This window comes from Nocardia sp. NPDC004718, assembly GCF_053601535.1.
Genome location: NZ_JBSGCA010000003.1, coordinates 173015 through 229156, shown reverse-complemented (window position 1 = coordinate 229156; position 56142 = coordinate 173015). Strand labels below are relative to the sequence as shown.

55 protein-coding genes and 1 pseudogene (1 of these 56 running past the window's edge) are annotated in these 56142 nt (G+C 68.3%); 31 read left to right on the top strand and 25 right to left on the bottom strand.

Translation table 11 applies throughout. From position 1 onward, the window contains the following. The first annotated feature begins 3 nt into the window (after positions 1-3). The gene (locus ACWEH3_RS04400; RefSeq protein WP_450016815.1) at positions 4-567 is read left to right on the top strand and encodes a dTDP-4-dehydrorhamnose 3,5-epimerase family protein; all 564 of its coding nucleotides are present in this window, start codon (positions 4-6) and stop codon (positions 565-567) included. On the opposite strand, the gene ACWEH3_RS04395 is transcribed toward ACWEH3_RS04400, so the two are convergent. Genes ACWEH3_RS04395 through ACWEH3_RS04380 form a run of 4 tightly spaced genes read right to left on the bottom strand, consistent with a single transcriptional unit; the run spans position 545 to position 4285 of the window. Continuing rightward, positions 545-1579: an NAD-dependent epimerase/dehydratase family protein gene (locus ACWEH3_RS04395; RefSeq protein ID WP_450016928.1), complete on the bottom strand. Its 1035-nt coding sequence runs from the start codon at positions 1577-1579 to the stop codon at positions 545-547. The genes ACWEH3_RS04400 and ACWEH3_RS04395 overlap by 23 nt on opposite strands. Before the next feature lie 5 nt (positions 1580-1584). Continuing rightward, positions 1585-2253: a PIG-L deacetylase family protein gene (locus tag ACWEH3_RS04390; protein ID WP_450016813.1), complete on the bottom strand. Its 669-nt coding sequence runs from the start codon at positions 2251-2253 to the stop codon at positions 1585-1587. After that, entirely contained in the window at positions 2232-3005 is a 774-nt protein-coding gene (locus ACWEH3_RS04385; protein WP_355073250.1) for a glycosyltransferase family protein, read from the bottom strand. Before ACWEH3_RS04385 ends, ACWEH3_RS04390 begins: the two co-directional genes overlap by 22 nt. Continuing rightward, positions 3005-4285, bottom strand: coding sequence for a methyltransferase domain-containing protein (locus ACWEH3_RS04380; protein ID WP_450016811.1), 1281 nt, complete (start codon positions 4283-4285; stop codon positions 3005-3007). The genes ACWEH3_RS04385 and ACWEH3_RS04380 overlap by 1 nt, the downstream gene beginning before the upstream one ends. 449 nt (positions 4286-4734) lie before the next feature. On the opposite strand from ACWEH3_RS04380, the gene ACWEH3_RS04375 reads away from it, so the two are divergent. Together ACWEH3_RS04375 and ACWEH3_RS04370 are read left to right on the top strand one after the other, a co-directional pair. Beyond that, on the top strand, positions 4735-6252 hold the full coding sequence (locus ACWEH3_RS04375; RefSeq protein WP_450016809.1) for a sugar transferase: 1518 nt from the start codon (positions 4735-4737) through the stop codon (positions 6250-6252). A gap of 108 nt (positions 6253-6360) precedes the next feature. Then, complete coding sequence (locus ACWEH3_RS04370) at positions 6361-7251, top strand: alpha/beta fold hydrolase (protein WP_450016807.1); 891 nt, start codon at positions 6361-6363, stop codon at positions 7249-7251. A gap of 32 nt (positions 7252-7283) precedes the next feature. Here ACWEH3_RS04370 and ACWEH3_RS04365 read toward each other — a convergent pair whose 3' ends face one another. Then, positions 7284-8027: a lysophospholipid acyltransferase family protein gene (locus ACWEH3_RS04365; RefSeq protein ID WP_450016805.1), complete on the bottom strand. Its 744-nt coding sequence runs from the start codon at positions 8025-8027 to the stop codon at positions 7284-7286. Between the two features lie 11 nt (positions 8028-8038). Next, a complete protein-coding gene (locus ACWEH3_RS04360) occupies positions 8039-8788 on the bottom strand; it encodes a lysophospholipid acyltransferase family protein (RefSeq protein WP_450016803.1) in 750 nt (249 codons plus the stop codon). A gap of 75 nt (positions 8789-8863) precedes the next feature. Here ACWEH3_RS04360 and ACWEH3_RS04355 point away from each other — a divergent pair, with 75 nt between their 5' ends. Continuing rightward, on the top strand, positions 8864-9826 hold the full coding sequence (locus ACWEH3_RS04355) for a hypothetical protein (protein WP_450016801.1): 963 nt from the start codon (positions 8864-8866) through the stop codon (positions 9824-9826). 42 nt (positions 9827-9868) lie between these two features. After that, the gene (locus tag ACWEH3_RS04350) at positions 9869-11407 is read left to right on the top strand and encodes a Rieske 2Fe-2S domain-containing protein (protein WP_450016799.1); all 1539 of its coding nucleotides are present in this window, start codon (positions 9869-9871) and stop codon (positions 11405-11407) included. A 54-nt stretch (positions 11408-11461) separates the two neighbouring features. Here the strand turns inward: ACWEH3_RS04350 and ACWEH3_RS04345 are convergent, their stop codons facing one another. The 6 genes from ACWEH3_RS04345 to serS all read right to left on the bottom strand — a co-directional run bounded on the left by ACWEH3_RS04345 (position 11462) and on the right by serS (position 18925). Further along, positions 11462-11803, bottom strand: coding sequence for a BP74-related protein (locus tag ACWEH3_RS04345; protein WP_039794242.1), 342 nt, complete (start codon positions 11801-11803; stop codon positions 11462-11464). A gap of 164 nt (positions 11804-11967) precedes the next feature. Further along, positions 11968-12993, bottom strand: coding sequence for a MauE/DoxX family redox-associated membrane protein (locus ACWEH3_RS04340; RefSeq protein WP_450016797.1), 1026 nt, complete (start codon positions 12991-12993; stop codon positions 11968-11970). A 54-nt stretch (positions 12994-13047) separates the two neighbouring features. Next, complete coding sequence (locus ACWEH3_RS04335; RefSeq protein WP_450016795.1) at positions 13048-13989, bottom strand: DMT family transporter; 942 nt, start codon at positions 13987-13989, stop codon at positions 13048-13050. 81 nt (positions 13990-14070) lie between these two features. After that, positions 14071-15513 (bottom strand): MFS transporter, encoded by a 1443-nt coding sequence (locus tag ACWEH3_RS04330; RefSeq protein WP_450016793.1) that lies wholly within the window; start codon positions 15511-15513, stop codon positions 14071-14073. Between the two features lie 186 nt (positions 15514-15699). After that, positions 15700-17487 (bottom strand): putative bifunctional diguanylate cyclase/phosphodiesterase, encoded by a 1788-nt coding sequence (locus ACWEH3_RS04325; RefSeq protein ID WP_450016791.1) that lies wholly within the window; start codon positions 17485-17487, stop codon positions 15700-15702. A 175-nt stretch (positions 17488-17662) separates the two neighbouring features. After that, positions 17663-18925: a serine--tRNA ligase gene (gene serS, locus ACWEH3_RS04320; RefSeq protein ID WP_450016789.1), complete on the bottom strand. Its 1263-nt coding sequence runs from the start codon at positions 18923-18925 to the stop codon at positions 17663-17665. Between the two features lie 92 nt (positions 18926-19017). On the opposite strand from serS, the gene ACWEH3_RS04315 reads away from it, so the two are divergent. The 6 genes from ACWEH3_RS04315 (at position 19018) to ACWEH3_RS04290 (ending at position 24819) form a co-directional block, all read left to right on the top strand. Continuing rightward, complete coding sequence (locus ACWEH3_RS04315; protein WP_450016787.1) at positions 19018-20718, top strand: aldehyde dehydrogenase family protein; 1701 nt, start codon at positions 19018-19020, stop codon at positions 20716-20718. Positions 20719-20795: 77 nt separating this feature from the next. Then, positions 20796-21935, top strand: coding sequence for a septum formation family protein (locus tag ACWEH3_RS04310; RefSeq protein WP_450016785.1), 1140 nt, complete (start codon positions 20796-20798; stop codon positions 21933-21935). Between the two features lie 10 nt (positions 21936-21945). Beyond that, complete coding sequence (locus ACWEH3_RS04305) at positions 21946-22296, top strand: metallopeptidase family protein (RefSeq protein WP_355073276.1); 351 nt, start codon at positions 21946-21948, stop codon at positions 22294-22296. Between the two features lie 164 nt (positions 22297-22460). Beyond that, complete coding sequence (locus ACWEH3_RS04300; RefSeq protein WP_159849106.1) at positions 22461-22772, top strand: PE domain-containing protein; 312 nt, start codon at positions 22461-22463, stop codon at positions 22770-22772. Between the two features lie 50 nt (positions 22773-22822). Beyond that, a complete protein-coding gene (locus ACWEH3_RS04295) occupies positions 22823-23995 on the top strand; it encodes a PPE family protein (RefSeq protein ID WP_355073278.1) in 1173 nt (390 codons plus the stop codon). After that, positions 23992-24819, top strand: coding sequence for an ESX secretion-associated protein EspG (locus tag ACWEH3_RS04290; protein ID WP_450016781.1), 828 nt, complete (start codon positions 23992-23994; stop codon positions 24817-24819). The genes ACWEH3_RS04295 and ACWEH3_RS04290 overlap by 4 nt, the downstream gene beginning before the upstream one ends. Positions 24820-24837: 18 nt before the next feature. Here ACWEH3_RS04290 and ACWEH3_RS04285 read toward each other — a convergent pair whose 3' ends face one another. From ACWEH3_RS04285 to ACWEH3_RS04275, 3 genes are all read right to left on the bottom strand, one after another. Further along, positions 24838-25506 (bottom strand): histidine phosphatase family protein, encoded by a 669-nt coding sequence (locus ACWEH3_RS04285; RefSeq protein WP_450016779.1) that lies wholly within the window; start codon positions 25504-25506, stop codon positions 24838-24840. Continuing rightward, on the bottom strand, positions 25503-26417 hold the full coding sequence (gene pheA / locus ACWEH3_RS04280; protein WP_450016777.1) for a prephenate dehydratase: 915 nt from the start codon (positions 26415-26417) through the stop codon (positions 25503-25505). Before pheA ends, ACWEH3_RS04285 begins: the two co-directional genes overlap by 4 nt. Positions 26418-26512: 95 nt before the next feature. Beyond that, positions 26513-26926 (bottom strand): hypothetical protein, encoded by a 414-nt coding sequence (locus tag ACWEH3_RS04275; RefSeq protein WP_450016775.1) that lies wholly within the window; start codon positions 26924-26926, stop codon positions 26513-26515. 147 nt (positions 26927-27073) lie between these two features. On the opposite strand from ACWEH3_RS04275, the gene ACWEH3_RS04270 reads away from it, so the two are divergent. From ACWEH3_RS04270 to ACWEH3_RS04250, 5 genes are all read left to right on the top strand, one after another. Beyond that, a complete protein-coding gene (locus ACWEH3_RS04270) occupies positions 27074-27841 on the top strand; it encodes a DUF2470 domain-containing protein (RefSeq protein WP_450016773.1) in 768 nt (255 codons plus the stop codon). A gap of 561 nt (positions 27842-28402) precedes the next feature. Next, positions 28403-29197, top strand: a complete 795-nt coding sequence (locus tag ACWEH3_RS04265; protein ID WP_450016771.1) for a CPBP family intramembrane glutamic endopeptidase — start codon at positions 28403-28405, stop codon at positions 29195-29197. A gap of 214 nt (positions 29198-29411) precedes the next feature. Beyond that, on the top strand, positions 29412-30692 hold the full coding sequence (locus tag ACWEH3_RS04260) for an LCP family protein (RefSeq protein WP_452358264.1): 1281 nt from the start codon (positions 29412-29414) through the stop codon (positions 30690-30692). A gap of 10 nt (positions 30693-30702) precedes the next feature. Continuing rightward, the gene (locus ACWEH3_RS04255) at positions 30703-31254 is read left to right on the top strand and encodes a ferritin (protein WP_450016766.1); all 552 of its coding nucleotides are present in this window, start codon (positions 30703-30705) and stop codon (positions 31252-31254) included. A 71-nt stretch (positions 31255-31325) separates the two neighbouring features. Beyond that, complete coding sequence (locus ACWEH3_RS04250) at positions 31326-31874, top strand: ferritin (RefSeq protein WP_355073293.1); 549 nt, start codon at positions 31326-31328, stop codon at positions 31872-31874. A gap of 230 nt (positions 31875-32104) precedes the next feature. On the opposite strand, the gene ACWEH3_RS04245 is transcribed toward ACWEH3_RS04250, so the two are convergent. The 4 genes from ACWEH3_RS04245 to ACWEH3_RS04230 form a co-directional block, all read right to left on the bottom strand. Further along, on the bottom strand, positions 32105-33025 hold the full coding sequence (locus ACWEH3_RS04245; RefSeq protein WP_450016764.1) for a DUF5926 family protein: 921 nt from the start codon (positions 33023-33025) through the stop codon (positions 32105-32107). Between the two features lie 453 nt (positions 33026-33478). Further along, on the bottom strand, positions 33479-34246 hold the full coding sequence (locus ACWEH3_RS04240) for a glycerophosphodiester phosphodiesterase (RefSeq protein WP_450016762.1): 768 nt from the start codon (positions 34244-34246) through the stop codon (positions 33479-33481). Next, positions 34243-35277 (bottom strand): DUF4328 domain-containing protein, encoded by a 1035-nt coding sequence (locus ACWEH3_RS04235; protein ID WP_450016760.1) that lies wholly within the window; start codon positions 35275-35277, stop codon positions 34243-34245. Before ACWEH3_RS04235 ends, ACWEH3_RS04240 begins: the two co-directional genes overlap by 4 nt. A 20-nt stretch (positions 35278-35297) precedes the next feature. Continuing rightward, positions 35298-35669 carry a rhodanese-like domain-containing protein gene (locus tag ACWEH3_RS04230; protein WP_450016758.1) on the bottom strand — a complete coding sequence of 124 codons (372 nt, stop codon included), beginning with the start codon at positions 35667-35669 and terminating at the stop codon, positions 35298-35300. A 517-nt stretch (positions 35670-36186) separates the two neighbouring features. Here ACWEH3_RS04230 and ACWEH3_RS04225 point away from each other — a divergent pair. Beyond that, positions 36187-36798 (top strand): hypothetical protein, encoded by a 612-nt coding sequence (locus tag ACWEH3_RS04225; RefSeq protein WP_450016756.1) that lies wholly within the window; start codon positions 36187-36189, stop codon positions 36796-36798. A gap of 58 nt (positions 36799-36856) precedes the next feature. Here ACWEH3_RS04225 and msrA read toward each other — a convergent pair whose 3' ends face one another. Next, positions 36857-37537, bottom strand: coding sequence for a peptide-methionine (S)-S-oxide reductase MsrA (gene msrA / locus ACWEH3_RS04220; RefSeq protein ID WP_450016754.1), 681 nt, complete (start codon positions 37535-37537; stop codon positions 36857-36859). A 190-nt stretch (positions 37538-37727) separates the two neighbouring features. On the opposite strand from msrA, the gene ACWEH3_RS04215 reads away from it, so the two are divergent. The 3 genes from ACWEH3_RS04215 (at position 37728) to ACWEH3_RS04205 (ending at position 40260) form a co-directional block, all read left to right on the top strand. After that, entirely contained in the window at positions 37728-38351 is a 624-nt protein-coding gene (locus tag ACWEH3_RS04215; RefSeq protein ID WP_039794275.1) for a superoxide dismutase, read from the top strand. Between the two features lie 310 nt (positions 38352-38661). Beyond that, a complete protein-coding gene (locus ACWEH3_RS04210) occupies positions 38662-39189 on the top strand; it encodes a peptidase (protein WP_355073302.1) in 528 nt (175 codons plus the stop codon). A gap of 294 nt (positions 39190-39483) precedes the next feature. Further along, a complete protein-coding gene (locus ACWEH3_RS04205) occupies positions 39484-40260 on the top strand; it encodes a TMEM165/GDT1 family protein (RefSeq protein ID WP_450016926.1) in 777 nt (258 codons plus the stop codon). Between the two features lie 322 nt (positions 40261-40582). Here ACWEH3_RS04205 and ACWEH3_RS04200 read toward each other — a convergent pair. Beyond that, positions 40583-40798: pseudogene (locus tag ACWEH3_RS04200) on the bottom strand (TetR/AcrR family transcriptional regulator); the annotation flags it as partial. Between the two features lie 186 nt (positions 40799-40984). Between ACWEH3_RS04200 and ACWEH3_RS04195 the strand changes: the two are divergent. Then, positions 40985-41752, top strand: a complete 768-nt coding sequence (locus ACWEH3_RS04195; RefSeq protein ID WP_450016752.1) for an SDR family NAD(P)-dependent oxidoreductase — start codon at positions 40985-40987, stop codon at positions 41750-41752. 57 nt (positions 41753-41809) lie between these two features. Here ACWEH3_RS04195 and ACWEH3_RS04190 read toward each other — a convergent pair whose 3' ends face one another. The 3 genes from ACWEH3_RS04190 to ACWEH3_RS04180 form a co-directional block, all read right to left on the bottom strand. Then, entirely contained in the window at positions 41810-42628 is an 819-nt protein-coding gene (locus ACWEH3_RS04190; RefSeq protein WP_450016750.1) for a class I SAM-dependent methyltransferase, read from the bottom strand. A 172-nt stretch (positions 42629-42800) separates the two neighbouring features. Beyond that, positions 42801-44759, bottom strand: coding sequence for a molecular chaperone HtpG (gene htpG / locus ACWEH3_RS04185; protein WP_355073307.1), 1959 nt, complete (start codon positions 44757-44759; stop codon positions 42801-42803). Positions 44760-44785: 26 nt separating this feature from the next. Continuing rightward, the gene (locus tag ACWEH3_RS04180) at positions 44786-46393 is read right to left on the bottom strand and encodes a TM0106 family RecB-like putative nuclease (protein WP_450016924.1); all 1608 of its coding nucleotides are present in this window, start codon (positions 46391-46393) and stop codon (positions 44786-44788) included. Between the two features lie 740 nt (positions 46394-47133). Here ACWEH3_RS04180 and ACWEH3_RS04175 point away from each other — a divergent pair. From ACWEH3_RS04175 to rraA, 9 genes are all read left to right on the top strand, one after another. Further along, positions 47134-47778, top strand: coding sequence for a DUF6474 family protein (locus tag ACWEH3_RS04175; protein ID WP_450026030.1), 645 nt, complete (start codon positions 47134-47136; stop codon positions 47776-47778). Between the two features lie 14 nt (positions 47779-47792). Beyond that, positions 47793-48329: a hypothetical protein gene (locus tag ACWEH3_RS04170; RefSeq protein WP_450026028.1), complete on the top strand. Its 537-nt coding sequence runs from the start codon at positions 47793-47795 to the stop codon at positions 48327-48329. Between the two features lie 39 nt (positions 48330-48368). Continuing rightward, positions 48369-49025 (top strand): YcnI family copper-binding membrane protein, encoded by a 657-nt coding sequence (locus tag ACWEH3_RS04165; RefSeq protein WP_450026026.1) that lies wholly within the window; start codon positions 48369-48371, stop codon positions 49023-49025. Beyond that, positions 49022-49561 carry a copper resistance CopC family protein gene (locus ACWEH3_RS04160; RefSeq protein ID WP_450026024.1) on the top strand — a complete coding sequence of 180 codons (540 nt, stop codon included), beginning with the start codon at positions 49022-49024 and terminating at the stop codon, positions 49559-49561. The genes ACWEH3_RS04165 and ACWEH3_RS04160 overlap by 4 nt, the downstream gene beginning before the upstream one ends. Next, positions 49558-50520 carry a CopD family protein gene (locus ACWEH3_RS04155; RefSeq protein ID WP_450026022.1) on the top strand — a complete coding sequence of 321 codons (963 nt, stop codon included), beginning with the start codon at positions 49558-49560 and terminating at the stop codon, positions 50518-50520. The genes ACWEH3_RS04160 and ACWEH3_RS04155 overlap by 4 nt, the downstream gene beginning before the upstream one ends. A 102-nt stretch (positions 50521-50622) precedes the next feature. Next, positions 50623-51078: an SRPBCC family protein gene (locus ACWEH3_RS04150; RefSeq protein ID WP_355073317.1), complete on the top strand. Its 456-nt coding sequence runs from the start codon at positions 50623-50625 to the stop codon at positions 51076-51078. Between the two features lie 188 nt (positions 51079-51266). Continuing rightward, a complete protein-coding gene (locus ACWEH3_RS04145) occupies positions 51267-51641 on the top strand; it encodes a DUF5313 family protein (protein WP_450026020.1) in 375 nt (124 codons plus the stop codon). A gap of 50 nt (positions 51642-51691) precedes the next feature. Continuing rightward, positions 51692-52057, top strand: a complete 366-nt coding sequence (locus ACWEH3_RS04140; RefSeq protein ID WP_450026018.1) for a DUF5313 family protein — start codon at positions 51692-51694, stop codon at positions 52055-52057. 141 nt (positions 52058-52198) lie between these two features. After that, on the top strand, positions 52199-52687 hold the full coding sequence (gene rraA / locus ACWEH3_RS04135) for a ribonuclease E activity regulator RraA (protein ID WP_450026016.1): 489 nt from the start codon (positions 52199-52201) through the stop codon (positions 52685-52687). 52 nt (positions 52688-52739) lie between these two features. Here rraA and ACWEH3_RS04130 read toward each other — a convergent pair whose 3' ends face one another. After that, entirely contained in the window at positions 52740-52958 is a 219-nt protein-coding gene (locus ACWEH3_RS04130) for an RNA-binding S4 domain-containing protein (RefSeq protein WP_450026014.1), read from the bottom strand. A 302-nt stretch (positions 52959-53260) separates the two neighbouring features. On the opposite strand from ACWEH3_RS04130, the gene lysX reads away from it, so the two are divergent. Next, a protein-coding gene (gene lysX, locus ACWEH3_RS04125; protein ID WP_450026012.1) for a bifunctional lysylphosphatidylglycerol synthetase/lysine--tRNA ligase LysX crosses the window boundary here: on the top strand, positions 53261-56142 show its 5' portion. 445 nt of this gene lie beyond the right edge of the window; the window shows 2882 of its 3327 coding nt (coding positions 1-2882); its start codon is at positions 53261-53263; the stop codon falls past the right edge of the window.

Here is a 56142-nt window from a genome sequence, read left to right as displayed (position 1 = left end):
GGTGTGCGTATCGAGCAGACCGACCTGGTCGACGTGGTGGTGCTGGTCCCAACGCCCGTCCGGGACGACCGGGGCCTTTTCACCCGGACCTTCGATGCCGCCGAATTCGACTCCCACCTCGGGATTCCGGGATTTTCCGCCAGTTTTGCGCAGGACTCGCAGTCCCGGTCGCGCCGGGGGGTGGTGCGCGGCATGCACGGCCGATCCGGGCGCGGCGAGGCCAAGCTGGTCCGCTGCGCACACGGCGCGGTGCACGACGTGCTGGTCGATATCCGGCCGTCGTCGCCGACGTTCGGCCGGACGCAGGCGTTCCGGCTCGACGACGAGGAGTTCCGGCACCTCTACGTGCCCGCGGGATTCCTGCACGGATTCCAAGCACTCACCGACACCGCCGACGTGTGCTACCGCATCGATCGGCCACACGATCCTGCCGAAGATCTCAGCGTCGCCTTCGACGATCCGGACTTGGCGATCGCGTGGCCGCTGCCGGTGACGGTGGTGTCGGATCGCGACGCGAACGCCGGACGATGGGACCATCTGCGGACTACCCTGTCGCCGGCGCGGTGACCGCACGCAGCCGCGGGTCCAGTGCGCCGGACGCGCGCAGCCGCTGGAGCCACGTGAGTCGCGTGAATCGCTGGAAAAAGGCGTCCCGGGTGAGGCCACGTTCGGTGTACTCACGGTAGAGTTCGGCGGCGCCGTCGGGCACCGACCACTGCGCCTCGAACCCGAGCACCGTACGAGCGGCGGAGAAGTCGACCCGGTAGGAGCGTGGGTCGGCCCCGGTCTCACCGGTGACCAGCAGCCGCGACCCCGGCACGGTGGCCACCACCGACTCGGCGATCTCGGCAACGGTGAGGTTGTTTCGCTCGGTCCCGATGTTGAACGCCCGGCCGGCGACGGCCGATGCCGGTGCGGTGAGGCAGCGTTCGAAAGCTGCCGCGATGTCGCGGGCGTGGACCAGCGGCCGCCAGGGCGTGCCGTCGGAGAGCACCTTGACCACACCGGTGAGGACGGCGTGACCGACGAGATTGTTGAGCACGATGTCAGCGCGGGGGCGAGGCGAGAATCCGAACGCGGTCGCGTTGCGCAGGAAAACCGGAACGAAGTGGTCGTCGGCCAGCGCCGCGACGTCGTCTTCGACCCGCACCTTCGACTCGGCGTACGGGGTGATCGGCCGCAGCGGCGCCGACTCGGTCACCAGCTCGTCTCCGGCGGCCCCGTACACCGAGCAGGTGGAGGCGTACAGGAACCGTGACACACCGGCTTCTTTCGCGAGCCGAGCCAGACGCACCGAGGCGCGATGGTTGATCTCGTGGGTGACTTCCGGCGCGAGCGCGCCCAAAGGATCATTGGACAGCGCGGCGAGATGGACGACCGCATCGATGCCGCGAAGGTCTTCGATCCCCACCGATCGCAGATCGAGGCGCAGACCCACCGGGTCGCCGGAGAACTCGCCGAGCAGGCAGTCGGCGAACCAGCCGGTGTCGAGCCCGATGACCTCGTGCCCGGCGGCCCGCAGTATCGGGACCATGACGGTGCCGAGGTATCCCTGATGCCCGGTGACCAGGACTCGCATCGTTGTCACTGCTTCTCCCATCGAATGACGGCTTTGTCCACCACGAAGGCTTCGGCGTACTCGGTGCGGCACTGCACGCCGCGGATCCGCGCGAGCGCCAGGAACGCGGTTTCGTCGAACCAGTCGCGACCGGTCTGGGACGGGTAATACCGGTGCAGCAGTTGCGATTTCCGCTGGACCAGCTCCGCGTCGACCGGGTGGAACACGGTCGGCGCCGGTGTGTCGACCTCCGCCTTGAGGATCTCGTAGCCGAGGATCAGGTGGTCGCGGAACTCGGTCGGCACCAGCTCCGCGAGCGTGCGGTGATCTTGGTGCGCGTCGCCCGGTTGCGGGGCGAACACCAGGTCCGGTTCACCCGCCCGGCGAAACTCCGCTACGGCCGTCTTGATCCGATCCCAGTGCGCCGGTGCTCGTCCGTCCGGGACGTCGAGCACCGTCAACTCCGGTGTCCGTCCCGCACAGAAGGCGGTGAGCGCCGCCCGTTCCTCCTCTTCGCGCTCGGTGCCCGCACCGGAGAGGACCAGCGCGCGCACCCGCATATCCGGATGGGCGCGGGTCAGCGACAACAGCGTGGCGCCCATGCCGATCGGGATGTCATCGCAGTGCGCGCCGAGCAGGGCGATCTCGGCGGGCCGCGGGGGAAGCAGCGCGATCACGGCTCCCACACCATCCATGGCCGGTGTCCGCTGCGGTAGGCCGCGTCGAGCTCGGCGCGCTCCTTGAATGTATCCGCCGGCTTCCAGAATCCGTCGTGGCGGTAGCCGAACAACCGGCCCTGGCCGGCGAGGGCTCCGCAGGCGTCCTCCACCAGATCTCCACCGGGTGGCAGCAGGTCGAAGATCTCTCTGCCGAGCACGAAATAGCCGCCGTTCTCCCACAATGGCATATTCGCCACGGGAACGATGTCCTTGACCTCGCCGGTAGGGCTGAGGTCCACGCAGTGGAACGACGATTGCGGCGGCACCACCATGAGAGATGCCGCCGCCCCCGAAGCGTGGAACTGGGTGATCATCTCGTCCAGGGGAGCGTCGGTGAGGACGTCGGCATAGTTGGCCAGGAAGTGCTCGTCGTCGCCGAGATGCTCGCGCACCCGGCGCAGCCGCTCCCCGATGGCCGATTCAACGCCGGTATCGACCAACGTGATCGTCCAGTCATCGATATCGCTGCCGAGCAATTCGACCCGGCCGTTGCGGATCACGAAGTCGTTGGACGCCGACTCCCGGTAGGTGAGGAAGAAATTCTTGATGTGCTCGGCGCCGTATCCGAGGCACAAGATGAATTCGGTGTGGCCGTAGTGCGCGTAGTACCGCATCACGTGCCAGAGCAAAGGGCGGGGGCCGACGAGTTGCAGCGGCTTGGGCACCATGTCATCGCTGCCTCCGCGCATGCGCATGCCGTAGCCACCGCAGAACAAGACGACTTTCATCAGCGCCGGTTTCCTTTCGACTCGGCTCCGGCCTGCACGGTGCGGGCCGGGAACGCCGGGTCGATCACGTGCAGCTCGGGCAAGGGATAGGCGAGCCGACCGCCCCACTCGGCGACATGCCGCAACTGTGCGGTGATCTCGGACTCGAGATTCCAAGGCAGCACCACGATCACGTCCGGGCGATCAGCGTCGAGGCGGGCGGGCGGGTGGATCGGGATTCGCGTTCCCGGTGTGAATCTGCCGTGTTTGTAGGGGTTGCGGTCGACGGTGTACTCGAGCAGGTCAGGTCGGATCCCGCAGTAGTTGAGCAGTGTGTTGCCCTTGCCCGGTGCACCGTATCCGGCGACGCGCTTGCGCTGGTGCCTGCAGTCGAGCAGGAACCGAAGCAACTCGTGCCGCACCGACTCGGCACGCTCCCGCAGCGATGTGTAGCCGGCCACCGAGTGCAGTCCGGCGGCACGCTCGAGGTCGAGCACCAGCCGCACCCGGTCGCTCACCGCCTCCGCGGCGGCATCGGGGCGCACCCACAACCGGATCGATCCGCCGTGCGTCGGCAGCCGATCGACATCCACCACGGTCAATCCGGCGACAGCGAGCGCACGCTGCGCCGACAGCACGGTGTAGTACTGGAAATGCTCATGGTAGATGGTGTCGAACTGACCGAACTCGACCAAGTTCAGCGCATGGTGGACTTCGATGGTCAGCATGCCGTCATCCGCCAGCAAGATGCGCAGCGCACGTGTGAACCCGCGCAGATCCGGGATGTGGGCGTAGACGTTGTTGGCGATCACCAGATCCGCGGGTCCGTGTTCGGCACGTATGAGACGTGCCGAATCCTCGTCGAGAAAGGCGGTTTCGGTGGGCACGCCCGACTCGCGAGCCGCTGCTCCGACGTTGGCCGATGGCTCGATGCCCAGGCATCGGATGTCGCGGTCGACGACGTGGCGCAATAGGTAGCCGTCGTTGCTGGCGACCTCTACCACGAACGAGTTCCTGCCCAGCCCCAGCCGTGCGGTCGCGGTGTCGACGAACTCGCCCGCGTGCCGGACCCAGCTGTCGGAGTAGGAGGAGAAGTAGGCGTATTCGGTGAAGGTGTCCTTCGGCGTGATCAGCGCCGGAATCTGCAGTAGCAGGCAGTCGGCGCACACCCGGAGGTGCAAGGGATAGGTCGGCTCGGGCAGGTCGAGTTGATCGGCGGTGAGGAACGATTCGCACGGCGGTGTGGCGCCGAGGTCCAGAATGCTGGACAGCCTGTCGGAGTCACAGAGTCGACAGCGCACAGATCCGATCCTTTGCTCGAAACGCCCCGGCCCGCCGGAACGCCCGTCGCGGCACACGAAGCAGAAGCTGCCCGGCGTATCACGAGATGCGCGCGACGAGAACGTCATTCGTGGTACCGACCGCACCTGTTGCGACCTTCAGCGTACCGACGGCAATATCGGCTGGATTACACATCCGCGTTACTAACTGTGATATAGGGCACATTCAATATTCGCCTTCATGGTGTTATTCCAAATGCGCATCACAATGGGTCGCTGGGTGGATTCGCATCAGTTAACATCCCGATCACGCTCCCTCGCGCACACCTTCTGACCGGCGAGAAATGTTGTGACACTTGCCGATCAAGTGCCGAGGAAGCGCTCGGTAGAGGCGGTCGGGACGCTGCCGGGACAGCCGATCCTCGGATCGGGTAGCAATTCCACCGTTGCCCCAGGAGGGGTGTCTCTTGATGAAATCCAAGGCTGTCCCGGAATGGCATGGGACCGCCGAAATCCCACGATCCCTCGCGGTTACCCCGGTTACCGTCTCGACCCGTAAGGCCTGGCGATCGGAGTACGTACGCCGCCTCGCCATCACCGATTTCGCCGCCGTATCCGTCGCTGTGGGGAGTGCGCAGCTGATCCGTTTCAATGAGGGCGGCGCTCCGCCGCTGGCCTGGGAAGGGCCGTACCGGGTCGGTTACACGATGGTATCGGGCGCGCTGGTCATCGGCTGGTTCGCGATCCTCGGTAGTGCGGGCAGCCGTGCGCCGCAGCTGGTCGGCAGCGGTGTCGAGGAATTCCGGCGGCTGATGTCGGCGACGATGCACCTGTTCGGCGTACTGGCATTCACGTCGCTGGCACTCGAAATAAAGTTCGCCCGCGGGTATCTCGCGATCGCCTTTCCGGCGGGCGTACTCGCGGTGGTCGGTGGACGACTGTGGTGGCGCCACCAGCTTGCCAGGGCACGCCGCCGGGGACGCTATCGTTCGGCCGTACTCGTGGTCGGTACGGCCGAAGCGGCCGCGGCGATATCCGCGGCGTTCGCCACAGACCCGGGTGCCGGGTACAACGTTGTCGGCGCCTGCGTGCCGGGTGGGCAATCAGGGGATGCGCCGCTGGCGTTCGCCGGCGGCACGGTCGCGGTCGTCGGTGACGACAGCGCCGTGCTGCGCGCGGTCCTGCACACGCACGCCGACACCGTCGCCATCGGTCCCACCCGGCATCTCGGCCCGACCGAGTTGCGCAGGCTCGCCTGGGAACTGGATGCCCTGGGAGTCGAGTTCATGCTGGCGCCAGGGGCGGTCGACATCGCCATATCCCGCCTCACCAATCGGCAGGTCGCGGGAATGCCGATGATGCACATCGCCGAACCGCAGTACGAGCGGGCTCGGTCGGTCAGCAAAACGGCCTTCGACATCGTCTTCGCGACGATGTGCCTGCTACTGCTGCTGCCGGTGTTCCTCGTGATCGCGGTCGCGGTGAAGACCACCAGCCGCGGCCCGGTCTTCTACCTGTCCGAACGCATCGGCCGATACGGCCTGCCCTTCCGCATGATCAAGTTTCGCAGTATGCACGACGATGCCGACCGATATGCGGAAGCTTTGATCGCACAGCAGGGTGGAAATCCGGTCTTCTTCAAACTGAAGGGCGATCCCCGGGTCACGCCGGTCGGACGATTCCTGCGCAAGTACAGTCTCGACGAGCTGCCGCAGTTCCTCAACGTGCTGCGTGGCGACATGAGCGTGGTCGGGCCGCGACCGCAGGTCCGGCGGGAAGTCGACACCTACGACCACATGATGCGCCGACGCCTGCTCGTGAAGCCAGGGCTGACCGGCTTGTGGCAGGTCAGTGGCCGATCGGACCTTCCGCTCGAAGACGCCGTGCGGCTCGATCTGTCCTACGTGGAGAACGTGTCCATGCGGATGGACCTGCGGCTGATCGCGCGCACGCTCGGTGTGGTGGCCCGGGGTGACGGAGCGTATTGAAGCCCCTGCGGGCGGGCGGTAGTCGGATGTTCCGACGGCCGCTCCCGTAGAGCCGTCGAGAACGCGCGCGATCGGGGCTGAGCACGACCGCCTCAGCGGCAGAACACGGTGTCAGTGGCCGTATCAGGCGGGTGTCAGGGTGGTGTCAGGCCGGACGCCGAGAGTTGTTGCCATGACGAAGAACAGCAACCCGGCCCCCGCTTCGAACTGGACCGGCACGGTGCCGGTGGACGATACCGCCCTGGCGGTCACCGACACCGGCGGTGCCGGTATCCCCGTGATCTACTGCAATGGCCAGTTCGCCACTCAGGGCTACTGGCGGCGGGTCATCGCCGAGCTCGGCCCCGGCTACCGGCACATCACCTTCGACGAGCGGGCTCGCGGCAAATCGCGGCGGTCGGCGGACTATTCCTTCGAGGCCGCCGTCCGGGACGTCGATGCGGTCTCGGCGGCCAGAGGCGTGCACCGGCGCTGTTGGTGGGCTGGTCCTACGGGGCAGTCGTCGCGGCGCACTGGGCCGACCGGAATCCGGACCGTGCCATGGGCGCGGTACTGGTCGACGGCGCGTTCCCGTACGACTGGCTCGACGAGGCCATGGAGCAGCGGATCCGCAAGCTGTTCAAGCGGCTGAGCTGGTTCACGCCACTGCTGCGCCCGACCGGTCTGACCCCGCGGATGACCGCCGAACAGATGGCCGAGAGCAACATCGAGCTCGGCAAGCTCTCCCGTGCGCGCGAATTGGGTCCGCTGCTGGACCGCAGCACTGTTCCGGTGCGGTATGTGGTTGCTTCGGGGACGTCGTTCGGAAGCCGTGGCGACGAGCAAGAGCGAATCCGCACCAGCCTGGACGGCGTGTGCGCCCGCAATCCGAACATCCGGATCAGCGCGAAGGTCGCCGGCAACCACGGCGCGATCCTGCGCAAGGACTTCCGCGCCATCGCCGATGCCGTCCGCCAGACCGCACCGGCCGGAGACCAGCACGGCTCGCCGAGCCGCTGACCGGCCGCGGCAGCGTGGCGGATACAGCGCCGTCACCGCGCCTTCGCGCGCCGCCGCCGCTCCACTTCCTCGCGCTCCAGCACAGCTGCCTCCGCGAGGGTCGGGGCGGTCCCGCCGAGTCGTACGGGGACCCACCGCGCGCCTTCGACCATTGGGTAGTCGCATTGCGCGCGGTCCAAGAGTTCACTCATCCGGGTGCGCAGCGTGGCGGTCAATCCCTCGGTCGGTCCGGTCGGTGGGATCGGTGCGCCGATGCGGATATTGATCGGGAAATTATGGCGGCCCAGCTGTTTCGGGATGTCCTTGGTCCAGATCCGGTGCGCGCCCCAGATGATCATCGGGACGATCGGGACATCGGCTTCCACAGCCATCCGAGCCGCACCGGATTTGAATTCCTTCAGCTCGAAGCTGCGGCTGATCGTCGCCTCGGGGTAGACCACGACCAACTCGCCCTCACGCAACGCGGTCACCGCGCGGGCGTAGGACTCGGCTCCGGCCGTGCGATCGACGCCGATCGCCTTGCAGTGCCTCATGAGAAAGCCGACGACGCCGTGTTCGAGTTCGGCCTTCATCATGAACCGGACGTTGCGGCCGGACTCGCGCCCGACCAGTCCTACTTCCATGAAATCCAGATAGGCCGTGTGATTCACCGCCAGCACCGCGCCGCCGGAGCGCGGAATGTACTCTTGGCCCTTGATATCGAGGCGCAGACCCTGCGCGAAGAAGATGGCGCGGGCCAAGCCGGTGAGAATGTCGTAAACCGGTTCGCGCGCCATCGCACCTCCCGCTACTGCCCCGCCGCGTTCTTGCGCGCGGCCTTGGCCTCGGCTTCGGCGGCATCCATCGCGTCCGCCTCTTCCAGGGTAGGAGCGCTGCCGCCCAGACGGGCGGGCACCCAGTAGGCGCCCGGCTCGTGCGCGTAGTCCTTTTGCAGATCGAGCAGCATCTCCCGCATGGTCGAGCGCAGCTCGGCGGTCAATTCGGCGGCGGGCTCGAACGGCTGGATCGGCTCGCCGACCGCGATCGAGATGGGCGTGTTGGTGCGACCGAGGCGCTTCGGGAACCCCTTCGTCCAGACCCGCTGCGCGCCCCAGATGACGATCGGGATGATCGGCACCTCCGCCTCGATGGCCATGCGCGCCGCGCCGGACTTGAATTCCTTGATCTCGAAGCTACGGCTGATCGTCGCCTCGGGGTACACGCCGACCAGCTCGCCACGGCGCAGATAGTCCACAGCGGCCTTGTAGGAATCCGCGCCCGCCGAACGGTCGACGGGGATGTGCTTGAGCGCGCGCATGATCGGACCGGAGATCTTGTTGTCGAAGACCTCCTTCTTGGCCATGAACCGGACGTAGCGCTTCGGGGTGCGCACCGGCAGGCCCGCGTAGGTGAAGTCCATGTAGCCGGTGTGGTTCACCGCCAGCACGGCGCCACCGCGGGCGGGAATGTGTTCATCGCCCTTGACGGTGAACTTCAGACCTTCGATGAAGAAGACGGTACGGGCGAGGCCGATGATCGTCCGGTAGACGGGTTCCACAAGTCCGCTAGCGTAGTCGCTGCTCGTCCCCATCGGCAGTTCGCGCCGCCGCGCGCCGCGCCGGAGCGAGGACGCATGAGCAGCCCCGACCGCACGTCCGGAGAGAAGAGGATCGTCGAAGTGGAACGCGCCCGATCGGTACCGCGCGAGTACGACCGCAGTGCAGCACGCGAGCGGAACCGGGCCGGGCGAGCGACCCGCGCCGCGCTGGCCTGCGGCTCCGCCTTGCTCGCGGCGATCGCGCTGACCGGATGCGACTCCGTCGTCGGCATTCCGGAGGAGACGCCGCCGCAGGCGGCCGTTCGTACGACGCCACCGGCCGCCGTCCCGGCCACGTCCCCGCCGAGCACCTCCGCGCTTCCGCCGGTTCCCGCCGACGCTCCGCCGGTCGGCGCGGTCGCGGGGGTGCCCGCCGCCGCCCCGGCGATGCGGCGCTGGGCGGCCGACCAGCGCTCGCACACCATCGCCGAGATGCAGGACAAGTGCTGGACCATCGCGCCCAGGAACGTGGCCGAGATGTACGGAGACCAGCAGGCAGTCCTCACCGCGTTGGCCCAGCCCGGCACGGCGGGCGAGGACGACGTCGTCTGGAAGAGCCCGACCACCACCGTCGCCGTCCAGCGCGCCGAGATCGAGACCGGCTACGCCTGCCCGCGTGTCGCGACGGCCGGTGCGGAAATCGCCTACAACGACGCCGACGCCCGGCACACCGTGCGCCGGTACCTCTCCCGCTTCGTCGGCACTCCGCTCGACCCCGCCGACAAAGAAGGCGACTACCCTCTGATCTGTAAGGCGTCCCCGGCGACCTGGGACCCCAAGGGCACCGGGCGTCCGAGCCCCGCGCCGCTGGCGAACAACCAGGGCGTGCTCACCGGGGCCACCGAGTTCGCCGACCAGCAGATCCGGTCGGAGCAGGTGAACACCGACTACATCGCGGTGCTCGTACCGGTGACCAACTCCTCCGGTGTGACGCAGACCCGCACCTTCACCTTGCGCTCCGGGACGGACGGCTACTGCATCGGCGATGTCTCGCCGTAACCACTACCCTGGTTGGCTGGTAAACAGCAGGAGGAGCAGCTAGTGCAGATCACCAGCGTCGGACACGCCGGATTCCACATCCGCACCGCGGCCGGGTCGATCCTTTGCGATCCCTGGGTGAACCCCGCGTACTTCGGTTCCTGGTTCCCGTTCCCCGACAACACCCAGCTGGACTGGGACGAGCTGGGCGCATGCGACTTCCTCTACGTCTCGCACCTGCACCGCGACCATTTCGACGCGAAGACGCTGGCCGAGCACGTGAACAAGGACGCGACCGTGCTGCTGCCGGACTATCCCGTGCCGGATCTGCGCCGGGAGCTCGAGCAGCTGGGCTTCCACAAGTTCTTCGAGACCGAAGACTCGGTCAAGCACACGGTGACCGGCCCCGGCGGGGACCTGGACGTCATGATCATCGCGCTGCGCGCGCCCGCCGACGGCCCGATCGGCGACTCCGGGCTCGTGGTCTCCGACGGTGAGACCACCTGCTTCAACATGAACGACGCCCGCCCGGTCGACATGGACGTGCTGCAGGACGCCTTCGGCCATGTCGACATCCACCTGCTGCAGTACTCGGGCGCTATCTGGTACCCGATGGTCTACGACATCCCGGCCCGCACCAAGTCGAACTTCGGCAAGCAGAAGCGTCAGCGCGGCATGGACCGGGCCCGCAGCTACATCGAGCAGGTCGGCGCGACTTGGGTGGTGCCGTCGGCGGGTCCGCCGGTGTTCCTGGACGACGAGTTGCGCTACCTCAACGACGATCGCGGTGACGAAGGCAACATCTTCCCCGACCAGAAGGTGTTCCTGGAGCAGATGGAGATCCACGGCAACGCGGGCGGGATCCTGATGATCCCCGGCTCGGTCGCCGACGTGCGCGGCGCCGAGCTGACCCTGACCCACCCGAGCGACCCCGCCGAGATCTACGACAACAAGGCCGAGTACATCGAACGGATGGCCCGGCGCCTCGCCCCGGTACTGGAGGCCGAGAAGGCGACCTGGGAGCGCGGCGATGGCTCGCTGCTGGAGCCGCTGCGCAAAGTGTTCGAGCCGATCATGGCCCAGAGCGACGTGATCTGCGACGGCATCGGCTACCCGGTCGGCTTGGTGATCGGCGAGGAGACCGTCGTGCTGGACTTCCCCAAGCGCACGGTGCGCGAGCCGATCGAAGGCGAGGGGCGCTACCGCTACGGCTTCCGCATCGCGCCGGAGCTGGTGCGCACGGTGCTGCGCGACCGGGAGCCCGACTGGGTGAACACCATCTTCCTGTCCACCCGCTTCCAGGCCTGGCGCATCGGCGGATACAACGAGTTCCTCTACACCTTCTTCAAGTGCCTCACCGACGAGCGGATCGCCTACGCCGACGGCTGGTTCTCCGAGGCGCACGACGACTCCGCCTCCACCGAACTCAGCGGCTGGGAGGTGCAGCGGCGGTGCCCGCACCTGAAGGCGGACCTGTCGAAGTTCGGTGTGGTCGAAGGCAACACGCTGACCTGCAACCTGCACGGCTGGCAGTGGGACCTGGAGTCGGGACGGTGCAAGACGTCCAAGGGCCACGAATTGCGCTCGCGCAAGTTGGACTGAATCCGAGACTTCCGGCCGGCGTTCACACGCCGACCGGAAGCGTTTGCCAACAGATTACCGGTCGGCGACCTCGCGGGTCAGCTTGGACGACCACGGACACCAGAAGCAGCCCGGCAGGAACGCGCCGCACGCCTCGTCCAGGTGGTCGTTCACGTACATGATGCTGGCGTCGCAGACCTCGATCGCCATGGTGAAGAAGGTGATGGTGTCGGGGTCCAGATGGAAGTCCCAACCCGGGTTGTAGGGGGCGGGCATCTTCCGGATCCGCCCCATGACGTGGACGGACATCTGCTCGTCACCCGACAGGATGCGGCGTGCTTCCGCGATCCGCTGCTCGTTGGTCAGCTGGATGATGAACTCTTTGCCGGAGTAGTCGGTGAATGCGAAGAGCGCCATGTCTTCCCCTCTTGTCGATGGGTCGTGTTGGTTGGATGGCGAATTCCGCACCGGTGCGGTTCGATCCTATCGGCGCATCACCGCAGATTTGCTAGAAATTTGCTAACCAGTAGATAACCGGGTTCGGGTCGGTCTCGGCGGCAGAAAAGAGGTACGCGCCGAAACTAACGCGCGGCCCCGGCCGGGATCTTGTCGCGCGCCGGCTTGCGCGGCGCTGCCCGCACCGTGCTGATCAACTCGCGGATCGCGATGCCCCCTCTGGCCACCGGCGCGGCGACACGTCCCTCGGGATCGATCAGTACTGCGGACGGCGTACCGCGCACCCGGTAACGCAGGGCCGCCTCGTTGCCCTGCTGCACGAGCGAGGGAATGTCGCCCAATCCGTGCTCGGTTCCCCACGCGGCCTGCTCGGCGGCATCGCCGTTGCCGACCGCGATGATCGCGAGGGCGTCACCGGTTCGCGCACGCCAGCGGGGCAGTTCCCGTGCCAGCGCCGCGCACAGCTCGCAGCCGGGGTGCACGAAGACCAGCAGCACCGACCTCGCCGAGGCCAAGAGATCCTCGAGCGTGGTCTTCGTTCCCTCGGGGCCGAACAGTTCGAACTCCGGCGCCACCGCACCGACGGGCAAGCCCTCAGCACCCAGCGTGGACAACGCCTGCTCGTCCACTCGGCGGCGCAGGACACGCAGCTGGCCTGTCAACCAGACCAGCACCGCGACCACTGCGGCGACGACCGCGCAGCCGACCGCGTTGTCGGCGGGCAGGCCCATCGGGACGCGCGGATGTGTCTGCGCGCCGATGCCGACAACCACGGCGAGCGTCGCGAGAAGAGCATTGCGCACCAGCGTCTTCGGTCCGATCGGCGCCGCGCTCACAGCACCGAAACAGGAACAGGAAGGATGCTCACCGCGCCGCAGCAAGCGCGTGATCGCCACGGTGAACACGGCGAGCAGCAGCAGCGCCGCCAGCGCCGCCGGGCCGCAAACCCACGGAAGCAGCACACCGACCGCGATCGCCGCCTCGGCGATCGGCAACCCCCAGGCCACCGCGGGCACCCAGCGCAGCGGCACCCCGAAATCGCTCACCGCCTGCCGCGCCGCGCCGCGATCGGTCAGCTTGCCCCAGGCCGACAGCGCGAAGACGACAGTCAGTCCCAGCCGCGAAACCCACACCCCGTATTCGATCAGCATGAGCGCACCCTCCCACATTCATGCACTTCGAACATGAATGTCGGGCGAGTGTCCTCAGGACTGCGAGCGAGTCGCGATGGCGACCGCGACCAACGTCAGCACACAGCCGACGATCGCGGTGGCGGACAAGCCCGCGCTGGTCGGGGTGAACACGTCGAGGACAAGGGAGGCAAGCAACTGCCCCGCCACCGAGGTGAGCCCGAGCAGCAGCACGCCGATCCACCGCACCGCCAAGGCGGCGAGAGCGATGAAGGCGACGCCGATGAAACCACCGGTGTAGAGCCAAGGCTCGGTCGGGAATGCGGCCGGCCCGCCCGATGTCGCGATGACCACGGCCTCGATGACGAGCAGGGCGGCCAGGCCGCCGCAGAAATTGACCATCGCCGCCGACATGGCTCCGCCGACCGCGCCCACCTTGCCGTTCACCGCTTGCTGCCAGGCCAGGCCGATACCCGCCAGCGCGGGCAGCGCGATCAACAACACGGTCGGCATGCCGCGCAGCGCGTCGGGCACGGAGAGACCACCGGTGGCGCGGTGGTGCCCGAATCCGGCGACCAGCACCGCCGCCACCCCGAGCGCCGCACCCACGAGACGCACCCCGGTGACGGGCGTCCGCCCACTCGGACCGAGCCCGAGCCGGTCGACGGCCAGGCTGCTGAGCAACTGCCCCGCGACGGTCGCCACGGTGAACGCGGTGACGCCGATCGCGGCGACCGTCAGCCCCTGGCACGCGACGAAGAACGCGCCGCACAGCCCGCCGAGCAACTGCCACGGCCGCAGCCGACCCTCGGCCAGAGCCAGCCGCACCCGCCGCCCACCGTCCCGCAGCCGCCCGCTCACCGCGAACGCCACCCCCAATACGACCAGTCCCACCCCGAAACTGATCGTGGCCGCGGCAATCCCATCCTCCAATCGCGCCCCCAACGCGCCATTGATCCGCCCCTGCACCGCCACCCCGGCACCGATCCCGAACCCCGCAACCAGCCCCAACCGCACTCCCGCACGCTACCCAATCGTCGAGCGGCACAGCACTGCGGTATTTCGCGAGAAGCGCTCTCGATGGTGTGCCACTCGTGGTCAGTGGCGGGGTGGGAGCCAGCGGGGAATGAGCGCGGCGATGGCGAGGATGGAGGCGCCGAGGAGGGCCAGGAGGGTGGACATGGCGGCGTGGAGGGTCAGGAGGGCGGCGAAGCCGAAGACCGCTAGGGCGATCACCTCGCCCAGGAGACCGGAGACCGAGGTGACGGTCGCTCGGGCGGGACCCTCGATGGCGTCTTGGAGGCGGGCAGCCGCGACGATGCCCGCGTTGTAGACGATGCCGTAGGAGATCCCGATCGACGCGAAGCCGAGGGTGGTCAGCAAGTACACCGCGTTCGGACGACCGGTCGCGAGACCGGCGATCAGCGCGCCGCCGAGGAAGAGCACGCCCGCGACACCCACCGCGATCGACATCGTCCGGCCCGACATTCCTTCGGTGCGCCCCGCCAGCACCGACCCGGTCAGCGAACCGAGCACGGTGAGGCCGACCAGCAGTGGCACGACGGCCGTCGATACGCCCGCCTCCTCCGCCAGCAAGGCGAAATACTCGTCGAACGCCGTGATACCGAACAGCAGCGCCTCCAGCAGCACGCCGTAGCGCACCACCCGCATGCGAAGGGCCTCTCCCACACCTGCCTTCAGCATGGTGAGGTAGTGCGCGAACGGTCCGGAGTGCGCCGCGGAGGTCTCCGGATGGAATGCCGCGGGCTCCGCCGTGAAGCAGCTCGCTCCGGCACTCGGCTCCTTTGCGCCGCTCGCTCCGGCACCTTCCTCCTCCGCCGCGGTTCGAGCAACGCCGGATCGAGCGGCAAGTCGCGCCGTCTCCGATGTCCGACCGCCCTCGGCGTATCTCCTCGTGACGTCCGCCTGATCATCCCCGCCCACCACGGAAGGTGGCGCGAGAGGTGCCGACTCCTCCTCTTCGAGATCATCGACGTCCGCCGCGGAGACCGCCTTCGGCGCGGTGGGCAGCGACTGCGCGACCAGCGTGTGCACGGCGGCCAGAGCGACACTGGCCCAGCCGACCAGGGCATAGCCACCGATGAGATACAGCGGCGTCGCGGCGACGATCGCGATGACGACGGCGGTTTCCGCACCGGCCCTGGTGTAACCGAGGATGCGCGGATATGTCGACGACGCACCGCGGGCGGCGAGATCGTCGTACAGCAACGCTTCGAAGGTGCCGGAGGCCAGAGCGCCCGAGGTACCCCACAGCACGAATCCGGCGGCGAAGCCAGTGAAGGAGGGCGCCGCCGTCCACAGCGCGAAGCCCGCCGTCAGCAGGACACCGCTGAGCACGAGCAGTCCGCGCCGCGAAACCGTGTCGGCCCACGCACCGGAGGGCACCTCGAGCAAGAACGAGGTCATCGACCAGATGGCGAACAGCAAGGAGATCTGCCCTGTGCTCATGCCGTGGTCGGCGAACAGCAGGGCATACAGCGCGTACAGCGGAATCAGTTCACCGGTGCTCTTGAAGAGCACCGCCCGAACCGTCAGCGAGCGCAGGCTGAAAGTACGCGCGCTACCCGTCCTACGGGCGCGCGGCGATCCAGCGAATCAATAGGCGTAGACGAGCAACCGCATGCCGATCAGCATGGCCATCCCTGCCTCGCGGCGTCAAGGGAATTACCGCTCGGGCGCGTCGAAGGGAATCGGCCGCCGCGCGAATCAGGGCAACGGCACCCAGCCGTTCGCGGGAACCGAATCTCCGTCGCCCAGCTCCCGGTCGGTGACACCCGGGCCGATCCGGCCCTTGTTCTCGTTGAGGTCGCTGATCAGCTCCGAGACCGGATGCGAATCGCTGTAGTGATAACCCTGCGCGAGCGCGAAGCCCAGTTCGGTGAGCACCGCGGCCTGATATTCGGTCTCCACGCCCTCGGCGATGACCTGCAGGTCCAGCGCGTTGGAGAGCGCGGCTATCACGCTGAGCAAGGGCGGCGCGGGCGAATCCGAGCGGATCGCGGCGACGAAGGACTGATCGACCTTGAGAATGTCGCTGGGCAGCGTGGCCAGTCGGCTCAGCGAGGAGTATCCCGTGCCGAAGTCGTCGATGGCGATGCGCACGCCACGGTCGCGCAGAGTGTGCAGATTCTCGATCGCGGTCTGGGATTCGGCGGCCAGCTCACTCTCGGTCACTTCGAGCACCAGCTGGTCCGCGGGCCACCCCGTGGCGGCGAGAATGCCCGCCACCCGATCGGCGTAACCGGCCTCGGCCAGCTCCAGCCCGCTGACGTTCACGTTCAGTGTGAGATCCAGCTGGGCGAAGGTTTCCTGCAACCGTGCGGCGTCCGCGCAGGCCCGGCGCAGCACCAGTTCGTCCAGATCGGCGATGAGGTCGTATTCCTCGGCGACGCGGATCAAGCCCTCGGTGGTGACATCCGGTTGCGCGCTCGACGACCAGCGCAGCAGCGCCTCCACACCGACCGCCTTGCCGCCTCCTTCGGTCAGGCTGACGATCGGCTGGTAGTGCACGTCCAGGGCGCCCCGGTCGATCGCCTCGCGCAGTTCCACCGCCAGCGGCAGCTGCCGCGAGGACTCCAGTACCGTCCGGTTGCGTCCGGCCTGCTTGGCCCGGTACAGGCCGACGTCAGCGCGGCTGACCAGCAGCGACCCCGATTCGCCCGGCTGCCAGGAGGTCACGCCGGCCGAGCAACCGGTGGTCACCGCGGCGCGGAGCTGTTCGGTGAGCAGGATCGCGGCCTGCTCGGTGGTGTTCGGCAGCAGCAAGGCGAACGCGTCCCCGCCGTAGCGTGCCAGGCGCTGATCGGGGGCCAGCAGTTTCGACCAGGTGTCGGCCACCCGCTGCAGGACGGCGTCACCGGCGCGGTGCCCGAGATGGTCGTTGATCTTCTGGAAACGGTCCAGGTCGACCAGCACCAGCGCGAGTCCGTGCCCGGACCTGGTGGCCTGCTGGATCGCGGTGTTCAGCGCCCGGTCGAAGCCGCGCCGGTTGAGCAGGCCGGTGAGCACGTCGATGTCGGCTTCGGACGCCATCCTGGTCAGGATCCCGACGACGACGCCGACACCGAAGGTCACACCGGCCGGGATCAGGCCCGACCACCACGGCAACCCGGGCGTCACCGGCCGCGCGGGCAGCACCCACAGGCACAGCGCCAAGGCGAACGCGATATGGGCGGCGGCCTGCGACCAGGCGAAGAACAGGGCGGCGTCGCACGCGATGAACACGTAGAACGCCGCGAGGCTGATCGCGCCCACGGTGTTCGGGAACGAATGCACCGCGATCGTCACCAACACCGTCGCGATCGCGACGTAGACGTGATGGATCGAATGCGGCAGCCGCGGACCCCATGCGAGCAGCGTGAGACCGAGCACCAGCGCCACCGCTGCCGCCCCGCCTACCAGCGGACGATTACCCTCTTCACCAGGGGCGATGGCGGTGATCAGCAGACCGAGCACCCCGCCCATGACGTAGAACGCCCCGGTGGTCCGAGCCATGACCATAGCCGTCGCCAGCGCAGACGCGGCCCGCACCCGGGTTCGGGTATCGCCGCGAGACCCGATTCCTCGCACGACGAATAGCCTAGACATAAGGAATCGCCCTGGTTGCCACATCCCGGGAATACGGCATGGCGAACCAGTAGCTATTTACCTGAACGTCATTCGTCCGTTGTCACTTCGTCGGTCGGAGCACGTCGGTACCGACGAACGGGACCAGGGCGGACGGCACCCGGACCGACCCGTCGGCTTGCTGGTGGTTCTCCAGAATGGCCACGATCCAGCGGGTGGTGGCGAGCGTGCCGTTCAAGGTCGCGGCGATCTGCGGCCTTCCGTTCTCGTCCCGATAGCGGACGGCCAGCCGCCGCGCCTGGTACGTGGTGCAGTTGGAGGTCGAGGTGAGCTCCCGGTAGGTCTGCTGCGTGGGCACCCAGGCCTCGCAGTCGAACTTGCGCGCGGCGGAACTGCCGAGATCACCGGCCGCGACGTCGATCACCCGGTAGGGCACCTCGATCGCGGCGAGCATCTCCTGTTCCCAGGCGAGCAGACGCTGGTGTTCGGCGTCGGCCTGGTCGGGCGTGGTGAAGACGAACATCTCCACCTTGTCGAACTGGTGCACCCGGATGATGCCGCGGGTGTCCTTGCCGTAGCTGCCCGCCTCCCGGCGGAAGCACGACGACCAGCCCGCATAGCGCTTGGGGCCCTCGCTCAAGTCGAGGATCTCGTCCGAGTGGTAGCCCGCCAGCGGCACCTCCGAGGTGCCGACCAGGTAGAGGTCGTCGTCGGCGAGGTGGTAGACCTCCGCCGCGTGCTGGCCGAGGAACCCCGTGCCCGCCATGACCTCCGGGCGCACCAGCACCGGCGGAATCATCATGGTGAAGCCGTTGGCCACCGCCTTCTGCGCGGCCAGCTGCAGCATTCCCAGCTGGAGCAGCGCGCCGTAGCCGGTCAGGAAGTAGAACCGGGCGCCGGAGACTTTCGCGCCGCGCTCCATGTCGATCAAGCCGAGCGACTCGCCGAGCTCCAGGTGGTCCTTCGGCTCGAAGTCGAACTCCCGCGGCGTGCCGACCGTTTGCAGCACGACGAAATCGGCCTCGCCACCCGCGGGCGCGCCTTCCTGCACCACATTGGAGATGGCGCGGTGCGCGGTGTCCAGATCCACGTCTGCGGCGTGCTGGGCGGCCTCGGCCTCTTTGACCTTGACCGACATCTCCGACGCCTGCGCCAGCAGCGCGGACCGCTCGTCCTTGCTCGCCTTTCCGATCAGCTTGCCCATCGCCTTGTGCTCGGCGCGCAGGTTGTCCGCGGTGGCCACCGCGGCACGCCGCGCCGCGTCCGCCTCGAGCAGCGCGTCGACGAGAACGGGGTCTTCGCCGCGGGCGCGCTGCGAGGCGCGGACCGCGTCCGGGTTGTCCCGCAGGAATCGGAGGTCGATCATGGGCCACCAGCCTAGTAGTCGGTGTGTTGCGCTTTCACGCCGATATCCCAGGATGCGGACCATCCACCCCGGATCGCGCGCATAGTGGGTTTGTGGGCACCCCATTCGACGAGACGGCCATCGACAACGCGCTGGCCGATCTCGCGGCGGGCGAGAAAGTGTGGGCCGCGACGTCGCTGCGCCGCCGCCGCGAGCTGCTCGACGAGATCCACGCCAGGACCGGCCGCTTCGCGGAGGACTGGGTGCGCGCGGCGCGCGTCGTCAAGGATCTCGGCGAGCACTCCGCGCTGGTCGGTGAGGAGTGGATGTCCGGGCCGCTCACGCTGCTGCAAGCCACGGCCGCGCTGTCGGCGACCCTGGCCGCGCTGGAGACCGGGCGAAGCCCACTGGCCGGCATCACGCTGCGGGAGGCGCCGGGCGGGCGGTTGGCGGTGCCGGTATTCCCGTTCGGCGTCTACGATCGCTTGCTGCTCAACGGTTTCCGCGGCGAGGTGTGGCTGCGTCCAGGCGTCGACGCCGACACCGCCCGTCGGCGAGCCGGACTCGCCCAGCTCGATCCCACCGCGACCGGCGGGATCGGCGCCGTGCTCGGCGCGGGCAACATCACCTCGATTCCGCCGCTGGACGCGCTGTACGAGCTGTTCGCGCACAACCGGGTGGTCGCGCTGAAGCTCAACCCGATCACCGACCCGCTGTTCACCGTGTTCGAGATGGTGTTCGAGCCGCTGCTGGAGATCGGCGCGCTGCGAATCCTCACCGGCGGCGCGCAGCAGGGCGGTTACCTGGTGCGTCATCCGGACGTCGCGCACGTGCACATGACCGGCAGCGCGCAGACCCACGATGCCATCGTGTGGGGCCCCGGCGCGGAGGGCGCGGAACGCAAGCGGCACAAGCGGCCGCTGCTGGACAAGCCGATCAGCAGCGAACTGGGCGGCGTCTCGCCGACCATCGTGGTGCCCGGCGACTGGTCCGACGCCGATCTGCGTTACCAGGCCGAGCACGTGGCCACCCAACGGCTGCACAACGGCGGCTACAACTGCGTGGCCGCGCAGGCGGTGGTGATCGGCTCCGAGTGGGACCGCAAGGACGAGTTCCTCGCCGAACTCCGCCTGGCCATGGAGCGGGCGCCGCAGCGCACGGCCTACTACCCGGGCAGCGACGCGCGGGTCGCCGACGCGCTGGCCTCGTACCCGGAGGCCGAGCGTCTCGGCGCGGGACGGGTGCTGGTCGGCGGACTGCCGCGCACCGGGTCGCCGCTGCTGCGCACGGAGTACTTCTCCCCCGTGCTCGGCGTGGTGGAGTTGCCCTACACGGGCGGCGAGTTCTTGCAGCGCGCGGTGGACTTCGCCAACGCCGAGCTGACCGGCACGCTCGGCGCGAACGTGATCGCCGATCCGACGACCATCCGCAGGCTCGGTGTCGCCTTCGACCGCGCGATCGAACGGCTGCGCTACGGCGCGATCGCGGTGAACAGCTGGACCGGTCTGGCCTTCCTCGCGCCGCGGGCCGCCTGGGGAGCCTTCCCCGGGCACACCCTCGACGACGTGCAGAGCGGTATCGGCGTCGTGCACAACGCCCTGCTGCTCGACGATGTGGAGCGCACCGTGGTGCACGGCCCGTTCCGGCCGGTGCCGCGCTCGCTGCTGGGCGGCGAACTCGCCCTCTCTCCGAAGCCGCCGTGGTTCGTCGGCAACGCCACCGCAGCGACCACCGGGCGCAGGCTCACCGAGTTCTACGCCGACGCCAACCCCGCCCGATTGCCCGGCGTCTTCCTGTCGGCCCTGCGCGGCTGAATTCGCTCGTGCCCCGTGCCGCGCCGATCGGGGCAGGTCGTGGCACCGCGGCACCGACACTGCCATGATGGACCGCGATGTCCTCCGAACGCATGTCCCGGTACCCGCAGGCGCCCAAGCGCGGCGCGTCGTCGCGCGCCGACGCGGTACGGCGCTCGTTCGACTCGGCCAGAGCCGCCCTCGCCCACGGCGAGCTGCGCGATCTGCATCTGTCGGCCCCCACCCTGCGCTGGGGCCTGCTCGCGGTGGCCGTCGGCGCCGTGGTCGCGGCGCTGGTGACGCTGTTCGTCACCGGCTTCGACAACGAGAAGGGCCTGGAGGCACACAATCCCGGCGCCCCGGCGCAGCCGGTGCTGGAGAAGGAGTTCGGCACCGCGGCCAAGGGCGACTGCCTGAGCTGGACCAAGCCGGACCGATCGGACCTGGCCAAGGTGAACTGCTCGAGCAAGCACATGTTCGAGGTCGCGGCCGACATCGATATGAGCAGGTATCCGGGCAAGGAGTTCGGTCCCGGCTCGCGGTTCCCGGACTCGCTGCGCCTGACCGAGTTGAAAGAGGAGCACTGCGTGCCCGCGGTGCAGAAATACATGTCGGGCCGGTTCGATCCGCGCGGCAAGTACATCGTCGGGCTGATGTATCCGAGCCCGGACGGCTGGCAGCACGGTGACCGCACCCTGCGCTGCGGCCTGCAGGTCGCGGCCAGTGTCGGCACCCCGCCGTCGGTCGGCAGCGCCACCGAGCACGATCAGTCCAAGGTGTACGAGGCGGGCGTGTGCCTCGGCATCAACCAGAACCTGCCCACCGATCCGGTGGACTGCGCCCAGCCGCACGCCGTGGAGATCGTCTCCACCGTCGATCTGGCCGCCCACTTCAACGGGGGCCCGCCCGCGAAGGACGACCAGGACAAGTTCGTCGAGGAGGAGTGCACCCGCACGTCGACCGACTACCTGGGCGGGCCGGACGTCATCCGGAACAAGACGCTCACGCTGTTCTTCGACTACATCGATGCCCGCAGCTGGATGGCGGGCAGCCGCAAGCTGGACTGCATGATCGGCAAGGGAGCCGATCGGGAGGGCTTCGCGCCGATCACCGGGTCGGCCAAGGGCGAGATCCTGATCAACGGCCAGGCTCCGGTGCCTCCGCCGAACAACGGACGTTCCACGCCCGCACCGCTGCCGGGCGCCGCGCCCCTGCCGCCGCAGCCCCAGCCGAGGTAGCCGAGCGCCGATGCCCGTGACGATGTCCGCCGACCGGTTCGAGGAATTGGTCGGCGACGCACTGGATCTCATCCCGCCCGAGCTCACCCGCGCGATCGACAACGTGGTGGTGCTGATCGAGCCGCGCGATCCGGAGAATCCACATCTGCTCGGTCTGTATCACGGCATCGCTCTCACCGAGCGTGACAGTCATTACGGCGGAGCGCTTCCCGACACCGTGACCATCTACCGCGAGGCGATCCTCGAACACTGCGCCGACGAGTCCGAAGTGGTGGAAGAGGTGGCGATCACCGTGATCCACGAGATCGCACACTATTTCGGCATTGACGAAGACCGCCTGCATCAGCTGGGATGGGGATAGTCTGAACCGAGCTGTATTGCGCACCACCAGGTGTGGGTGTGTAATCGGCACGGAGATCGAAAAGTTGGGGATTCGATGGAACCGATCGCGTTGCTGTCGCGTCCTATCACTCGAAGGGGGAATTCTCGTGGTTCCGCCCCACAGCCACTAGAAGGAGTCGAGTCATGGTTGGACATGTACTGATCGCACCCGAAGCCATTCTCGCCGCCGCGGCCGAACTCGACCTCGTCGCCGAACGTCTGGCCGCCGCCGCGGCGATCACCGCGCCCGCGACGCACGTGCTGCCCTCCGGGGCGGAGGAAGTCTCCTTCCTCAGCGCGAGCCATTTCAATCAGGGGGCGATGTCGCACGATCGCGCGATCGCGCAGGCGATTCTGGAATGCCACCACGCCGCGGCGACGCTGCGCATGCAGCTGGCCCAGCACGTCGCGGGCGACGTGGTCCGCGCCGCCGGCATCAGCGCCATCCAGGTGTAGTTCCGCAAGCGAGATCCATCAGCAACGCTTAAGCAGGGGAGAAGTCAGACATGGTTGCAGGAGTCACCGGGGTGATCTGGGCGGCGCGCCCGTCGGAGATCAATTCGGCCACACTTCACGCGGGCGCGCACGCGATTCCGATCTCGGCCGCCGCCACCGCATGGGGCGGGCTCACCGCCGCCTGGATCGACGCGACGACGACAGTCGCCAGGGTGATGGCCGAACTCGGCGTCGGAATGCAGGGTATCAACGGCATCGCCGCGCTGGGCAAGCTCACCGGCTTCCTCGGCTGGTCCGAGCAGCAGGGCGTGCAGGCGGCCGCGATGGGCGCCAAGGCCGCGGCGAACGCCACCGCCTACACCGTCGCCGCGCTGGCGATGCCGAGCCCGCCCGAGATCGCGGCCGTCAATACCGCTCTGGCCGCGTCGGCGAACCCGCCGGGCGTGTTGAGCGGTGCATTCGAAGCCGCCGAAGTCGCCAGGAACGCGATGGACATCCGTGCCGCGCTGGTCATGGAGACCTATGAGGCCGCGACCAGCGCCATGGTCGCCACGCCCGCCGAGTTCCTGTTGCCGCCGGCGATCGCCAAGGGCGCGGGGACGGCCAGTCCCGAGCAGGCGGCGGACACGACCACCGAGGTCCCGGCCGATCCGATCCAGGCTGCCGTGGCCGCCACCCAGGCGTTCCTGAGCAACCCGGGGGTGGCGAGCGCTGCCACCCAGGCCGCTCAGGCCGTCGGCTCGATCGCCACCACCGGTGTCTCCACCGTCGGAAATGTCGCGGGCAGCGCGATCGCGGCGGCCACCACCAGCTCCGCGCCCTCCTTCTCCGGCATGGCTCCCATGGCCATGGGTATCGGTGCGGCAGCCACCGCTACCGGTGCGGCGACGCGAGCCGTGTCGTTCTCCGGTCTCGGCTCGGCGGCGGGCATCAGCAGCGGCTCGCTCAAGCTTCCGGAAGGCTGGGGCTCCAACGGCACGATCGGTGGCAGCACGGCTCCGGTGCAGGAGAGCGTCGCGGTCAAGGGCGTCGAGGCGGCGCCGGTCCGGCCTGCCAACACCGGCAACGGTAACCCCTTGCTCGGTAATCAGGCGCGCAGCGACGAGGACGACGAGACCGAACACGACGGCCGCGACTACCTGCGGTCGACCGAGCATTTCAACGACGGCCGCTTCACCGCCGATGGGGTCATCGGCGGTGACCTCAGCGGGACGGTTAGGTGACCGTACTCGGTGCGGGCCGCAGCCCGTCGACGCTCGACGCGGTCGTCCTGTCGCTCGACGAAATGCAGTTCCTCGTAGAGAAACTGCAGATCGAGGTCCCCGTCGTCCTGAACGCGAGGGCGCGGTACGACAATCTGACCGACCACAAAGCGGCGATGGACGCGGCCGCCGAGTCACTCGCCCAGCGGGAGCTCCTGTTCGAGGATGTGCTGCATCGTGATCTGGAGAGTCGGCTGCGCGCGCTGCACCGGCCTCACTGGATCATCGCGCTGCGGTTGGTCGTCGATGGTTGGGTGAGCCGCTTCTGTCTGGCGAAGGGCGTCGACCTCCCGGTCGTCGCCCTTCGGGGACAGGACTCCTACGTCATCGACGAGGCGGGAAACGACCTGCCCGGAACGGTTCTCGCGGCACTCGGCTATGCCGAGCCGCTCGAGCTGTACGGCATGAACGCCCCGACCGAAGAGCTGGCCACGATCTTCGGCGACACCGGTGACGCCGCGGCCACCGCGGAACGGCTGGCGAAGGTGGGCAACCCGGCCCAGGACGCGAAGACCTTGGCCGCGGCTCTGGTCGAGATCCACTCGTATGCCGAGATCGTCGGCGTGATCTACGGCGATGGCACCCGAGACACGGCCGACAACCACATCGCCGTCTTCAACACGCGCGCGGGCCGATTCATCGCGACCGCGAGCAGGTCCGACGACGGCGTGAAGTGGACCTCGCTCAGCAGCGGGACTCCCGCGCGACTGCGCACGGCCGTGCAGGATCTGATCAACTTCCTACCGGAACGCGAAGAGTTCCCGCGGAATCCGAAGCTGTCCTGAAGCGCCGAACGAGCGTCGCTAACCCATGGGATCGTCCGAAGTCGGTGCGACCTCGTAGCCGAACGGCGGCGTGAATCGTCCCCACCGAATGCACTCCCACCCGCCGTCCGGCATCGGTACCAGCTCGATGGTCTCGGTGTTGTCCAAGTGATTGTTCGTGGTGAACGGCGGACGCACATCCGAAAGCGTGCGGCCGACGAGCCGCATGGCCGCACCGTGACTGACCACCATCACGTCACCGTGCGCGGCGTCGTCCGGTGACAGATACGTATTCCGCAGCTCCTCGATGGCGGGCAGGAACCGATCCAGCACATCCTGGGCGGATTCGCCGCCGGGCACCCGCAGCGTGAGATCGCCTTCGTGCCAGGCACGGTAGATCCGCTGGAAGGTCTGGTGCGCCTCCTCGCTGTGTTCTCCCTCCAGGTCGCCGGCCTGTACCTCGTGCAGTCCGTCGAGCACCATGGCGGCGACACCGGTCGCCGCCTCGATGTAGCTCGCGGTCTGGCGCGCGCGCAGCGCCGCCGAGGAGAACAGCACCTGCGGCGGGCGCAGCAGGCCCTCACCGAACGTCTTCGCTTGTGCCGCACCGCGTTCGGTCAGGGGCAACCCGGGAATCCGGGTGTCCAGCAGCTTGGCGACATTGCCCTCGGTCTCGCCGTGCCGGACCAGAATCAACCTCCCGGTCATAGGTCGGCCATCCCCTTTCTCAGCTGGACCAACCACTCCGCGGACGCTTCGTCCGACGGTGGTGGCGTACCGGTCGCGGAAGTCGCCGGCCAAGATCCGAGAAAGCGGATCCGCGCGGTGCGGTGCAGCGCCTTGAGCGCCTCGGCCACCGCGGTGTCGTCGATGTGCCCGACGCAGTCCAGGTAGAAACGGTAGGTGCCCATGCCGGTTCGGGTGGGCCGGGACTCGATCCTGGTCAGATCGATACCGCGCGTGGCGAACTCGGCGAAGGCGCGCATCAGCGAGCCCGGTACGTTCGGCAGCTCGAGCACGATCGAGGTGCGGTCGGCGCCGGTGGCGGGCGGCGCCGCCGTGGGCCGGGTGCACAGCACGAACCGCGTGATCGCCTGCTCGTGATCGGCGACCCCGGAGGCCAGCGCGATCAACCCCAGCCGCTCTCCGGCCAGGGCGGTCGATACGGCGGCGTCCGCGTGGCCCGCCACCACGTCCTCGGCGGCGGCGGCGTTGGACGCCGAGGTGTAGGGCTGCGCCTGTGGCAGATGCCGCGCCACCCACAACCGAACCTGCGCGGCGGCCACGGGGTATGCGGCGAGAGTGCGCACGTCGGGTAACGCCGTGCCCGGCTTGCCGAGGATCGTGAAACTCACTTCGAGTTCGGTCTCGGCGACGATCTGCAGGCGCGGACCGATTGCCAGGGAGTCGAGCGTCGCCGAGATCGACCCCTCCACGGAGCTCTCGATCGGCACAACCGCGCCATCCACGTCACCGGAGCGGATCAGGTCGAGCGCGGCGCCTTGGCTGGGCGCGGCGATCCGCTCGACGGGCCCGGCGAAGGCTCCCGAGGATTCCAATTGGGCGAGGGCCATCTCGGTGAACGTTCCGGACGGCCCGAAGTACGCGATTCGCGGCACGGTTACGAGATTACTTGCGCGCTCGCTCGGCTCCCCACCAATTGCGAAGGGCCTGCCGGTCCGGGTCATCTGTTCCACGACCGCCCTGGCGGTGTTCAACCTCCGTTGAGCACGCGCAACGCGGCGTTCACCCGGTCCGCGGCCGCGGTTTCGATGGCGAGCAGGACCGAACGGACCGCCTCGACGGCCGGCGGTTTCAGCGAGGTCAGGAAGGCGATGTCGGGGGCGCGCAGGGCCGCGCCGATGTCCTCGCCGCACAGGGCGGCGGCTGTGGCGGCGACGATCGCCAGCGCCCGTTCCCCCGAGGAAGTGCGCGCGACGAAGCCGGTATCGGAGTGGGCCACGTGTGCGAGGAAGTCGGCGATCCCGCTGTCGGGCGCGTCCAGCTCCAGCGTCGGCGCGGCAGGACTTGCGCCGATGTTGCGGACCAGCCCGTCGACCAGACTGCGCCGCGGCGGCGTCGACAACGTCACCAGCACCGGTTCTGCGGATTCCGTCCCTTCCGACACGCCCTCACCGTAACAACCCGGTTCGACCGGAACCGATCCAGTTCGCTGCGATCAGCCGGATCGGAACGCTTGCGGAACCCCGCATCGTCACTTAACTTAGGGTAACCTAATCAGCGTTGAAGCGCGCCACGCTCCACGGAGGTTTGTATGCCGCGTCCGTCCTCGACCGTCGCACCGTCCACCGCCGAGCGAGTGCGCAGCGCATGCGCGCACGCGGAGCAAGCGGTGCTGGCCATGCCGGGCATCGATCCGACGGCCGCGTCCGTGCATCACGTACGGCAGTGCGGCGATGCCGTGATCGCGGTGCCGACAGCCTCGGTCGCCGCGATCCTGGCGGGCAACTCCGGAGACCACGGCGCGCCCGCGGTGCTGGAGCTCACCGACCACGCCCCGCTGCCGCTGCGCGAGCCGGTGCGCGCGTTGGTCTGGCTGCGCGGTTGGGTACGCGCGGTGCCCACCCAGGCACAGCGCGCACTGGCCACCGAGGTGGCCAAGGACCACCCGCATCCGGGCCTGCTCGACATCGGCTTCGGCGCCACCCTGCTGCGGCTGGTGATCGACTCCGCGGTGGTGGCCGACTCGACCGGCGCGGAATCGGTGCGCAGCGACGAACTGCGCCTGGCGCAGCCGGATCCGTTCTGCGCCATGGAATCCGCGTGGCTGCAGCACATGCAGGCCGATCACGCCGATGTCGTCGCCCAGCTGGCCAGGCATCTGCCGCCACACCTGCGGCGCGGCATCGTGCACCCGCTGGCCATCGACCGGTACGGGCTCACGTTGCGGGTGGAAGGACACGACGGCGACCACGACTTCCGCTTGCCGTTCAGCGCACCGGCGCACGACATCGAGGGGCTCAGCCGGGCCGTACGCACGCTGGCGGGCTGCCCGTTCCTCAATGGATTGCGCCGGATCTGACCCGTCGAGTCCGGCCCGGATCAGCTGTCGAGCGCGAGCGGCGTGCCGTACTGGGAAGTGCGGTCATGACGACAGCCCGCGTCCCGGTCCTGACGACCAGCGGCACGGCGAGTCCGGACACCGCCGCCAGGCGCGCTCGCATCGAGTTTTGATCCGCGCGGACGTCGCCGCTGTCGAACTGCTCCACGGGCGGTTGACCGCTCGGGCGGCCCACTCGACCACCGCGCCGTAGGTAAACCGCGCCGATTCGTTCCGCTCGCGACCCGCGACGGGTGCACGGTGAGCGGTCCAGGAGGCCCCCGAGCGGCACCGTACTCAGGTTGATCGAGCGCCGTCCGATCGTGCGCTTCTCCGATGACGCGCCGCTGGGCGGGCTGCGCTTCGGCGAGCCGGAATGACGGCTGGCCTCCGTAGTGCGCACGGACCGATGCCAGAGTCAGCCGGGTTCGGCGCTGGGGCCCGCCGGGTTGCGTCATACCGGAGACGAAAGGACAGCGCGCCGGGCAGTTCGCACACCGACGCGCCGCACGTCGCGGCGGACGAGCGCAATAGATTCGACCCATGCGTGCGGAGTCCAGAGCCGAGTGGGACGAGGCCGAGCCGACCGATCGGGAGCGGCTGGCGATCAAACTCGAGATCGCCGTGGTGCTGCTGGTCACGTTCGGACTCAGCGGGCTCAGCGCCGCGCTCTCGCTGGTGGAGAGCGCGCTCGCCCCGGGCGGGATCGGCGGACGGACCGTCGCGCTGAATCCGTCGCGATCCACGCAGTCCACCATCGACCTGCTGTTCCAGCTGCTCAGCGTGCTGCGGCTGCTCGGCTGGGCCGCGCTCGGCCTATATCTGCTGTGGCGCGGGGGCGTCGGCCCGCGACTGATCGGGCTGGCGAACCGGCTCCATTGGCGCGCCGACGTGCTACCCGGCTTGACGCTGGCCGCGATCATCGGGTTGCCGGGACTCGGGCTGTATCTCGCGGCGCACGCACTCGGCGTCAGCGTGACGATCGTCCCCGCCTCGCTCGGCGACTACTGGTGGCGACTGCCCGCGCTCGTCCTCTCGGCCTGCGCGAACGCCTTGGCCGAAGAGGTGATCGTGGTCGCGTTCCTGCTCACCCGGCTGCGCAGGCTCGGATGGTCGGCGAACTCGGCTCTGCTGGCCTCGGCTGTGCTGCGGGGGAGCTATCACTTGTACCAAGGAATCGGCGGCGGGCTCGGAAACTTTGTGATGGGCGTCATATTCGGCCGCTATTGGCAGCGCACGAACCGGCTGTGGCCGCTGGTCCTCGCCCATGCGACCATCGATGCGGTCGCCTACATCGGCTACACCGTTCTGCGCGGCCATGTTTCGTGGCTGCCGTGACGCAACTGTGCCCTCGGCAGCGCTAACAACCTGGTGCCGCCTGCGAATTACGGAACAGCGCCGCATCCGCGTGCGCCCGCGTCCACATGCGGCACGTCACAACCGCCCGATAAGTAGAGTTTCAGTGATGAACGGCGACGACCCCCAGCGCAGCGCGCATACGCGCCGGATGCCGCCGCCCGGCAGACCCGGTGAACCTCCGATGCGCCGCCGGATGCCGCCTCCCGGGTCCGGCGGTCCGCCGCCGATCGAGCCCACGCAGGTCATGCGCCGTGATGGAACCGCCGACCCCCAGGCACAGCCGCTGGCGTATTCGCAGGTCCCGCCCGAACAGGCGCGGCGAATGCCGCCGCCTCCCCCCGCCCGCAGGCACGCCCCCACGCAGCGCCCGGTGCCGCATCACGAAGTTCCGTCGCACGCGCCAACCCAGCGGCCGGTTCCGTATCACGAAGGTCCGCCGCACACGCCGCCCCGGAAACCGAGGTCGTTCCGCGAAGGCCCCCCACCGGTGCCGCCACGCGGCGAGCGTCCGCCGCGGGCTCCACGACCGCGCCGCAAGCGCCACCCTTTCCGCTGGTTCCTGGTGATCCTGCTGGTCCTGGTACTCGCCGCCGTCGGCGCCGTCATCAAGTTGGACAACTCGCTCAACCGCATCCCCGCGCTGGCGAACTACGCCAAGCGCGTCGGCGACACACCCGGCACGAACTGGCTGTTGGTCGGGTCCGACGGCCGTGGCGGACTGACTGCCGAGCAGGAGCGGGAACTCGCCACCGGCGGTGAAGTGGGCCCCGAGCGCACCGACACGATCATGCTCGTGCACGTGCCGCAATCGGGGAAGACCACGCTGGTCAGCCTGCCGCGCGACTCGTACGTCAGCATCCCGGGCCAGGGCAAGGACAAACTGAACGCCGCGTTCGCCATCGGCGGCCCCGCGCTGCTGGTCCAGACCGTGGAGATCGCCACCGGCGTGCGGATCGACCACTACGCGCAGATCGGTTTCGGCGGCTTCGCCAGCGTGGTCGATACGCTCGGCGGCATCGACGTGTGCGTGCCCAAACCGATCGACGACCCCCTCGCCGGCATCGACCTGCCCGCGGGCTGCCAGCGACTCAACGGACCACAGGCGTTGGGTTTCGTCCGCAGTCGCGCGACCGCGCTCGCCGACCTGGACCGGATGAACAACCAGCGGATCTTCATGGCCGCCCTGCTGAAGAAGGCGACCAGTGGAGCCACGCTGGCCAATCCGTTCAAGCTCTGGCCGCTGGCCACCGACACCGCCAAGTCGCTGAAGGTCGACAACGGCGACCACATCTGGGACCTCGGCGGCCTGGGCTGGGCGCTGCGTGGCGACACCATCGCGACGGCGGTCCCGGTCGGCGGATTCGAGGACACGGACAGCGGCAACGTCCTGCTGTGGGACAAGGCCAAAGCGAGCCGGTTCTTCGACGCGCTCGCCGGCGACCGTCCGATCCCGGAGGACCTGCTGACGCGGTAGCGTCGATGCCATGCCGGACATCGACGAGGCCGACGAGTCCTTTCCCGACTTGCTGCGCACCCAGATCCGTCACGGATTCAGCACTGCCCAGCAGTATCTCGCGGCCGCCGTGTACTTCGACTCACGCAGACTGCCACAGTTGGCCGGACACGCCTACGACCGGTCGCGCGAGCACTACGGCAATTCGCTGCGCATGGTGCAGTACCTGCTGGACCGGGATCTCCCGGTGCAGATCGGCGGCTTGGACGAGATCGAGTCGACCTTCGAAAGCCCGCGCGGCGCAGTCGCTTCGCTGCTGGAGATCGAGCAGGTCCGCAGCGCCCGGATCAGCGATCTGGCCCGCACTGCCCGCATCTCCGGCGACTATCTCGGCGAACGCTTCATCGGGTGGTTCCTCGCCGAACAGGTGAAGAACGTCGCCGGGATGAGCACGTTGCTGGCCGTGATCGACCGTGCCGACGGGCAGTTGTTCGACGTCGAGGAGTTCGTCGCCCGGGAGACACGGCCGCGGCCGCGCACCGATATCCCGGCGCCGAAAATGGCTGGAGCTGCGCGGATTTAATTAGGCAACACTAGCCTCAATAAGGCTGCACTTGGATGACACGGGTCTTGACCAGCGCTAATGTCGATGCCATGTCAAGCCATCCGGAATCACCCCGCAGCAAATTTCACAGCCTGTTGCACGATCAGATCCGGCACGAATTCAATGCCGAGCATCAGTACATCGCGATTGCGGTGTGGTTCGACAATGCCGATCTCCCGCAGCTGGCCAAGCGGTTCTACAAGCAGGCCGTCGAAGAGCGCAATCACGCGATGATGATCGTGCAGTACTTCCTGGACCGGGATATCAGCGTCGACATTTCCGGCATCGATGCCGCGAAATCGCGGTTCGAGAATGCCAGGGAGCCGATCGCGCTCGCACTGACCCAGGAGAAGACGGTCACCGAGCAGATCATCCAGCTGGCGAGCACCGCCCGCGAAGAGGGCGACTACCTGGGCGAACAGTTCATGCAGTGGTTCCTCAAGGAGCAGGTCGAGGAAGTCGCGAACATGACCACCCTGCTCACCATCGCCGATCGCGCCGGGTCGAACCTGTTCGACCTGGAGGAATTCGTCGCCCGGGAAATGAGCGGCCCGAGCGACGCCTCCGGCGCGCCTTCGGCGGCGGGCGGCTCCGTCTGACCGCGTTTGCCGAATAGGTGAAACAGGCCCGGTTCCGTATCAGGAACCGGGCCTGTCGCTGTTGCGCGTTCTATCGGACGGCGAGTCGAAATGTCGGCGTAAACCACGGTTCCACCACATTTCGCACTGGTTTGGTGAGTCTTTCCTATATTTCGAGCCGCACCGGCGGCAACCAGAAAACACCGCCGCCGACAAAGACCGTTTCCGCCGAATTTTCGCGATATCCGGGCTCAGCGCAAGGTGACCTGACGCGACCGCAGGCCGTCGCGGGAGCGCCGCTCGTCGGAGTTCAGCGGGGCGTCGACGGCCAGCGCCTCGGACAGGCGAGCGCCGAATTCGGCTGCGGGCTCGACCCATTCGTCGGGGTGCCGCTCGCGGTCCAGGTCGAAGACCGGGACCAGCACTCCGTGCGTGCGGAACGACCCCGCGAATCGGGAACCCTCGCCGAGGTGCAGACCGCCGGAGGCGTGCACCCGGGCCAGCGCCAGCATGAGCGCGTCCTCGTCCTCCGGCCGCACCCAGCGGATGTGCGCCTTCTCTCCCGCGTCCACCCACCAGGCGGCACCGATCGCGTCGGCGGCGAGCCCGAGCCGCGCCGAGGGCATGATCGCCTGCTTGGCCTGCTCGATGGTGGCGGCGACCTGCGGGTCGGGCTCGACACCCGCGGGCACCCACCAGTCGAAGTCCTGGTGCACGGTCAAGTCCAGGGTCGCGGCGGGATCGATGACATCGGCCAGCCTCGGGCCGCCCGCGACGCTTTCCACCGAGGTCAGCGAATCACCGGGCTCGGCGGACTGGGTCCATAGGATCGCCGCGGCCAGATCGGCGGCCGGATCCGCGCCCTGGAACTGCACCTGCGCGCCGACGTAACCGCTGGGCTCGTCACCGGCGCGCACCAACGCGGCCACCGCGCCGGGCAGCACCGTTGCGAGCACGACCGGCCGCTCCGCCGCGACCTCGGCCGCCAGCGTCAACCGGGCGGTGGCCGAGGGAACGAATTCGCGCAGCGCGACCAGATCGCACTCCGCGGCCAAGCCCTCGAACGGACGGGTGACGACTTGTGCCGCCTGCTCCTGCGCCGCCCGCCGCTCGGCGAGACGCTGCGCCCGGTTCCCACCGGGCTTAGGACTGTTGCGCTTGCTTTTACCCACGAGGGGTCAACCTACCGTGTTTTTTGGCTGTGTTTGTTTTTCCAGCGCCTGCGGCGCTGGGTGTTCGCGGCCCCTTTATGGCTCGCGTCCGAGCGACCGCCGCTGGCGACTGCGTCGCGGACACGGCGGCCACTCGGACGCGAGCCGGGCCGCGAACGGCGCATGCTCGGTCTCGCTTCGCTCGAAAGACGTGGTTGAGGTGTGTGGTTCCGTCAGGAATTGGCGCGCGAATTACATGCGACCTGGTGGGCGTGGCGAAGATGCCGCCGACACCCCCGCTCCGGCCTCCTCGCGGCCCGCGCCGAAGCTAGGGACCTCTTGTGGAAGTCATGGATCAGCGGGACACAGACGAGCGTGTCTGTCTCGATCGATCCACTGCCGAAACAGCTGGTACGACCTCAGGTGGCTGTATGGGCGGGATGTCTCGACCCAGCACGGCCCGGCGGGGCCGGGTCAGGCGGCGGGCAGTAGCGACTTGGTGCGGCCGGGGTGGTTGGTGGCGATCCAGCTGACACCGAGGTCGGCGCACAGTTGGACGTCGTCGGGGTCGTCGACGGTCCAGCAGTAGGTGGCGCGGCCGGCGGCGGCGGCCTTGTCGACCAGGTCGGGGTGCTCGCGCAATGTTTTCACCGAGGGGCCGACGGCTGTGGCGCCGACGGTGGTGGCCGCGGATCCGCCCAGGTAGCGCGACGATTCACCGAGTAGGACGGTGGGGAGCAACGGGGCGGCGCGGCGGACGCGCCACACGGCGGTGGCCGCGAACGACATGACGACCGCGCGGGAATGATCCGCCGAGGCGGGGGTGGCGATGCCGAAGCGCTGGAGCTCGGCGAGCAGCTTGTTCTCCACCAGCGCGCCGTAGCGGACCGGGTGCTTGGTCTCGATGAACAGCTTGGTCGGCCTGCTACGCCAGTCCAGCACCAGGCTGATCAGCTCGCTGAGGGTCAGCACCGAGGCCGGAGCGCCATCGGCGCCGAAATCCAGCGCGCGCAGCTCCTCCAACGTCATCTCGCTGACCAGACCGCTGCCCGAGGAGGTCCGGTCGACGGTGCGGTCGTGCACGCACACCAGATGTCCGTCCCTGGTCAGCCGGACATCGCACTCGACGCCGTCGGCGCCCTCCTGGAGCGCCAACTCGTAGGCGGCGAGCGTGTGCTCGGGGCGCGCCGCCGAGGCGCCTCGATGCGCGACGACGAACGGCGCGCGACTGCCCTGGCTCACTTGGCCATAACCTCCTCCTGCTCACGGTCCTCAGCACCGTTGTCCTCGTGCGCGTCGGCGCCCGCCTGTGTACGTCCGCCGGGATGCACCGGCTCGATCACCGGCACCGCGGGGTCGACCGCGATCAGCCAGCGGCGCGCGGTCCGGCTGCGACCGAGCAGGTCATGCCCCTCGATCGTGCGCAACACCCAGAGGGTCAGCAACGCGACCGCGGCGGCGACCGCGTCGGTGAACGCGGTGAACAGCACCCCGTCCGCCTCGACTTGCAACGAATCCGCGGTCCGCCACAGTAGCGCGGCCACCGCGACGAGGCCGCCGAAGACCCACGCGGCCCACCAGATCCGTACCGCCCGTCCCGTCCTGGGATCACCCTGCAACGCGGCCACTTCGCTCAGGAAGACCCCCGGCCACAGCAGGTTGACCACCGGAATCAGGCAGCCGAACGCGAGCGCTCGCGGCGAACGCGGATCGCGCCTGCCCGTCGCGGCGTAGGCCGAGCGCCTGATCTCGATCAGTCTTCCGACGGTGGCCGCGGCCGCCAGCAGCGCGAGCACGACCGCGAGCACTCCGGCGCCGATCACGAACGCGTCGGAGGCGAAGAGGACGGCGGGGTGGATCAGGCGCGTCCGGTTGCGCAGCAACACCCCGTAGCGCGCCAGTTCCGCGACGGCCGCGAGTCCGAAGACGACGGCGGTCGCGACTAGGAGTCTGATCACCGAGTCGGTCAACTTGCCGAACGGGCGACGCACCGGGCCGCCCGGGTGCGGTGGCGGGTCGATCAGGCCCCAGCGTGGGATCTGCGTGTACCGAGGCGTGCGGCTCGGCGGGGCCGGTCGGACGGACGACTGCGCTCGCCGACCGCGCTGGTCGGGCTTGCGCGCCACCCAGCGGTAGTTGCGACGGTCGGCGGGCGCGTCGATCGGCCCCGGCGAGAGGAGTACGCCGCGGCAGCGCGGGCACCAGTGCATCGGCGCCCCTTGCACGGCCCAGCGCGCACCGCAGCGCGCACAAGGTTGCACCACCGTACTCACCCGCGCACCTCGTTCTTTCGTCAGTAGATCTTCGCCTCGTGGTCGCCCTCCGCGACCAGCGGGCGGCCGGCGTGCTGCCATGCCACCATGCCCCCGTTGACCTGGATGGCCTCATAGCCGATGTGCGTGAGATATTCGACCACCTGAAGCGACCGACCGCCCTGCCTGCAGATGATGTAGAGATCCGCGTCGTACTCCAGCTCGTCGATCCGGGCGGGAACGTCGACCATCGGGATGTGGATCGCACCCGGGGCGTGTCCGAGCCGCCACTCGTCGTCCTCACGGACGTCGAGCAGGATCGATCGCGGCGTGTCGGCCGACGCGGGCGCGCTGCTGTCGAAATCGGCAGGCACGTCCTCCACCGTGACCGACGGAACGTGGGGGCTCGTCACAGATTCGATCCTGCCATGCGTGGCGGACCGCCGTGCAGTTCCATGCCAGGGGAGCGACCTCGACAGCGAGCCACGACTTCGGGTATGTTCTCCCCTCCGGAACTCGACCGCGCACCCGCCCGATGCTGGTTGTGCATAACTCGGGCGAAGTTATCCACATAATCCACAGCTCGATCCACAAGGCGCAGGTGTCGAAGGCGTTTCGCCGGATTGAACCAGCCTTCTGGCAACTGATCAGCTATCAACCCGGTGTCGTTGCGAACCCTTGGTCCGTTCTCCGCCTGCTTTACCTGATTGGAGTACGGATCAGCCCCTAACGGTCGAGCGATGCGAATGGCCGATCCGGGACTCCCCTCCATACCAATCCCGGAGCGGCCATTCGTCGCCGACATCGGAACCCGCGGCCGAAGAGGGTCCGATATCTACTTGGACGGTGCCGAGGCGCATTCGGTTCCATCGAATCCAGAACGCCGCCGAAATCCCGCGATCCGGCGAAGACGGTCGGTAGCCTGGGCGCATGAACGTGAGCAGGGGGCTACGCCACGGAATGGACATCGCAGGGCTCAACATCGCGTTGTCCGAGGCCACGTGCCTCGGCCTCGCGATCGACGAGGCCACCGCCGAATTGCGACTCGACCTCGAAGTACTGACCCTTCCCGAACGCGGAACGGCGGCGGAGGACTACCGGGTGCAGGTGACGTTCACCGGCGTGACCCGGGTCGCCGCGTCACTGCGCACACAGCATTGGGACGACCTGGAACCCAGGGTGCTGCCGCTGCGACTGGAAGGCCTGGACGAGGCGATCCGGAGTTTCGGCGGCGGGCGGCTGCACGGTTGGGAGTTCATCGATCTCGATGACAGCAGTTGGGCGTTGTGGAGCGAGTTGCTCAGCTTCGACACCCGCATCGGTGATCGCGAATCCGCACACGTTCTGGAGTTCTCCCAGGAGGAGGGCATCGATCCGCGCGAATTGGACGTCCGGGTGTGGTTCGACGGCATCACCGTGTACGATGCGCGGGGCAAGCAGATCCCGCTGGCGGACTTCGTCGCGGGCGGCGCGCGGTGGTGGCGAGCGCACGATGCGGGCGACCCGCGAGCCAGTCGTCCGGGAATCGCGCCGCCGCTCTGATCGCGGGACCGTTGCGAGTGAACCGCACATCGAGGTGCGGTTCGCCGCACCTCGGCGCTCAGGCGCCCGTGCCCACCGGGCAGCTCACTCCGGTGGCGTGCACGGGGCAGTATCCCCCGGGATTCTTGGCCAGGTACTGCTGGTGATAGCCCTCGGCATAGTAGAAGGCCGCCAGCCCGGGCAGCGGCGTGATCTCCGTGGTGATCTGCCGGTATCCCGCCGCGGCGAGCCGCTTACCGTAGGACTCGGCAGTCGAGCCGACGAGATCGGCTTGCTCGGCGCCGAAGGTGAAGACGGCCGAACGATATTGGGTGCCGCGGTCGTTGCCCTGCCGCATGCCCTGGGTGGGGTCGTGGTTCTCCCAGAACTGTTTGAGGATGCCCGCGTAGTCGATCACCGCGGGATCGAACACGACGAGCACCGCCTCCGCGTGACCCGTCCGTCCGCTGCACACCTCTTCGTAGGTGGGATTCGGCGTGTACCCGCCGACATAACCGACTGCCGTGGAGTAAACGCCGTCGAGTTCCCAGAAGCCCTTCTCCGCGCCCCAGAAGCAGCCCATCGCGACGACCGCGAGCTGGAGCCCTTCGGGAAACGGCGGGCGGATCGGGTGACCGTTCACGTAGTGGGTATCCGGCACGTCGAGCGGTTCCGCCCGGCCGGGCAGGGCTTGCTCGGGAGCGACCATGACGGGTTCGGGGAGCCTCAGACGCCCCACTAGTTCGTCGTACCACGACATGGTTCGATGCTACGCGTGTGTTTCCAGTGAGGCCGATGTGCGTGATGTGACGGTGCGCGACCCGCTAGGTGTGAGCGGCGTCACCGGAATGCGCGAGCGTGGGCCCGAGTTGGAATCGACCGGGTGTACGAATGATGGTTGGCTGTGTCCGGACAACGGGCACAGTCAGCCCGACATAGGAAGGGACAACGTGGCCGAGTACACGCTGCCAGATCTGGATTACGACTACAGCGCCCTGGAGCCCCACATCTCCGGGCAGATCAACGAGCTTCATCATTCCAAGCACCACGCCGCATACGTCGCGGGCGCGAACACCGCACTGGAGAAGCTGGAAGCCGCTCGCGAGTCGGGCGATCACAGCGCCATCTTCCTGCACGAGAAGAACCTCGCGTTCCACCTGGGTGGGCACGTCAACCACTCCATCTGGTGGAAGAACCTCTCCCCCAACGGCGGCGACAAGCCGGTCGGCGAACTGGCCGCGGCCATCGACGACCAGTTCGGTTCGTTCGACAAGTTCCGCGCGCAATTCACCGCCGCGGCCAACGGCCTGCAGGGTTCCGGCTGGGCGGTGCTCGGCTTCGACACCCTCGGCCAGAAGCTGCTGACCTTCCAGCTCTACGACCAGCAGGCCAACGTCCCGTTGGGCATCATCCCGCTGCTGCAGGTCGACATGTGGGAGCACGCTTTCTACCTGCAGTACAAGAACGTCAAGGCGGACTACGTCACCGCGTTCTGGAACGTCGTCAACTGGGCCGACGTGCAGGAGCGCTTCGCCAAGGCGACTTCGCAGGCCAAGGGCCTCATCTTCGGCTGAGCCTGTTCGGCACGCCGGAACCGGGTCCGCGAATCCGTCCGCCACGCGCGGCCGGGTTCGCGGGCCCGTCCTGTTCTCCGGTGACGCGGACACGTTGCCGAGAACGCCACCGGCCCCGCGCGTATCCGGAGTCCCCGAGGTGGGGCGGGATCCGTCGAGTGCGCAGCCGGATTGCCCTCCTTTACGCCCCCGGCCGCCCGATTGGCACTCTTTGGTACTTGTGTGCCAGGTGACTCGTGGTTCATATTCGGGAAATCCACACCGAAGAGACGGGCAAGGTCGCCCCCGGGTTCGACAACGGGAGGCAGGAATGCGCACGAACGAACCGATCGGCATCACGCCGTTCCATTCGCGCGGGTCGCTGCGTGGCTTCTTGATCTCCGGCCGCTGGCCGGACACCACCAAGGAGTGGGCGCAGGTGCTGGTCCTGGCGGTGCGTGTGGCCACGTTACCCGGGCTGCTGACCACCTCGACGGTGTTCGGAGTCCGTGAGGACCTGCCCGACGACCCCGCCCCGGGCACGGTCGGCTTGGTGCTGGCCGAAGGGCCCGTGCTCGGCGACGAGGCCGTGGAACCCGGCCGTTTCGCCGACCATGTGCCACCGGCGTTGCTGATGCTGCATCCGCCGTCCGAAACCCGCCCGACACTGCCCGAATGCGCGGGTGCGGCCTCCGGCTGCGTCTTGCTGCCGGGCGTGCCCCACCTCGGGCTGGAACACCGTGCCGCGTGGGTCGAGGCGGAGTCCGACGGAACCGTGACCTCGCTGGTCAGCCGGGTCGGACTGGACCCGATCAGCGATCCAGACACCGCGGTTCTGGCTATGCTGCTGGCCGCGTGAGGGTAACCGAAATTCCGCACGTGGATCGCCAAACTTATTGTGCGCATTGCGATTCCGATTACAGCGGGTTGGCACGAGCGGACCGTGGCGGTAGAGTCGCAGGCAGCGAAGGGGAGTAGCCCCCAATCGCACAGTCGACATACTGACCCGCCGAGCCCGCTCGGGCCGGGTCCGGCTGTGTGAACCGGCTTCCGGCCGGTGGGCGAGACCTTCGGCCTGGACAACCATTTCGTTGTCGGCCGGAGCGTCCCCATATCTCCGGTCGGCAGGCCGGAGACCTTGGAGCCGCCACACATGATCGCCACCGTATTGCTCACCATCGGCGTCGTCTTCCTCGCCGAGCTCGGTGACAAGTCCCAGCTGATGGCGCTGACGTTCGCGCTGCGCTACCGCTGGTGGGTGGTGCTGGGCGGTATCGCGACAGCCTCCGCGGCGGTGCACCTGATATCGGTCGGCATCGGCTATTTCCTCGGTGCGGCGCTGCCCACCAGGACGATCGCGCTGATCGCCGCCGTCACCTTCCTGGCCGTCGGCCTGTGGACGTTGCGCGAGCACTTCGGCACCGGCGAGCAAGACCCGGAGCCGAAGGCGCCGAAAGTGGGCGGTGCGCCGTTCTTCGTGGTGCTGTCCGCGTTCCTGCTCGCCGAGCTGGGCGATCGCACCATGTTCGCGACCGCCGCGCTGGCCACGGACTACGACTGGGTAGGCGTCTGGCTGGGCTCGACCATCGGCATGGTCGCCGCCGACGCGCTCGCCATCGCGGTGGGCATTCTGGTCGGCAAGCATCTGCCGGAGCACACGATCGGCATCGGCTCGGGCCTGCTGTTCCTCTACTTCGGCGCGGCGACCCTGCTCGGCGCGACCGCACCGGCCCTCGGCGGTGTCGCCGCCGCCGGGCTCGCGGCGCTGGCTCCCGCGCTGGCCGGTGCGGCGCTGCTGCTCACGCGGATGGCTCGCCGCTCGAGTCCAGCGCAGCCCCGTACAGTCCGCCACCCTGGCGCAACAGATCCAGCAATGGTTCCCGCAGCGCCTGCAGACCGCTCGAGTCTCCGGCCGCGATCCGAGCGGTGACCATCGAACCGACCGCCGCGGCCAGGGCCTGACAGGCGAAACGCTGCTGGTCGGTCCGCGCGTCGAGCACGGCGGCGATCAACTCGACGAATCGCTCTTGCAGCTGGGCCCGGCGCGCGATGGCGGCCGACCCCACCGCGAAGACCTCGACCAAGAACAACCGCGCGCTGGCCGGGTCGTCCACCAGATACTGGAGATAGGCGCGCAGGATCCGGTCCATCCGAGCCACGGCGTCGGTATCGGCCGCCGCGTCTTCCCTCTCGGTGGCGTCGGCGATCCGGTCGAGCAACAACTGCACCGCGCGCTGATAGGCCGCTTCGAAACAGTCTTCTTTGGAGCGGAACTGCTCGTAGAACGTCTCCCGCGACACGCAAGCCCGCTTGAGGATCGCCGCGACCGACGTTCCGATGTAACCGTTCTCGGCCATGGCCTCCGCCGTCGCGACGAGGATTCGTTCGCGCTGCGAAGCGATCACCTGCTCCCGTGGCAGGCCGTGCCTACCTCGGGGAAGGCGTGCGCTGGTGGCCGATTCGGTCATTCGGTGACTCCGGTGTTCGGTCGAGCTGACTGGGCTGTTCCATTCTGCTCGGTCGGTTCCGCCGACTTGCCGGAAAGGGCCCGCGACCGAAACGAGTCGCGGGAGCCGTGCAGGGCCGCTCGCCGCGTACCGGTTAGGGTGCCATTGACGAAGGGCCAACTGGCTGTCACAAACGAGAGGACCATCGTGGAGATTTCGGGTTCCGCCGCCATTGTCACCGGAGGCGCATCGGGCCTCGGCGCCGCCACCGCCAAGCGTCTCGCCGATCTCGGCGCCACCGTCTTCGGACTCGATGTACCGCAGTCGATCGAGCGCGCCGGCGACAACGTGCCCGCCGGGGTCACCCTCATTCCCGCCGATGTCACCAGCAACGACGAGGTCAGCGCGGCCGTCGCGCAGGTCGTCGAGTCCGGCGCCCCGCTGCGCATCGTGGTCAACTGCGCCGGTGTCGGCTGGGCGGGCCGCATCCTGTCCAAGAACGGCCCGCACGACCTGGAGCTGTTCCGCACGGTGATCACGGTCAACCTGCTCGGCACCTTCAACGTCATGCGGCTGGCCGCCGACGCGATCGCCAAAACCGACGCCGTGGACGAGTACGGCCAGCGCGGCGTCATCATCAACACCGCCTCGGTCGCCGCGTTCGAGGGGCAGATCGGTCAGATCGCCTACTCGGCGTCCAAGGGCGGCGTGCACGGCATGACGGTTCCGGCCGCGCGTGATCTGGCCCAGTTCGGCATCCGGGTGAACACCATCGCTCCCGGCATCATCGACACCCCGATGCTGGCCGGCGTCACCGAGGAGTACCGCAAGGGCCTCGAGGCGGGCGTGCCCTTCCCGTCCCGCCTCGGCCGTCCGGACGAGTACGCGCAGCTGACGCAGTACATCGTCGAGCACGACTACCTGAACGGCGAGACCGTCCGTATGGACGGCGCGCTGCGCATGGCGCCGCGGTAATTCCGCTCCGCAGTCCTGGCAGCGCGTGGCCCTTCGCCGAAGGGCCACGCGCTGTTCTCATTCCCGCGACTTGTGGCCGATGCCGAGATAGGCGGTGGTGGACAAGGGGCAGTGCGGCCGGTACTTCTCGGCGAGAAACGCTTTCATGACGGCTGCGCGCCGAGCCCAGACCTCCGCGCTCACGTTGTGGCGCATGAGCTCCAACGGGGCGCTGCTGCGCACCATGGTCTCCCACATCTCCTCGGGGCTGCCGAAGGTGAGCGCGATCGAATGCCGCTGGATGGACACGGCTTCGAAGCCCGCACCGCGCATCTCCGATTCGAAGACCTCCGGGTTTTCCAGGCTCAGGAAGTTCGGTTGCGGCTCCTGGATGTCCGGGTCGGCCGCGGTCAAGGCACCGAACATCATCCGCATCAGCGGCGAGTCCGCGATCGGCGCCCAGCTCGACACCACCGCCGTCCCGCCCGGCCGCAACACCCGGAACAGCTCGGCGAACCCACGAGCGCGGTCCGGGAAGAACATCAGTCCGAACATGGAGAACCCGGCGTCGAAATGGTCGGATTCGTACGGCAGTTCTTGTCCGTCACCCACTTGCGCCCGGATATTCCCCAGCCCGGCGGCAGCGGCGTTCTTCGCCAAGCGCGCGATCATCGACTCCGCGAAATCGATGGCGTCGACCTGCGCCACGTGACCCGCGGCCAGCAGGCTGAGCGTGCCCGGCCCCGCCGCGACATCCACGATGCGCGATTCCGCCGAGAGCGAGGCGAACTCGAGCGCCCGCGCCGAGAACGGTTGCATTATCGCGGGTGCGAACTCGTCATATCCGTCGGCGACGAGATCCCACGGCTCGGCGACGGCAAGCGGGTTTGCGGACATGTCGTGACGATCCTTTCAGGCATCCACATCTAACCGCGCCACCCGGGGGCGAACTCCCCAGTCCTGCGAATATGCCATTCCGCCCGTCACCGTAACCGAGAAATGGCCGAAACACCGCCGACCGCACCGGCCGCGACCGGAGGACATTGCTGGTCCTCCGGCCGCGGATGGTTCAGAGAGTGCGAGTGAGCCGATCGGTGAGGATGTGGGCGAAGTGCGCCGGATCCTTGAGTTCACCGCCCTCGGCGAGCACCGCCGTGCCGAACAGCAGTTCGGCGGTTTCCGACAGCTCGGTCGCCGTGCCGGCGTCGGCCTTCTCCCGCTCGGCCGCGTACGCGTCGCGCAGGCCGGTGACCAGCGGGTGGGTCGGGTTGAGTTCCAGAATCCGCTTGCTCTCCGGCAGCGCCTGGCCCGAGGCGCGATACATCCGCTCCAGCATCGGCGTGAAGTCGAACACGTCACCGACCAGGCAAGCCGGAGAGGTGGTGAGCCGGTTGGTCAGGCGCACCTCCTTGACGTTCTCCTCCAGCGTCTTGCCCAGCCACGTGAGGACATCGGCGAAGTCCTTGTCCTGCTGCTCGCGCAGCGCCTCGGAGGCCTTCTTCTCCTCCTCGGTCTCCAGATCGACCTCGCCCTTGGCGATGGACTGGAACGCCTTGCCGTCGAATTCCGGTACGGAACCGACCCACATCTCGTCGACCGGGTCGGTCAGGATCAGCACCTCGCGGCCCTTGGCCTTGAACGCCTCCAGATGCGGGGAGCTCTCGACCTGCTGACGGGTCTCGCCGGTCATGTAGTAGATGGTGTCCTGCCCCTCGGGCATCCGCTCCACGTACTGGGCCAGCGTGGTCAGCTCGGTCTCGGAGTTCGTCGAGGCGAACGAGGAGACCTGGAGGATGGTGTCGCGGTTGTCGAAGTCCGAGAGCAGGCCCTCCTTCAGGACGCGGCCGAACTCCTTCCAGAAGGTCTGGTAACCGGCCTGGTCCTCGGCGCCCTGCAGATCCTTGACCGTGGACAGCACCTTCTTCACCAGACGCTTGCGGATCATCTGGATCTGCCGGTCCTGCTGGAGGATCTCCCGGGAGACGTTGAGCGACAGATCCTGCGCGTCCACCACGCCCTTGACGAAGCGCAGGTACTCCGGCATCAGCTCTTCGCAGTTGTCCATGATGAACACCCGTTTGACGTAGAGCTGGACGCCGCGCTTGTGCTCGCGGGTGAACAGATCGAACGGCGCGTGCGAGGGGATGAACAGCAGCGCCTGGTACTCGAACGTGCCCTCGGCCTTCAGCGGGATGATCTCCAGCGGATCGTCCCAGCCGTGGCTGACGTGCTTGTAGAACTCCTTGTACTCCTCGTCGGAGACCTCGCTCTTGGGGCGCGTCCACAGCGCCTTCATGGAGTTGAGCGTCTGGTCCTCGAGGATCGTCTTCTCCTCGGCGGCCTCGCCTTCACCTTCGGTGACGGTCCGCTCCACCTGCATGCGGATCGGCCAGGAAATGAAGTCGGAGTACTTCTTGACGATCTCGCGCAGCTTCCACTCCAGCGTGTAGTCGAAGAGGTGATCCTCCTCGTCCACCGGCTTGAGGTGGAGTGCGACCGACGTGCCCTGCGGGGCCTCGTCGAGTTCGGAGATCGTGTAAGTGGAGCTGCCCGCGTTCGACTCCCACCGGGTGGCGGTGGCCTCGCCCGCGCGGCGGGTGGTCAGGGTGACCTTGTCGGCCACCATGAAGGTCGAATAGAAACCGATGCCGAACTGGCCGATCAGCTCCTCGGCGGCGGCCTCGGACTTGGCCTCGTTCAGCTTCCTGCGCAGCTCGGCGGTACCGGACTTGGCGAGGGTGCCGATCAGATCGACGACCTCGGCGCGCGACATGCCGATGCCGTTGTCCCGGACGGTCAGGATCCGCTCGTCCTTGTCGACCTCCAGCTCGATGTGCAGGTCGGAGGTGTCGACGTGCAGATCCTTGTCACGGAAGGACTCCAGCCGCAGCTTGTCCAGCGCGTCGGAGGAGTTCGAGATCAGCTCCCGCAGGAAGGTGTCCTTGTTGGAGTAGACGGAATGGATCATCAGCTCGAGCAGCTGATGGGTCTCTGCCTGGAACTCGAGTTGTTCGACGTGCTCTGTCACGTCGCGATGGTACCGCCGTGCGCGGACTACGGAGCCGAAGGTGGGGCCGACGCGTAACCCGCGACGGTCCCGGGCGACCGCGCATCGGGAACCTGCCGGAAATCGGCGAGACCGGCAACCTCCGCGTCGGCGCGGGTGGTCATCCATTCGCGCAGCACCTGGGTGGCGCGGACGTCGTCCTCGTTGTACTCCAGCAAACGGGTGCGCTGGGTCGCGTCGGGCGTGGCGCCGTCGTAGCCGACCGCGAGCCGGTACCAGCTCATCGACGCCTCGCCGCTCGCCTCGGGATCACGCCACGAGAACCCGGCGACCGGCGCGATCTTCTTCAGCCCCTTGCCGTTCGGGCAGATGAACTGGTCGGAGACGGCTTGGAACATGTCCACCCATTGCGGTCCGTCCACGAACGCGCGCACCTGCTCCACCGTCGGCACGCCGGGGCGGCCCGCGAACCGGCGCGCCGATTCGTACAGCCACTTGTCTTCCGCCGTACGCGAATAGCAGTACGCGGCAAACGTTCTGCCCGTCGCGGCCGCCTCGGCGCGCACCGTCATCAGCCAGGTCCAGAACTCGCCGAAAGAGCGGCCCTCGTCCTCGGTGGGCAACGGGTCCCAGGTGACGAACGGGCGGTACACGCCGTTCAGCAGCGTTCCCCACAGGTACGCGCCGTACTCCTGGAAACTCTCCAGATCGACGTCGACCTCCACATCCGCCCGCCGCACGAGCACGTTCTCGACCCTCCGCACCAGCGGGGCGCCGACGATCCACGCCCGCGCGGTGACCACGGCCTCGTCGAACGGGCCGTGCTGCCAATCCTCGGGCTCCTCGCCCACCCACGCGGCGAGTTCATCGATGGTCTCGACGTTGTGCCTGCGCAGCACCTCGGCGCGGGAGCCGGGCGCCACCAGGCTGACGTCACGATGCTCGATCAGCCAGCCCTCGCAGCTCGGGCCATCGACTCCTCGCGTCCACCACGGGCACTGCCTGCACTCGGGCACCTTCGAGGGGATGGTGGGCAGTTCGCCGCGCACCACCGCGATCCGGTCGGCGTAGCGGCGGTCGTAATCGGCCAGCAGCGGCGCCAGGTCGTGCACCAGGATGCGATCGAAATCGAAGCCGATGACGCCGCCGACCAGCGCGGGGCTGGCCAGGCCGTGCCGCTGCAGCATCCGGTGCAGGTGGGCGAGCCGCTGTTGGTCGCGCGGCTGCTGGCGTAGCTTGCGGTGCGGATCCGGTTGCGGGTCCCAGTGATACAGGTCCGAAGTGGTGGGGTGGAAGTCGGCGCGCTCGGGTTGACGCGGGTCGGTCACCTTGTGGTTCACCACGATGATCGGGATGTAGCCGCCGCGTTCGGCGTCGCGCAGCAGGATCTCCGAACCTCCGCGCCTGCCGGTGTCCGGCTCCTGCGGTAGCAATCCGCCCCAGATGTGCCGTGCCCCGATTTCGCACGCGCGCATCGTCGCTTCGGCGCGCTCGGCGGCGCGCAGTCCGGGATCGATCACCACCCAGGCATCGGGGTCCGCGCCTACCAGCGCGTCGCGCACGCGGGCGCGGTGTGCGACGGCGGCGTCCCGGCGCTGGCGTACGCCCGCGTCCTCGACGATCCCCGCCAATGCCTCGGGGTGCGCGGCGTCCATACGCAGGCGATGGCGGCAGCCGATCAGCGCCCTGGCATCGATGAAGGCGGCAGGCACGTCGGTGGCCCGATCCACGGCCGTTCCGTTGCGCTTGCGACCATCCCGGTCACCGATGTCCGAATCCACGCTAAGCAGTATGGTCCCTCCCCCCGACAGTGTTTAATTTCAGCGCTGTGTTGGTCTGGCCGCGACTTCGTCGCGGCGTGTTCGCGGCCCCCTTGTGGCTCGCGTCCGAGCGACCGCCGCTGGCGACTTCGTCGCGAACGCGGCGGCCACTCGGACGCGAGCCGGGCCGCGAACGGCGCATGCTCGGTCTCGCTTCGCTCGAAACCGGGGGTTGCGGCGCGCTGGGCGCGTCCGGGGGTTGCGGCGCGCTGGGCGCGTAGGGCGGTGACCCGCACATACGCGGTACTCACATTGGCGATCGCGTCGACCCCACTGCCGACAACACCACTTCACTTCGAACCACGGAGCGCGCCGCTCGGTACGGACGATGTTCCAGGCGGTGGTGCGGCGTGGCCGCTCGACGTCGACCAGCACGGCACCGGATGGAGAAAGGAAGCCTTGCCGACCAGTCGCTCGGCTGGGATGGGAATTGCGGGCGCCGAGCGCGCGGGCCGCACTACCCTCGCAGCTGACGGCGTGGACCCGATAGGGTAACGGCAAAGCGTGTGACATGGGCGGACGGGCTTCCCCGGCGTCGTACTGCCATGGCGAACCAGCATGACGGAGGGCCTTCGATGGGGTTGTTCACGAAGCGCAAGCGGCGGCCGAGCCGCAGGGCCGAGGCGAAAGCCCTCAAGCACAAGGCCGTGATGGAGGCCAAGCTCGTCGCGAAGAACGACCGCAAAGCGCGCCGGGCCGAGGCCCGCACCCAGCGCAAGGTCGCCAAGGCGCAGATCGCGACGTTCCAGGCGGAGGAGAAGGCCGCGCTGAAAGTGGCGGCCAAGGCCGAACGCGATCCGTTCAGCGCCGGTCAGGTGAAGAAATACCTCGGGGTGGCCCGTGTGCTCATCCCGGTGCTCGCTCCGCTCGCCTACCGCGGCGCGACCTTCCTGCGCGGACAGCTCGACACCCGCCGCGCCCAGCAGCTCGGCGTCGGCATCGACCAGCTCGGCGACTTCACCGGACACGGCGCGAAGCTGCAGGCGCGGATCACGAATGCCGAAGCGGCGCTGACGAAGATCGGCTCGCAGAACGGCAAGGACAAGGGCGAGGCGCAGAAGTTCGTCGCCGCCACCAAGGACCGCCTCGGCAGCCTGACGGCCGCCGTGCACACCTCCGACCAGATGCCCGCCAATCGCCGCCGTTCCGTGCACGCGTCGATCTCCCACGAGCTGTCCGGGATCGAGTCGGACATCCTGGCCCGGCTCGGCGTGCGCTGAGTTTCCTCGTCCCGATGTCTCCGCACCCGATCACCGGCCACCTGCGTGGCGGCCTGGTCGGCGTGCTGGTCGGCGTGCTCGCCGTCGCCGCACACGGTGCGGCGGGTGGCGGTGCGCCGGGCTCCACCGAACTGACGCTGCTGTTGCTGATCGCCGCCGGAGTCGGCTCGGCCGCGGGAACCGCGCGAGCGTGCCTGCGCCCGGCTGTCGTGGCCGGGCTGCTCGGCGCGGGCCAGCTGCTGAGCCATGCCGCGCTGTCGGTGCTGGTCGACCACGACCATTCCGGAACCACGGACGCCACAACGATTTCCCCGCTGCCGACCGGATGGATGCTGCTCGCGCACACCGTCGCGACGGTCGGTTGCGCGGCACTGATCGTCCTTGCCGAGCGGCTTTTCGCCGCCGCATCCGGTGCACTGCGCGTGATTCTCGCCCCGCCGGGGCGGATGCGAATCGCCGGCGCGCCGCTCGGGGCTGATCCCGGCCTCCCGCCCTATCGCTGTGCTCCGCTGGGTGCGCTCGGTCCTCGCGCGCCGCCGGTGTCGGTCTGATCCTCCGACACCCATTCCTCTCGCACAGGAGACCTCAGCATGCCCAGCTCGATTTCGCGCGCCGTCACGACGACGGTCGCCACAACGGCACTCGTTCTGCTCGCGGGCGGCGCCGCCGCGGCACACGTCACGGTGGACGCGCCCGGCGCGACGCAGGGCGGCTACGCCGTCGCCACCTTCCGGGTGCCCACCGAATCGGACACCGCCAGCACCACCGCGCTCACCGTCACCCTGCCCAACCTGAAATCCGCTCGGAACGAACCGATTCCCGGATGGTCGGCCAAGGTCGAACGCAACGACAAGAAGGAGATCACCGCGATCACCTGGACCGCCGATCCCGGCGCGCCGGGCATCCCACCCGGACAGTTCCAGCGTTTCGCGCTGTCCGTCGGTCCACTGCCCGCCCTGGACTCGGTGAGCTTCCCCGCCAAGCAGACCTACTCCGACGGCAAGGTGGTCAGCTGGGATCAACCGGTCCAGAAGAACGGCGACGAACCGGAACATCCGGCCCCGTCGCTCACCCTGGCCGCCGCGAAAGACCACGCGGACGGGCACGCGGTGAGCAGCGAAGCCGAAGACGAAGACGCCGACCACGAGGACCAGACGGCCCGCTGGCTCGGCGGGATCGGTCTGGCCCTGGGCTTGCTCGGTGTCGCGCTCGGCGTCGGCAACGTGCTCCGCGGGCGGCGCGCATGAGCCGCCGCCTCCTCGCCGCCCTCGCGGCGGGACTGTTTCTGCTCGGGTTCGGCATCGCCGCAACGGGAGTCGCGGCCGCGCACTCCGCCGCGACCGGCAGCGTCCCGGAGGACAACGCGACCGTAGACGCGGGCCCGGACCGCGCCAGCGTCACGTTCAACGAGGAACTCCAGCCCAGCTTCCCGTCGCTCACCGTCGTCGGACTGGACGGCAATCTGTGGTCCAAGGGTGATCCGGTGGTCGAGGGCAAGACGGTCAGCGTCGCCGTAGGCGAGCTGGGCCCGGTCGGCGAATACACCATCGCCTATCGGGTGACCTCGGCCGACGGCCACCCGGTCAGCGGCAAACGGCACTTCACGCTGGGCAAGCCGGGCAACGGCACGCCGGGGCCGAAGCCGAACGCGAAGGCGAACGACAGCTCGGACGGCTCGGACGGGATCCCGCTGTGGGTGTTCGTCGTCGGCGCGGTCGTGTTGTTCGGCGGCGGACTCGCGTTCGCCTTGTTCGGCGGCAGGAGCCGCGGCCAGAAGCGGTGAGCGACGTGAAGACCGGCGGCCGGGACGGCGCTCGGCGCGCCCCCGGCCGGATGCCATGGCCCGCGGTATTGCTGACCTTCCCGGCCGGGCTGCTGGGCGTCGTACTCGCCTGGGTCCTGATCCTTCCTGGTCCGCTGCCGGGGGAGGCCGTGGTCCGGGTGGTCGCCGACGGTGTCGGGGCCACCGCGCTCGGGTTGGCCGCGCTGCCCAGAGTGGCGCCGCGCTCGCGGACACCGTGGCGGCTGCTCGCGGTACTCGCCGGGATCTGGGCGGTGGCCGAATTCGCCGTGCTGGTCTTCGAGGCCGCGGAGGTGGTCGGCGTTCCGGTGAGCCGACTCGGCGCCGGAGAGTTCGGCACCTATCTGGTCGACGTCAGCGGCGGGCAAATCGGGATCGCGATCCTGGTCGGCGTCGCGACGGTGGCCGGTGGATCGGCGCTGGCCTTCCGGCGGCCCGAGTCCGCCTCCGCCGATCTGGTGCTGGTGTTCGCGGCGGTCGCGCTGGCGTTGCGGCCGATCACCGGGCACATGTCGCAACAGGCGTTCGGGTCGGTTCTCGCCGCGGTGCACGCGTTGGCGGCGGGCGCCTGGTTCGGGTTGCTGGTCGCACTGGCGCTGGTCGTGCGGACCCGGGGCGAGTGGGCGGCCGTGCTGCCCAGGTATTCGGCGGTGGCGTTGCCCCTGGTGGCGGTCGTGGCGGTGACGGGACTGCTCAACGGGCTGATCCGGGTCGGTGGGGTGGCTCCGTTCGTCAGCACCAGTTACGGCCGGATTCTGCTCGCCAAGACCGTGGTGCTGCTCGGCTTGCTCGCGCTCGGCTGGTGGTGGCGGCGCAGTTGGGTGCCGAAGGCGGCCGACCACCGGATGGACGCGAAGGACTCGCTGCGCCGCGCGGTAGCCGAGGTGGTCGTGATGGCGCTCGCCTTCGGCCTCGCCGCGACCCTCGCGGTAACAGCCTGAGCCGCGGCTCCGCGTCCCGGTTATGCGTACCTTCCGCCTTCGCTCCGGCCATGCGCCGGCTGAGGACGAACTGCGTCCGACCGCACCCGTTAAGGTCTGCGCATGACCGAAGTGAAGATCGTCGAGGATTGCGTGGCCTCGGCGGAGTCCGCGTTCGCCTACGTGAACGACTACCGGAACCTGTCGCGGTTCCTGCACGGTATCCAGTCCTTCACCCCGGTCGGCGAGCAGACCGAAGGCGTCGGCGCCACCTTCGACGGGCACATGAAGCTGGGGCCCGCCTCGCTGAAGTCGCGGATCCGAGTGATCCGCTGGGAGAGGGACTTCGCCATCGGCGTCGAGTCCATCAAGGGTTTCGACGTCGAATCCACCTTCTTGTTCCACGCCAAGGGCGACAGGTTGTGCACGGTCGACGCGATCGTGGACTTCCGGGTGCCCGGCGGCTTGGCGGGACGGGCCCTCGGCAAGACCATCGAGCCGTTCGTCAAGATCGCCGTGCAGCACACCACCCACAACCTCGTCACCCAGATAGCGGCGTTCCACGCGCGCTCTGTTTGATTTGCCGCGACTTCGTCGCGGCGTGTTCGCGGCCCCCTCTTGGCGCGAACGGCGGATGCACGGTCTCGCTTCGCTCGAAACCGGGGGTTGAGCTGAGCGCGGGAGGCGGTAACTGCACCACGTGCGTTCGGGGTGCGGCTCGGGCTGTCACAGACCGTAGGTGAGGCTCGGGCTGTCATGCTGGAGAGGTGAGTGCTACACCCTCGATCGGACAGCGGATCGGTTATATCTTCGGCCGGACCCTGCCGGAATCGATGTCCGATTGGGTGCGGGAGGACTTGGTCGGGCCGGGCGCTACGCGGCGTTACCTGCTGCGGTTTCTGGTGCCGGTACTTCCGGTGCTCATGCTGTTCCTGTTGCTGCCCGGCCCCCTGTGGATGGGTCTGGCGATGATGGCGCTGCTGTACATCCCGCTGATCTACTTCACCGTGGCGCTGCTGTACGTCTACCGGCGCCATCGGCTGATCAAGCACGGTCTCGACCCCGCGCTCGCGGATGCCGACGCCCGCCGCAGGGGCGAGCGTGAGCGGCTGGAGTACGAGCGCCGGCACGGACGTGGATGACCCGCATCGAGACCTGGCGGTGCCACATATCACAGGCATAGCCTGGAGGCATGAAAACCCCCACGTTCACGCAGCGGATCGCCTACGATCTCGGCCGCGAACTCCCCGAGGAGCTGCACGAGTGGGTTACCCACGACCTCGTCGGACACGGGGCCATGGAACGCTATCTCGTCCGCTTCATCGGGCCGATCATCCCGTTTTTCGCCCTGGTGCTGCTGTTCCCCGGGCCGATGCCGCTGAAGATCGGCTTGATCGTGATGATGATCGTTCCGCTGATCGTCTTCACGGTCGCGCTGAGTTACGTCTGGCGCCGCTTCCGCTTGGTCCAGCACGGCCTGGACCCCGACCTGGTCGACCATGGAAAGTGCACCGAACACGACCGCGACCTGTACGAACTGCGCTACGGCCACAGATAACGCCGCTGCCCCCGAGAAGTAACGCGCCGATCGACCACGCGCGAGGCCAGCCGACGCCCATCGACCGAAGCCTGACGCGCGGACGCGAGCCATAGGGGGGCCGCAAACACACAGCTCCGCAGGCGCTGGAAAATGAACACCATGACGGAATCGCAGAGTGTAATCGCCACCGCCGACCTGGCCGACGAGATCGGCCCGGAGATCCGCAGCTGCGAGACGCAATTCATCCAGTTCGGCGGGCGGGCGGCGTTCTCCGGACGCATCACCACGATCCGTTGCTTCCAGGACAATCTGCTGGTCAAGCAGACGCTCGGCGAGCCGGGCGAGGGCAAGGTGCTGGTGGTGGACGGCGGTGCGAGCGTGCACACGGCGCTGGTCGGCGACATCATCGCCGGGCGCGGCGTGGAGAACGGCTGGGCGGGCGTCATCGTCAACGGCGCCGTTCGCGACTCCGCCATCCTGCGCACCCTCGGCATCGGCATCAAGGCACTGGGCACCAACCCGCGTAAGAGCACGCAGACCGGTAGCGGCGACCGCGACGTGCCGGTCGAGTTCGGCGGGATCACCTTCGTCCCCGGTGACATGCTCTACAGCGACCACGACGGCATCGTGGTACGCGCGGAGGATTGAGCCGGTGCGGCGGCGCGCCCGAATTCGCCCGTTCGCCGCGACGCGGCGGCGATCAGGCGGACACGATCGCCTTGTGACCGGCGAGCGCGACCACATCACCGATGTGCAGTTGCCGCCCGCGCCGCAGTTCCACCTCGTCGTTCACCCGCACCAATCCGGCGGCGATCACCGTCTTCGCCTCCGAACCCGACTCGATCAGGTTGGCCAGCTTCAGAAACTGGCCGAGCCGAATAACGTCGTCATCGATCGGTACTTCGACTGGTTCCGACATGGGGTAAATACTTACTACCCCATCCGAACTCGCCGAACACCGCCCCAGGTCCCCAGCGATCTCCGGGCAACCTATGCCGCACTCCCGCTCCGCGCAGAAATCGGAACGTCTCTACCGTATGCAACGAATTCACACCGATTTGGCCGGCCGCTCGCCCAGGTCAGCGCGGAATCACAAAAGTTCGTCGTCGAGCCTTCTCGGCGGCGAACACGCCGCGCTCGAGTCCGGGCCGAACGAACACCGGACAAACACGCGCGCCGCAGGCTTGGCAAATCCGACACACTAACGTACACACTGGTTCCGTGACCTCCACGCAAGCCCAGCAACACCTCGACACCGCACCACCGGCGGTGGATAAACCGACTCCGCCGGTTCCACACCGTGGTCATGGCCGCCTTTCGGAAGTGCCGCATATCGCGGGGTTGACGCTCGGTATATTCGCGGCGCTGTGCTTCCTGTGGAGCCTCTCGCCCGCGCTGCGTTTCCTGACCCAGGTGCCGCGCCGCTATATCGATACCTATTACTTCGACGCGCCGGATACGAACCTGATGTGGGCGCTGGTGGTCGGGTTGACGGCCGGCGCGATCACCAGCCGCAAACGGATCGCCTGGTGGTTGCTGATCGGCTATCTCGCGATCTACACGGTGGTCAACGCCATGGCCTTCGCCGAGCGCGGCAGTATTCACGCGCTGGTGGCGATGGTGGTGCACCTGGCCGTGATCGGCGTGCTCATCGCGGCATGGCCGGAGTTCTACACCAAGGTGCGCCGCGGCGCCGGGTGGAAAGCGCTCGGCGTGCTGGTCGGTGGATTGGCGATCGGCGCGCTGCTGGGCTGGGGACTCGTGGAATTGTTCCCCGGCAGTCTTCCGCCGGGCCTGCAGCGGCCGGGGTGGGCGGTCTACCGGGTGACCGCGGCGGTGCTGGCGGACAACGAGCACTTCGACGGACATCCGCGACCGTTCGTCAACTTCCTGCTCGGCCTGTTCGGCGCTATCGCGCTGCTGGCGGCGGTGGTCATCCTGCTGCGCTCGCAGCGGGCGGCGAACGCGATGACCGGCACCGACGAGTCGGCGCTGCGCGGACTGCTGGAGCGCTCGGACGTGGAGGATTCGCTCGGCTACTTCGCCACCCGCCGGGACAAGGGGGTGGTGTTCGCGCCGAGCGGCAAGGCGGCGGTGACCTATCGGGTGGAACTGGGTGTCTCCCTGGCCAGTGGTGACCCGATCGGCATCCGCGAGGCATGGCCGCAGGCCATCGATGCCTGGCTGCGGGAGGCCGATCAGTTCGGTTGGGCACCCGCGGTGATGGGCGCGAGCGAAGTCGGGGCGACGGCGTACCGGCGCGCGGGTCTTTCCGCGCTGCGCCTCGGCGACGAAGCCATTCTGGATACCAGGAACTTCTCGCTGGCCGGACCCGAGATGAAGCCGGTGCGTCAGGCCGCCAACCGGCTGCGCAAGCACGGTGTCGTGGTCCGCATCCGCAGGCATCGCGATATCCCCGCCGAGGAGTTCCGCAGGATCATCGCCCGCGCCGATGCCTGGCGCGACACCGAGACCGAGCGCGGGTTCTCCATGGCGCTGGGCAGGCTGGGCGATGCGCTGGACGGCGACTGCTTGCTGGTCGAGGCCGTCAATCCGCAGGACCGGGTGCTCGGCATGCTGTCGCTGGTGCCGTGGGGCCGCACCGGCGTCTCGCTGGAGCTGATGCGCCGCGACCCCGGGGGTCCCAACGGCGTGATGGAGCTGATGATCTCGCAGCTCGCGCTGCATTCCGAGCTGTACGGCATCACCAAGGTGTCGCTGAACTTCGCGGTGTTCCGCTCGGTGTTCGAGGAGGGCGGCCGGATCGGGGCCGGTCCCGTGCTGCGCTTGTGGCGCGGCGTGCTGCTGTTCTTCTCCCGCTGGTGGCAGTTGGAGGCGCTGTATCGCTCGAATGTGAAGTATCAGCCGTACTGGGTGCCCCGGTTCTTCCTGTTCGAAGATCGCAGGCACCTCCCCCGCGTCGCGATGGCCAGCGCGCTGGCGGAGGGCTTCCTGCCCCGGTTCGGCAAGGAGCCGGACACCGCGATCCACACCGGCGAACATGTCGCGGTGCCCGCCACCGTGACGGGTCTGCACGCCGACGGCAGCGCGCCGGATATCCCCGAGCACGAGATTGCGGAGCAGTTGCCACGCAGGCCCGAACAGGTCCGCGTGCGCATGGACAAACTGGCGCGGCTGACGGGTTCCGGCGTCGATGCCTATCCGGTCGCCTACCCGCCGACACACACCGTCGCCGATGCTCGGCGTTCCCCGCGCGGCACCACGGTCCGGGTCTGCGGCAGGTTGCTGCGCATCCGCGACTACGGCGGCGTGATCTTCGCGGTGGTCCGCGACTGGACCGACGACATCCAGCTCGTCATCGATCGCGACCGGGTCGGCGCCGACCGCAGCGCCGCGTTCGGCGAGTTCTTCGATCTGGGCGATCTGATCGAGGTGAGCGGTCAGATCGGGGCCAGCAGGCGCGGTGAGCTGTCGCTGCTCGCGGCGGACTGGCGGATGCTGGGCAAATGCCTGCACCCGCTGCCGGACAAGTGGAAAGGGCTGGCCGATCCCGAGGCCAGGGTGCGGCAGCGCTACGTCGACATGGCGATCAACACCGAGATCCGCGAGGTGCTGGCCAAACGGAGCGCGGTGATGCGCTCGTTGCGGGACTCGCTGAACTCCCTGGGTTACCTGGAAGTGGAGACGCCGATCCTGCAACAGGTGCACGGCGGCGCCAACGCCACGCCGTTCCTCACCCACATCAACGCCTACGACCTCGACCTATACCTGCGCATCGCCCCCGAGCTGTATCTGAAGCGGCTGTGCGTCGGCGGAATGGAGAAGGTGTTCGAGATCGGGCGCACCTTCCGCAACGAGGGCGTCGACTTCAGCCACAATCCCGAGTTCACCATTCTCGAGGCCTATGAGGCGCACAGCGACTACGAGCGCATGATGCACACCTGCCGACAGCTGATCCAGAACGCCGCGATCGCCGCCAACGGCGCCATGGTGGCCCTGCGGCCCCGTGGCGACGGGACCTTCGAGGAGGTGGACATCTCCGGCGAGTGGCGGGTGCGGACGGTGCACGGCGCGGTGTCGGAGGCGATCGGTACGGAGATCACACCCGAGACCGAAGTCGAGGAGTTGCGCCAACTGTGCGA

Bases quoted from the DNA above. Each gene is read 5' to 3' on its own strand.
- ACWEH3_RS04385 (WP_355073250.1), bottom strand. From the start codon at position 3,005: ATGAAAGTCGTCTTGTTCTGCGGTGGCTACGGCATGCGCATGCGCGGA.
- ACWEH3_RS04175 (WP_450026030.1), top strand. From the start codon at position 47,134: ATGGGGTTGTTCACGAAGCGCAAGCGGCGGCCGAGCCGCAGGGCCGAG.
- rraA (WP_450026016.1), top strand. From the start codon at position 52,199: ATGACGGAATCGCAGAGTGTAATCGCCACCGCCGACCTGGCCGACGAG.
- ACWEH3_RS04300 (WP_159849106.1), top strand. From the start codon at position 22,461: ATGGTTGGACATGTACTGATCGCACCCGAAGCCATTCTCGCCGCCGCG.
- ACWEH3_RS04140 (WP_450026018.1), top strand. From the start codon at position 51,692: ATGAAAACCCCCACGTTCACGCAGCGGATCGCCTACGATCTCGGCCGC.
- ACWEH3_RS04255 (WP_450016766.1), top strand. From the start codon at position 30,703: ATGCCGGACATCGACGAGGCCGACGAGTCCTTTCCCGACTTGCTGCGC.
- ACWEH3_RS04325 (WP_450016791.1), bottom strand. From the start codon at position 17,487: ATGGCTCGGACCACCGGGGCGTTCTACGTCATGGGCGGGGTGCTCGGT.
- ACWEH3_RS04180 (WP_450016924.1), bottom strand. From the start codon at position 46,393: ATGGACGCCGCGCACCCCGAGGCATTGGCGGGGATCGTCGAGGACGCG.
- ACWEH3_RS04375 (WP_450016809.1), top strand. From the start codon at position 4,735: ATGAAATCCAAGGCTGTCCCGGAATGGCATGGGACCGCCGAAATCCCA.
- ACWEH3_RS04340 (WP_450016797.1), bottom strand. From the start codon at position 12,993: ATGCTGATCGAATACGGGGTGTGGGTTTCGCGGCTGGGACTGACTGTC.
- ACWEH3_RS04225 (WP_450016756.1), top strand. From the start codon at position 36,187: ATGAACGTGAGCAGGGGGCTACGCCACGGAATGGACATCGCAGGGCTC.
- ACWEH3_RS04190 (WP_450016750.1), bottom strand. From the start codon at position 42,628: ATGTCCGCAAACCCGCTTGCCGTCGCCGAGCCGTGGGATCTCGTCGCC.
- ACWEH3_RS04345 (WP_039794242.1), bottom strand. From the start codon at position 11,803: ATGGCGCTCTTCGCATTCACCGACTACTCCGGCAAAGAGTTCATCATC.
- ACWEH3_RS04365 (WP_450016805.1), bottom strand. From the start codon at position 8,027: ATGGCGCGCGAACCGGTTTACGACATTCTCACCGGCTTGGCCCGCGCC.
- ACWEH3_RS04260 (WP_452358264.1), top strand. From the start codon at position 29,412: ATGCCGCCTCCCGGGTCCGGCGGTCCGCCGCCGATCGAGCCCACGCAG.
- serS (WP_450016789.1), bottom strand. From the start codon at position 18,925: ATGATCGACCTCCGATTCCTGCGGGACAACCCGGACGCGGTCCGCGCC.
- ACWEH3_RS04310 (WP_450016785.1), top strand. From the start codon at position 20,796: ATGTCCTCCGAACGCATGTCCCGGTACCCGCAGGCGCCCAAGCGCGGC.
- ACWEH3_RS04390 (WP_450016813.1), bottom strand. From the start codon at position 2,253: ATGGATGGTGTGGGAGCCGTGATCGCGCTGCTTCCCCCGCGGCCCGCC.
- ACWEH3_RS04205 (WP_450016926.1), top strand. From the start codon at position 39,484: ATGATCGCCACCGTATTGCTCACCATCGGCGTCGTCTTCCTCGCCGAG.
- ACWEH3_RS04305 (WP_355073276.1), top strand. From the start codon at position 21,946: ATGCCCGTGACGATGTCCGCCGACCGGTTCGAGGAATTGGTCGGCGAC.
- ACWEH3_RS04395 (WP_450016928.1), bottom strand. From the start codon at position 1,579: ATGCGAGTCCTGGTCACCGGGCATCAGGGATACCTCGGCACCGTCATG.
- ACWEH3_RS04150 (WP_355073317.1), top strand. From the start codon at position 50,623: ATGACCGAAGTGAAGATCGTCGAGGATTGCGTGGCCTCGGCGGAGTCC.
- ACWEH3_RS04165 (WP_450026026.1), top strand. From the start codon at position 48,369: ATGCCCAGCTCGATTTCGCGCGCCGTCACGACGACGGTCGCCACAACG.
- ACWEH3_RS04355 (WP_450016801.1), top strand. From the start codon at position 8,864: ATGAGCAGCCCCGACCGCACGTCCGGAGAGAAGAGGATCGTCGAAGTG.
- ACWEH3_RS04285 (WP_450016779.1), bottom strand. From the start codon at position 25,506: ATGACCGGGAGGTTGATTCTGGTCCGGCACGGCGAGACCGAGGGCAAT.
- ACWEH3_RS04295 (WP_355073278.1), top strand. From the start codon at position 22,823: ATGGTTGCAGGAGTCACCGGGGTGATCTGGGCGGCGCGCCCGTCGGAG.
- ACWEH3_RS04270 (WP_450016773.1), top strand. From the start codon at position 27,074: ATGCCGCGTCCGTCCTCGACCGTCGCACCGTCCACCGCCGAGCGAGTG.
- ACWEH3_RS04170 (WP_450026028.1), top strand. From the start codon at position 47,793: ATGTCTCCGCACCCGATCACCGGCCACCTGCGTGGCGGCCTGGTCGGC.
- ACWEH3_RS04210 (WP_355073302.1), top strand. From the start codon at position 38,662: ATGCGCACGAACGAACCGATCGGCATCACGCCGTTCCATTCGCGCGGG.
- ACWEH3_RS04130 (WP_450026014.1), bottom strand. From the start codon at position 52,958: ATGTCGGAACCAGTCGAAGTACCGATCGATGACGACGTTATTCGGCTC.
- ACWEH3_RS04160 (WP_450026024.1), top strand. From the start codon at position 49,022: ATGAGCCGCCGCCTCCTCGCCGCCCTCGCGGCGGGACTGTTTCTGCTC.
- ACWEH3_RS04265 (WP_450016771.1), top strand. From the start codon at position 28,403: ATGCGTGCGGAGTCCAGAGCCGAGTGGGACGAGGCCGAGCCGACCGAT.
- ACWEH3_RS04250 (WP_355073293.1), top strand. From the start codon at position 31,326: ATGTCAAGCCATCCGGAATCACCCCGCAGCAAATTTCACAGCCTGTTG.
- msrA (WP_450016754.1), bottom strand. From the start codon at position 37,537: ATGTCGTGGTACGACGAACTAGTGGGGCGTCTGAGGCTCCCCGAACCC.